The sequence below is a fragment of the Flavobacterium myungsuense genome (assembly GCF_042677265.1).
Taxonomy (GTDB): domain Bacteria; phylum Bacteroidota; class Bacteroidia; order Flavobacteriales; family Flavobacteriaceae; genus Flavobacterium; species Flavobacterium myungsuense.
Genome location: NZ_JBHTIZ010000045.1, coordinates 57,672 through 115,342 on the forward strand (window position 1 = coordinate 57,672; position 57,671 = coordinate 115,342).

The 57,671-nt window shown below is 31.5% G+C and carries 41 protein-coding genes, 1 other RNA gene and 2 pseudogenes (2 of these 44 cut by a window edge); 36 read left to right on the forward strand and 8 right to left on the reverse strand.

The window, feature by feature from the left end; all coding sequences use genetic code 11:
- From gyrB to secDF, 5 genes are all read left to right on the forward strand, one after another.
- Positions 1-157, forward strand: partial view of a DNA topoisomerase (ATP-hydrolyzing) subunit B gene (gyrB, locus tag ACFQ0S_RS12415; protein ID WP_379758062.1) — the final stretch only. The gene continues 1,784 nt to the left of window position 1, outside the view; the window shows 157 of its 1,941 coding nt (coding positions 1,785-1,941); its start codon lies off the left edge, out of view; it ends in the stop codon at positions 155-157.
- A 51-nt stretch (positions 158-208) separates the two neighbouring features.
- A complete protein-coding gene (locus tag ACFQ0S_RS12420; protein ID WP_379758065.1) occupies positions 209-1,231 on the forward strand; it encodes a DUF6588 family protein in 1,023 nt (340 codons plus the stop codon).
- 71 nt (positions 1,232-1,302) lie between these two features.
- On the forward strand, positions 1,303-2,235 hold the full coding sequence (locus ACFQ0S_RS12425) for a malate dehydrogenase (RefSeq protein ID WP_379758068.1): 933 nt from the start codon (positions 1,303-1,305) through the stop codon (positions 2,233-2,235).
- A gap of 109 nt (positions 2,236-2,344) precedes the next feature.
- On the forward strand, positions 2,345-3,166 hold the full coding sequence (locus ACFQ0S_RS12430) for a hypothetical protein (protein ID WP_379758071.1): 822 nt from the start codon (positions 2,345-2,347) through the stop codon (positions 3,164-3,166).
- A gap of 216 nt (positions 3,167-3,382) precedes the next feature.
- Complete coding sequence (gene secDF, locus ACFQ0S_RS12435) at positions 3,383-6,355, forward strand: protein translocase subunit SecDF (RefSeq protein WP_379758074.1); 2,973 nt, start codon at positions 3,383-3,385, stop codon at positions 6,353-6,355.
- A gap of 615 nt (positions 6,356-6,970) precedes the next feature.
- On the opposite strand, the gene ssrA is transcribed toward secDF, so the two are convergent.
- Both ssrA and ACFQ0S_RS12445 read right to left on the reverse strand, forming a co-directional pair.
- Positions 6,971-7,366: a transfer-messenger RNA gene (gene ssrA / locus ACFQ0S_RS12440) on the reverse strand.
- A gap of 122 nt (positions 7,367-7,488) precedes the next feature.
- Positions 7,489-8,685, reverse strand: a complete 1,197-nt coding sequence (locus tag ACFQ0S_RS12445; RefSeq protein ID WP_379758077.1) for a serine hydrolase domain-containing protein — start codon at positions 8,683-8,685, stop codon at positions 7,489-7,491.
- A gap of 200 nt (positions 8,686-8,885) precedes the next feature.
- On the opposite strand from ACFQ0S_RS12445, the gene ACFQ0S_RS12450 reads away from it, so the two are divergent.
- The 13 genes and pseudogenes from ACFQ0S_RS12450 to ACFQ0S_RS12510 all read left to right on the forward strand — a co-directional run bounded on the left by ACFQ0S_RS12450 (position 8,886) and on the right by ACFQ0S_RS12510 (position 29,457).
- Complete coding sequence (locus ACFQ0S_RS12450) at positions 8,886-10,088, forward strand: NAD(P)-dependent oxidoreductase (RefSeq protein ID WP_379758080.1); 1,203 nt, start codon at positions 8,886-8,888, stop codon at positions 10,086-10,088.
- Positions 10,089-10,142: 54 nt separating this feature from the next.
- Positions 10,143-12,887, forward strand: a complete 2,745-nt coding sequence (locus ACFQ0S_RS12455) for a helix-turn-helix and ligand-binding sensor domain-containing protein (protein WP_379758083.1) — start codon at positions 10,143-10,145, stop codon at positions 12,885-12,887.
- Positions 12,888-13,112: 225 nt separating this feature from the next.
- A complete protein-coding gene (locus ACFQ0S_RS12460; RefSeq protein ID WP_379758086.1) occupies positions 13,113-13,742 on the forward strand; it encodes a carboxypeptidase-like regulatory domain-containing protein in 630 nt (209 codons plus the stop codon).
- 15 nt (positions 13,743-13,757) lie between these two features.
- Positions 13,758-16,124: pseudogene (locus ACFQ0S_RS12465) on the forward strand (SusC/RagA family TonB-linked outer membrane protein); the annotation flags it as partial.
- A 20-nt stretch (positions 16,125-16,144) separates the two neighbouring features.
- Positions 16,145-17,602 (forward strand): RagB/SusD family nutrient uptake outer membrane protein, encoded by a 1,458-nt coding sequence (locus tag ACFQ0S_RS12470; protein ID WP_379758089.1) that lies wholly within the window; start codon positions 16,145-16,147, stop codon positions 17,600-17,602.
- Positions 17,603-17,632: 30 nt separating this feature from the next.
- Entirely contained in the window at positions 17,633-18,538 is a 906-nt protein-coding gene (locus tag ACFQ0S_RS12475) for a LamG-like jellyroll fold domain-containing protein (protein ID WP_379758091.1), read from the forward strand.
- Positions 18,539-18,609: 71 nt separating this feature from the next.
- A complete protein-coding gene (locus ACFQ0S_RS12480; RefSeq protein ID WP_379758094.1) occupies positions 18,610-19,992 on the forward strand; it encodes a glucoamylase family protein in 1,383 nt (460 codons plus the stop codon).
- A 158-nt stretch (positions 19,993-20,150) separates the two neighbouring features.
- A complete protein-coding gene (locus ACFQ0S_RS12485; protein WP_379758097.1) occupies positions 20,151-20,849 on the forward strand; it encodes a carboxylesterase family protein in 699 nt (232 codons plus the stop codon).
- A gap of 9 nt (positions 20,850-20,858) precedes the next feature.
- Positions 20,859-23,180, forward strand: coding sequence for a beta-glucosidase BglX (gene bglX, locus ACFQ0S_RS12490; RefSeq protein ID WP_379758189.1), 2,322 nt, complete (start codon positions 20,859-20,861; stop codon positions 23,178-23,180).
- A gap of 106 nt (positions 23,181-23,286) precedes the next feature.
- Entirely contained in the window at positions 23,287-25,386 is a 2,100-nt protein-coding gene (locus ACFQ0S_RS12495; RefSeq protein WP_379758100.1) for a glycoside hydrolase family 97 protein, read from the forward strand.
- 12 nt (positions 25,387-25,398) lie between these two features.
- Positions 25,399-27,156 (forward strand): family 43 glycosylhydrolase, encoded by a 1,758-nt coding sequence (locus tag ACFQ0S_RS12500; protein ID WP_379758103.1) that lies wholly within the window; start codon positions 25,399-25,401, stop codon positions 27,154-27,156.
- 73 nt (positions 27,157-27,229) lie between these two features.
- Entirely contained in the window at positions 27,230-27,994 is a 765-nt protein-coding gene (locus tag ACFQ0S_RS12505) for an endonuclease/exonuclease/phosphatase family protein (RefSeq protein ID WP_379758106.1), read from the forward strand.
- A gap of 26 nt (positions 27,995-28,020) precedes the next feature.
- Complete coding sequence (locus ACFQ0S_RS12510) at positions 28,021-29,457, forward strand: MFS transporter (RefSeq protein ID WP_379758108.1); 1,437 nt, start codon at positions 28,021-28,023, stop codon at positions 29,455-29,457.
- Between the two features lie 209 nt (positions 29,458-29,666).
- Here ACFQ0S_RS12510 and ACFQ0S_RS12515 read toward each other — a convergent pair whose 3' ends face one another.
- On the reverse strand, positions 29,667-31,187 hold the full coding sequence (locus ACFQ0S_RS12515) for a TlpA family protein disulfide reductase (RefSeq protein ID WP_379758111.1): 1,521 nt from the start codon (positions 31,185-31,187) through the stop codon (positions 29,667-29,669).
- Between the two features lie 41 nt (positions 31,188-31,228).
- Between ACFQ0S_RS12515 and ACFQ0S_RS12520 the strand changes: the two genes are divergently transcribed.
- Positions 31,229-32,845 (forward strand): ABC-F family ATP-binding cassette domain-containing protein, encoded by a 1,617-nt coding sequence (locus tag ACFQ0S_RS12520; RefSeq protein ID WP_379758114.1) that lies wholly within the window; start codon positions 31,229-31,231, stop codon positions 32,843-32,845.
- 16 nt (positions 32,846-32,861) lie between these two features.
- Here the strand turns inward: ACFQ0S_RS12520 and ACFQ0S_RS13455 are convergent.
- Positions 32,862-33,152: pseudogene (locus ACFQ0S_RS13455) on the reverse strand (DUF3024 domain-containing protein).
- 84 nt (positions 33,153-33,236) lie between these two features.
- The gene (locus tag ACFQ0S_RS12530) at positions 33,237-33,662 is read right to left on the reverse strand and encodes a BLUF domain-containing protein (RefSeq protein ID WP_379758117.1); all 426 of its coding nucleotides are present in this window, start codon (positions 33,660-33,662) and stop codon (positions 33,237-33,239) included.
- Between the two features lie 221 nt (positions 33,663-33,883).
- Between ACFQ0S_RS12530 and ACFQ0S_RS12535 the strand changes: the two genes are divergently transcribed.
- The 5 genes from ACFQ0S_RS12535 (at position 33,884) to priA (ending at position 40,217) form a co-directional block, all read left to right on the forward strand.
- Positions 33,884-35,263 (forward strand): T9SS type A sorting domain-containing protein, encoded by a 1,380-nt coding sequence (locus tag ACFQ0S_RS12535; RefSeq protein WP_379758120.1) that lies wholly within the window; start codon positions 33,884-33,886, stop codon positions 35,261-35,263.
- Between the two features lie 151 nt (positions 35,264-35,414).
- The gene (gene nadC / locus ACFQ0S_RS12540) at positions 35,415-36,275 is read left to right on the forward strand and encodes a carboxylating nicotinate-nucleotide diphosphorylase (RefSeq protein ID WP_379758123.1); all 861 of its coding nucleotides are present in this window, start codon (positions 35,415-35,417) and stop codon (positions 36,273-36,275) included.
- Positions 36,276-36,314: 39 nt separating this feature from the next.
- Positions 36,315-37,238, forward strand: a complete 924-nt coding sequence (locus ACFQ0S_RS12545; RefSeq protein ID WP_379758126.1) for a YihY/virulence factor BrkB family protein — start codon at positions 36,315-36,317, stop codon at positions 37,236-37,238.
- A 90-nt stretch (positions 37,239-37,328) separates the two neighbouring features.
- A complete protein-coding gene (locus ACFQ0S_RS12550) occupies positions 37,329-37,712 on the forward strand; it encodes a DUF2147 domain-containing protein (protein ID WP_379758129.1) in 384 nt (127 codons plus the stop codon).
- Between the two features lie 27 nt (positions 37,713-37,739).
- On the forward strand, positions 37,740-40,217 hold the full coding sequence (priA, locus tag ACFQ0S_RS12555) for a replication restart helicase PriA (RefSeq protein ID WP_379758131.1): 2,478 nt from the start codon (positions 37,740-37,742) through the stop codon (positions 40,215-40,217).
- On the opposite strand, the gene ACFQ0S_RS12560 is transcribed toward priA, so the two are convergent.
- Positions 40,214-40,909, reverse strand: coding sequence for a LytR/AlgR family response regulator transcription factor (locus ACFQ0S_RS12560; protein ID WP_379758134.1), 696 nt, complete (start codon positions 40,907-40,909; stop codon positions 40,214-40,216). The two genes, priA and ACFQ0S_RS12560, sit on opposite strands and share 4 nt — an antisense overlap.
- A 167-nt stretch (positions 40,910-41,076) precedes the next feature.
- Here ACFQ0S_RS12560 and rpsF point away from each other — a divergent pair, with 167 nt between their 5' ends.
- From rpsF to ACFQ0S_RS12620, 12 genes are all read left to right on the forward strand, one after another.
- Positions 41,077-41,418, forward strand: coding sequence for a 30S ribosomal protein S6 (gene rpsF, locus ACFQ0S_RS12565; RefSeq protein ID WP_116724185.1), 342 nt, complete (start codon positions 41,077-41,079; stop codon positions 41,416-41,418).
- A gap of 2 nt (positions 41,419-41,420) precedes the next feature.
- Positions 41,421-41,717 carry a 30S ribosomal protein S18 gene (rpsR, locus tag ACFQ0S_RS12570; protein ID WP_007138295.1) on the forward strand — a complete coding sequence of 99 codons (297 nt, stop codon included), beginning with the start codon at positions 41,421-41,423 and terminating at the stop codon, positions 41,715-41,717.
- Positions 41,718-41,782: 65 nt separating this feature from the next.
- Positions 41,783-42,226: a 50S ribosomal protein L9 gene (rplI, locus tag ACFQ0S_RS12575; RefSeq protein ID WP_379758138.1), complete on the forward strand. Its 444-nt coding sequence runs from the start codon at positions 41,783-41,785 to the stop codon at positions 42,224-42,226.
- A 109-nt stretch (positions 42,227-42,335) separates the two neighbouring features.
- Entirely contained in the window at positions 42,336-42,809 is a 474-nt protein-coding gene (locus ACFQ0S_RS12580) for a DUF6495 family protein (RefSeq protein WP_379758141.1), read from the forward strand.
- 166 nt (positions 42,810-42,975) lie between these two features.
- Positions 42,976-44,976 carry an NAD-dependent DNA ligase LigA gene (gene ligA / locus ACFQ0S_RS12585; protein WP_379758144.1) on the forward strand — a complete coding sequence of 667 codons (2,001 nt, stop codon included), beginning with the start codon at positions 42,976-42,978 and terminating at the stop codon, positions 44,974-44,976.
- 969 nt (positions 44,977-45,945) lie between these two features.
- Entirely contained in the window at positions 45,946-46,452 is a 507-nt protein-coding gene (locus ACFQ0S_RS12590; RefSeq protein WP_379758147.1) for a DUF6252 family protein, read from the forward strand.
- Positions 46,453-46,633: 181 nt separating this feature from the next.
- Complete coding sequence (lon, locus tag ACFQ0S_RS12595) at positions 46,634-49,084, forward strand: endopeptidase La (protein ID WP_379758150.1); 2,451 nt, start codon at positions 46,634-46,636, stop codon at positions 49,082-49,084.
- A 93-nt stretch (positions 49,085-49,177) separates the two neighbouring features.
- A complete protein-coding gene (porQ, locus tag ACFQ0S_RS12600; RefSeq protein ID WP_379758153.1) occupies positions 49,178-50,203 on the forward strand; it encodes a type IX secretion system protein PorQ in 1,026 nt (341 codons plus the stop codon).
- A gap of 43 nt (positions 50,204-50,246) precedes the next feature.
- Positions 50,247-50,939, forward strand: coding sequence for a (d)CMP kinase (gene cmk / locus ACFQ0S_RS12605; RefSeq protein ID WP_379758156.1), 693 nt, complete (start codon positions 50,247-50,249; stop codon positions 50,937-50,939).
- Positions 50,940-51,011: 72 nt separating this feature from the next.
- Positions 51,012-52,265 carry a nucleoside permease gene (locus tag ACFQ0S_RS12610; RefSeq protein ID WP_379758159.1) on the forward strand — a complete coding sequence of 418 codons (1,254 nt, stop codon included), beginning with the start codon at positions 51,012-51,014 and terminating at the stop codon, positions 52,263-52,265.
- 342 nt (positions 52,266-52,607) lie between these two features.
- On the forward strand, positions 52,608-54,383 hold the full coding sequence (gene rpsA / locus ACFQ0S_RS12615; protein WP_379758162.1) for a 30S ribosomal protein S1: 1,776 nt from the start codon (positions 52,608-52,610) through the stop codon (positions 54,381-54,383).
- Between the two features lie 601 nt (positions 54,384-54,984).
- A complete protein-coding gene (locus ACFQ0S_RS12620) occupies positions 54,985-55,368 on the forward strand; it encodes a pyrophosphohydrolase domain-containing protein (RefSeq protein WP_379758165.1) in 384 nt (127 codons plus the stop codon).
- 38 nt (positions 55,369-55,406) lie between these two features.
- Here ACFQ0S_RS12620 and ACFQ0S_RS12625 read toward each other — a convergent pair whose 3' ends face one another.
- Both ACFQ0S_RS12625 and ACFQ0S_RS12630 read right to left on the reverse strand, forming a co-directional pair.
- The gene (locus ACFQ0S_RS12625) at positions 55,407-57,101 is read right to left on the reverse strand and encodes a sodium:solute symporter (RefSeq protein ID WP_379758168.1); all 1,695 of its coding nucleotides are present in this window, start codon (positions 57,099-57,101) and stop codon (positions 55,407-55,409) included.
- Between the two features lie 117 nt (positions 57,102-57,218).
- A protein-coding gene (locus ACFQ0S_RS12630) for a PIG-L family deacetylase (RefSeq protein WP_379758171.1) crosses the window boundary here: on the reverse strand, positions 57,219-57,671 show its end. 2,043 nt of this gene lie beyond the right edge of the window; 453 of the gene's 2,496 nt are visible here — the last part of the coding sequence; the start codon falls outside the window, past its right edge; it ends in the stop codon at positions 57,219-57,221.

The window sequence follows — 57,671 nt, forward strand, 5'->3', positions numbered from 1 at the left end:
AACGACAATGGATCCTAATTTTAGAACCCTTCGTCAAGTGACTATTGATAGTTTAGCAGAAGCCGATCGAGTATTTTCAATGTTAATGGGTGACGATGTTCCACCACGCAGAGAGTTTATCGAGAAAAATGCAGTATACGCAAATATCGATGCATAAAAACGTTATAATTTGAGGTATACTTTTTTATGCCTCAATTTTTTTGAGGTTATGAAGAAAGCTCTCTTTTTTATTTTGTTTTTTTATAATTGTAGTTACTCGCAATCTTTTGACCCAAAGGTTTTAGAACATATAGATGAATTTTTTATTGATGCGGTTTTTTATGCGGATCAATTTATAACTCCAGCCACCGATGCAGCTGTTTATCAGTCGTCAGGTGGCTGGATTTTCTCTGCAAAAAAAGAGAAACGTTGGAGTACTACTTTTGGAATACATTCTAACGTTTTTTTTGTTCCTAATAGCGACAGAACATTCGTTTTAAAAGATTCCGATTTTACTTTTCTAAAAATTCAAGATGCAACATCGGCAACAATTCCTACTGCTCTGGGAAATGGAGAACAAATCAATATTGTTGATAGATACGGAGTTATAAATCCGAATTTTCCAATTGAAACTCCAAAAGGAATTAATGAAAATATTATATTTTACCCGCATCTTTCCGCCGCAGTTTCATTAGGTTCTGGAACAGAATTAATTACCAAATTTGCGCCAAGAACTAAAATAAAAAGAGGAGAATATCAAGTATATGGTTTTGGGTTGAAGCATAATATAAGTCAATATAGTAAGGCATTAGAATCAAAAAATATTAATCTTGCCATGATTTTAAGTAATTCAAGAGAAAATATAAGTTTTGATTTTCTAGATATTAGGACTAATTTTGGAACTCTCGGTATCAATAGGATTAATGGAAGTGTAAACACATGGCAGTTTCAAACCAATGTTTCAAAAGAGTACAATAATTTTGAATTTATGTTAGGTTCTATTGTTAACAGTAGCGATTTTAAATATAAATTTTCAGGAGAAAAAGGGACTATTGATGAATTTATAAATTTTCCGAGGGGGACTTCTCAAGAATTTCTAAACGAAAAGCTAAAAGAAATTTACAAAACAAAAATTAACGCTATTTTTGAGCTTTCAGTAGCTTACAAATGGAATAGAATATTTTTTCATTCATCAATTGCGTTTAATAAATTTGTAAATACTAATTTTTCTATACATTATAAATTAAATTAATTTTCTTTCTTTTGTAAAGATTTAAGAAAAAAATTAAAATTAAATAAATATAAACAAAAAACAACAACAAAATGAAAGTTACAATTGTAGGAGCAGGAAACGTAGGTGCTTCATGTGCAGACGTTATTTCTTATAGAGGAATTGCTAGCGAAGTAGTATTATTAGACATCAAAGAAGGGTATGCTGAAGGCAAAGCTATGGATTTGATGCAATGTGCAACAAATACAGGTTTTAATACTCAAATAATCGGAGTTACAAACGATTATTCAAAAACAGCAAATAGTGATGTAGTAGTAATTACTTCAGGAATTCCAAGAAAACCAGGGATGACTCGTGAAGAATTAATAGGAATAAATGCTGGAATTGTAAAATCGGTTGCTGAAAACATTCTTAAATTTTCTCCTAATACAATTATTGTAGTTGTATCAAATCCTATGGATACAATGACTTATCTTACCTTAAAAGCCACAGGTCTTCCAAAAAATAGAATTATAGGTATGGGTGGAGCTTTAGACAGTTCTCGTTTTAGATATTATTTATCAAAAGCTTTAAATAAACCGTCAAATGATATTTCTGCAATGGTAATTGGTGGTCATGGAGATACAACTATGATTCCATTAACCAGATTGGCTTCTTATAATGGTATTCCGGTTTCTGAATTTTTATCTCAAGAAGCTTTAGATAAAGTTGCTGCCGATACTATGGTTGGTGGAGCAACTCTTACAGGATTATTAGGTACATCGGCTTGGTATGCACCAGGTGCTTCTGTAGCGTATCTAGTTGATAGTATTTTAAATAATCAACACAAGATGATTGCTTGCTCAGTATTATTAGAAGGGGAGTACGGACAATCAGATCTTTGTATTGGAGTTCCTTGTATTATTGGTCGTAACGGAGTTGAGCAAATTTTAAATATTGAACTTAACGATAGCGAAAAAGAAAAATTTGCTAAAAGTGTTGATGCTATTCGAAACATGAATGCTGATTTAGCTTCGGTTTTATAAAATCAATTTATATTTATTAAAACGGTAATCTTAAATTTAAAGGTTGCCGTTTTTTTTTTTGTTTGAAAGATTTAAAAAAGTTCTATCTTCGCTTTTTAAAAAATTAAATATGAAATACATAACTCTTTGTCAATTAGTTTTATTAGTCGCTTTATCTTCTTGTTCTAATGATAGTTCACCTTCACAAGAAGTTCCAAAAGATGATGGCGTAGCAACCAACTTTTATCCAATAAAAGAAAGTAATTATTGGATTTATAAAACAGAAAACACCTCAGTTAATCCAAATACAACAGGTAGGGATTCATTATATATTGAAAAAGAAGTCGAAATTAATGGTTTTACGTACCAAAAAATGAAAACTAAATTCCTTCCAACTGGTTTTTATTGTGGGGCTTTAGAAAACAATGCTGTACGAGTAGACGGTAAAATGATTAAACTAACAGGAGATCTCTCTGTAAATATTGTCGAAAGTTTACCTGTTGATTTTTCTGTTAGTGATTTTGTTATTTTCAAAGAAAACGCAGCTCCTTCAGAAGAGATTGGTAAAGTATCAGGTACAATTACCAACACTACAGCTATACCTGGGTTTCCATTAACGGTTAATTATGTTTTAACTGCAAAAGAAGACGGAAGTCTAGCTACATTTAAATCCAATGGTTTTGATTATGTTGATGTTAAAAAAGTCAAATTGGTTTTAAATGTAAAGGTAACAACGAAAATTGAGCAGTTTACCATAAATACTTTATCTTCAGACAATCAAGATGTATTGGTTTCTACACAATATTATGCCAAAAATTATGGTTTAATTAAAGCGGAAACTAATGTTAAATACAATTTAAATCCTGCAATTGGAGCATTTACAACAGTTGAATTCCCTTTATCTGGAAGTCAAAATAGTAATGATTATCTACTATTTAAAAAAACAAATTAGAGATTTAATTGGTTTTTCAATCAAACAATTATTTTATTTATAATACTTTCTCTTTTTTTAATATTAATCGATAAATTAATTGGTTAATCTACACCAGAATTATATATTTGCACGTTTTAAAAAATGATGCCGACTTAAATTCACTTTTAAGAAGGTATTTATTTTATTAAATCAACCATAAACTAAACAAACAGAATTAATTAATTTTTAGTAATAATGCAGAATAGAGGACTAGTTAAATTTTTCGCAATTTTATTTGCATTGGTAAGTATCTACCAACTTTCTTTCACTTTCGTATCTCATAATGTAGAGAACGACGCAAAAACTTTTGCAAATGGAAATTCAGAAAAAGAATTAAAATATTTAGATTCCATTGGAAAAGAAAAAGTATTTAATCTCGGATTTACTGACTTTACTTATAATGAAGTAAAAGACAAAAAAATCAATAAAGGTCTTGACCTTGAAGGAGGTATTAACGTACAACTTCAAATTTCTGTAAAAGACATTATTAAAGGATTAGCTAATAATACTAAAAATCCAGTTTTCAACAAAGCTCTTGCTGATGCTACGGCGAACAGACAGGGAAATCAAGATTATATTGATGCTTTTTTCGAAGCTTTTGAAAAAAACTCTGCGGGAACTGTAAAGCTAGCTTCACCTGAAGTTTTTTCAAATAAAATCGTTGGAGACGAAGTAAACTTTAGAATGACTGACGACCAAGTTAAAAAAGTCGTTCGACGTAAAGTAGACGAATCTATCGAAAGTGCTTTTGAAGTATTAAGAAAACGTATAGATAAATTTGGAGTAACACAACCTAACATTCAAAAAATTGGAGAATCAGGAAGAATATTAGTTGAACTTCCTGGAGCAAAAGATGTAGATCGTATTAAGAAATTATTACAAAGTACGGCACAATTAGAGTTTTGGGAAACCTATAAAATTGATGATTTAGGTAATTTCTTAATGGCTGCTAACAATGCTTTGAAGCTAACTGAAAAATCAGCAGTAAATGTGAAAGAAACTGCAAAAAAAGGAATCGATACTTTATTAACAGATAAAGTGAAAGATACTGTTGCTGATGCAAAAGATTTAGGGCCTTTATTATCTAAATTCGTTAGCCAAGGTGGAGGACCAGTTCTTGCTGTTTCAGATCCTAAAGACACCGCTTCAATAAATGGGTATTTAAAGAGACAAGATATTAGAAATTTATTGCCTGCAGACAAGCGTTACGCTAAATTTGTATGGGGAAAACCTTCTGTAAATGTTGACGAAAAAACAAAAAAAGAGGTTGAAACAGTTGAATTATATGCTTTAAAAGGAAATAGAGACAACCAAGCTGCAATGAGTGGTGGGGTAGTAACTGATGCTAAAGACTCATTCGATCAATTAGGAAAACCATCGGTAACGATGCAAATGAATGGTCAAGGAGCGAAAGCTTGGGAAGAACTTACAGGAAAAGCATTTACTCAAAAAAGCAATATCGCAATTGTTTTAGATGACATCGTATATTCTGCACCTGGAGTTTCAAGTGGTCCAATTTCTGGAGGAAGATCTGAAATATCTGGGGTATTTGATGTAACAGAAACAAAAGATTTAGCAAACGTTTTAAGAGCAGGTAAATTACCAGCTTCTGCTGAAATTGTGCAATCAGAAGTAGTAGGACCATCTTTAGGTCAAGAAGCTATTGATAATGGAACCAATTCTGCAATTATTGGTTTATTAATCGTTTCCTTATGGATGATGGTGTACTATGGTAAATCTGGTTTTTATGCTAATATCGCTTTAGCAATCAACCTTTTATTCTTATTTGGAATCTTAGCAAGCTTAGGAGCTGTACTAACTTTGCCAGGAATCGCGGGTATCGTTTTAACCATGGGAACTGCTGTCGATGCTAACATTATCATTTATGAAAGAGCCAAAGAAGAATTACGTTTAGGAAAAACTATTGAAGAAGCCATTAAAGCTTCATTTGGTTGGAAAGGAGCTATGCGTTCTATTGTTGATGCAAACGTAACCCACGTATTAACTGGAGCAGTATTATTAATTTTTGGTACAGGTCCAATTCAAGGTTTTGCAACTACCTTGTTAATAGGTATTGCAACTTCATTATTTACCTCTATTTTCATTACACGAATATTGTTAGATTGGAGTGTAAACAAAGGAAACAAATTAACTTTTGTTACAGGTTTCTCTAAAAACTTCTTCACGAATTTTCATTTTGATTTCTTGAAAATAAAAAAATATACTTACATATTCTCATTAGTTGTTTGTGTAGTGAGTGTTGCTTCATTAGCTACAAATGGTTTGAATTACGGAGTTGATTTTAAAGGTGGAAGAACTTTTCAAGTACATTTTGAAAAACCAATTGCTGCCGAAGAAGTGAGAGAAGATTTACTTAAAGTTTTAGACGGTAGTGTTGAAGCTAAGATTTTTGGAAAAGACAATCAATTAAAAATTACAACTAAATTCAAGGTTGATGAAGCTGGTTCAGAAGCAGATCAAGCGGTGAATAAAATATTGTATGATAATTTGAAAAAGCATTTTTCTGCTGACATGACTTACGAAAAATTCGTAAACAGTTATGATGGTAAACAATACGGTATTTTGCAAGCTTCTAAAGTAGGACCAACAGTTGCAGATGATATTAAAACCAATTCCTATTGGGCAGTTCTTGGAGCTATGCTTATCGTTGGGTTGTATTTAGTAATCAGTTTCAGAAAATGGCAATACAGTTTAGGTGCAATCGCAGCGGTGGCGCATGACGTAATTTTCGTGTTAGGGATTTATTCTTTATTATGGAAGTATATGCCTTTTGGAATGGAAATCGATCAGCACTTTATTGCAGCGATTCTAACTGTAATCGGATACTCAATGAACGATACGGTTATTGTATTTGACAGAGTTCGTGAGTACATAGGTGGTAAAGTGAAAGGAAACTTTAACTCAATCGTAAACCAATCGATTAACTCTACGATGTCAAGAACCATCAATACCTCATTAACGATGATTTTAGTATTGTTAATCATGTTTATATTTGGTGGTGAATCTATCAGAGGATTTATCTTCGCCATGTTGATAGGTATTGTTGTAGGAACGTATTCATCATTGTTTATAGCAACTCCAGTTCTTTGCGACACCATTTCTGATGCTGAACACAAAAGAATTGAAGAAGAACATAACAAAGAGTAACAGCTTTTTATATATTAGAAAATGCCCGAAATGAATCGGGCATTTTTTTTTGGTTTGTTTTGAAAGTGAGGTTTCGTTACAACTTTAAATTTGTTGTGATAATTTTTTTGAGTTTATAAAAATTATCGCAAAGTTGTGATTAGATAATTATTTTTTGAAAAGGTATCACAATCTTGTCATAAAAATAGAGCTGTTTAAAAAACGAACACAGGATAAATACTTCCGAATTCTTTTTACAACAGTAGGCATTCCTTTTCGAGTATAAAAAATTGAATCCACCAAGTGTACCGTTCAACTCAAAAAGACTTTTAACCTTTGCCATAGGGATATATATTATATTGTAGAAGCAACAAAAATAGTTATTTATTATATAAATACAAGAAATTAAAAAATAAGTATATAGTATATATATAGTAACTAAAAGTATAAAATGAATATGTGAACCAACAATCCAGCTACTTGATAATTAAGTTAAATTATGTGAAAAAGGCAGTACAATAATCGTTTATACTAATCTTAAATGGGACTGCATTACAATGTTAATTATACAGCGGCAGGAATTTAATTGTAATTCAAAAAAATAACCCCTAAATAAGGGGCTACTAATTCTAAATTAAGTGGAGTCGGGGAGAGTCGAACTCCCGTCCAAACAAGCAACTAAAAAACTTTCTACACGCTTATTTCCTGTTTAGGTTTTCGACGTTGGGCTAGGACAGAAACAACCACCAAACGCTTAGCTTCTTAATTTCGAAATCCACCCGAAGCTAGTGAAAATCTAGGTTTATCTTTACGATTCATCTTTATCGACCGCTATAAACCAAAGCTTTCGAGATGAATCCTGCTTTCCTACCTTGTAGGACGTGGCTAATCTTACTATAATTCAGATTATGCAGCAAGAGCGTAGTTTCCTTCGCCGTGTAAGTGTTTTGAAACCTTTTATTAACGAGAATTGTCCCAGTTCTCGACGTGCTTACTTTTCAATTCGACTTGCTGTCAAAACCAGTCGACCCCATTATCAATTCATAATTACAATAGTATAATTATCAATTGGAGTGCAAATATAAGTATAAATAAGGGATTTTTAGGTTAACGAAATTGTAAAATGTAATAATAAAAATTATCAATTACCAAAACTAGTCTTCGTCATTAAATTCGAAAGGATAATCTCCAAAAAGCGGTGCCAATTTCCGAACAGAATATACATTTTTAGTAAACTTATTAGACAAAGCAATAATGGTAACTCCTTCTTTTCCTAGCGAAATATAGGAAGAGGTGTTTCCGTGCCACCATCCGTTATGGAAATAAAATTTCTGACCCGTTTCCCATTCTATCATGCGAATGCCCAATCCATAGTTTTTTGTGCCTTTGTGCTCGTTACTGTAGCCTTTATAAATTTTTGCTCTCAACTCAGGGTTTAAAAAAGAAGGCGCATTTCTGGCTAAATCAAATTGTAGTAAATCACTTGGAGTGGAATAAATATTCTTATCGCCATAAATACCATCTAAATAATCAAAGGCCAACTCCATATTATTTCCTTTGTAGGACGGAGTAACCCTTTCTTTGTCTTTATCAATGTCAAAAACAAAAGTATTATTCATTTTTAAGGGCTTAAAAATCATTTGCTGCATCGCTTCACCAAAATTCAAGCCACTTACTTTTTCAATAATTAAAGCCAACATCGCATAATTGGTATTGCAATAACAAAATCTTTTATTAGCAGGCGATTCTAATTGAATATTTTTTTCGGTAAAAAGGGTTAGGATATCTTGATTGGTCAATGTTTTTTTACGATCCCAAACTCCTTTATCTTCTGTAAAATAGGCATAATTACGCAAGCCACTGCGGTGATTCAATAAGGTCTCTATAGTAATATCTGAATAAGGAAAACTTTTCAAAATAGTATTTACTTTCTGATCCAAATCAATTTTACCAGCATCAATTAATAGTAAAACGGCTGTTGCTGTTAGTACTTTACTCACTGACGCAATATGTAGCGGAGTTTCTTTAGTTATTGGTTCTTGGGTTTTTCTGTTGCCAATACCTTGGTATCTTTCATATAAAACCGCACCATTTTTAGCAACCAGAAAACTCAAATTGCTATTTTCATTTCGCCAGTATTTTTCACAATACTTTTCTACTGCTGCTTTTTTTGTAGTGTTATAGTTAGAAGTAACTGCTGGATAATCTACTTTAGAAGGCTTCATCATTGGCAAACCGCTTTCAGACAGTTCTGAATCTAGAGTATCGGTTTTATCTTGTTTGGTGCAGCCAATGGTTAGCATACATAAAAAGAAGAATATATATTTTGAGATGGTAGATTGTATCGTCATTGGTTATAACTTAAAACACAAATATAACCAAAGTTATATTTTATTATTAGAATGCTTTGTTAACTATTATACACTATTTATTAACTTTTTTCTTCCCATCTGTTTTCAATAATCAATAGTCAATTTTTAATTAAAAAGTTTTGAAAACGATATAGTAAAGGTGTACATTTGGTCTCAAAATATAGATACTTAAATAGAAAATGAAGTTTGGAATTATAAAAGAAAGAAAAAATCCTCCTGATAGAAGAGTTATTTTTACTCCAGAGGAATTAGTCCGATTAAAAAATACCTATCCAAATGTTGAAATAAAAGTAGAAAGTTCAGATAATAGAGTTTTTTCAGATAAACAATATGCAGACTTAGGAATTGAAGTTACAAGTGACATTTCAGATTGTGATATTTTTTTCGGAATAAAAGAGGTACCTGTTGATGCTTTACTACCTAATAAAAAATATTTTTTCTTTTCTCACACTATCAAAAAGCAGCCTCATAATAGAAAGTTGCTTCAAGCAATCTTAGACAAAAATATCGAATTGTATGACCACGAAACGATTGTAGATAAAAACGGCAATCGACTAATAGGCTTTGGAAAATATGCAGGATTAGTGGGAACCTATAACGGTATACGAGCCTTTGGAATAAAATTTGAACTATTTAATTTGCCAAAAGCCGAAACACTTTCAGGTAAAGAGGCGTTAATTGCTAAACTAAAAAGACAAATTTTGCCACCTATTAAGATTGTGGTAACAGGTTGTGGAAAAGCAGGATCTGGCGTTAAAGAAATTCTTTACGGAATGAAAATAAAGCAAGTTTCTGTCGAAAATTATTTAACTAAAATATATTCCGAACCTGTTTACGTTCAGATAGATGTTTTAGACTATAACAAACGAATAGACGGTCAAATAATTGGAAACTCCGATTTTTATAAAAACCCAACAGCTTATGTTTCTAACTTTGAGCGATTTACTAAAGTGTCAGACATTTATTTTGCTGCACATTTTCATGCGAATGAAGCTCCTGCTATACTAACAAAACAAATGCTTCAATCTAAAGATTGTAAAATAAAAGTAGTGGCAGATATCTCTTGCGATGTAAACGGTCCTATTGTTTGTACTATTCGATCTTCAACAATAGCGGAACCATTATATGGTTATTTACCTATAGAAAACAAAGAGGTGCCTTATACACATCCTGCAGCTATAGTGGTTATGGCTGTCGATAATTTGCCTTGCGAATTGCCTAAAGACGCCAGTGAGGGTTTTGGAGAAATGTTTATGCAGCATGTGGTTCCCGCCTTTTTTAATGAGGATAAAGACGGTGTTCTTTTTAGAGCCAAGATGACTGAGAATGGCAAACTAACGGAAAGATTTAAGCATTTGCAAAATTATGTTGATAGGGAATAAGAGCATTGATTTTATATTATACGAGATTATATTTTTTTAGATAACACGATTATATTGAAATCCAACACGGTTAAAATAGTATTCTTTTTTCTCTTCTCTTTGAATGTATTTTCACAAGAGCTATTGCCATTTGTTGAAAATTACAGCAAGTATAACTATCAAGGAGACAATCAAATATGGAGTTTATCTCAAGGTATAGATAAAGCCATGTATTTTGCAAACAATCATTATTTTTTAAGATATGACGGTGTAAAATGGGAAAAATATACGCTTCCAAATAAAACCATTATTCGCTCTGTCCTGGTTATCGGTGACAAAGTGTATACAGGATCTTACAAAGAGTTTGGTTATTGGTATAGAAAAAATGGGAAGATGATTTATTTTTCCATTTCTAACAGAAATAAGACATTTAAAGATACAGGGAATGAAGAAATTTGGAAAATAGTTCAATTAAACAATAAAATATATTTCCAATCTTTTAATGAAATTTATATTCTTGAAAACGGAAAAATCAATGAAATAAAGTTGCCCTTTCAAATTTCATACTGTTTTCCTGTAAATGATGAATTATTTTTAGCATCAATAAATGATGGTGTGTTCAAGTTACAAGGCTCTAGTTACCAAAAGATTGAGAATTGGAGTGTTCTAAAAGGAAATGTTATCCATTCTATTGAAAATATTGGCAATAAAGTGTACATCTTCACTCAAAAAAACGGTGTTTTTGTTGCTGATAAAAGCGGAATACATATTTGGAATAATGCATTAAATGCTACACTAAAAGGCGCTATAATTAATTGTGCAAAATTCTTAAATCAAGATAAACTTATAGTCGGAACCGCCAGCGAAGGGGTGTATTGTATAGACATGAAAAGCAATTCCTATATAAATATCAATAGGAATAATATGCTAATGAATAATTCGGTACTAAGTATTGACTTTGATAAAGAGAATGATTTATGGCTAGGATTAGACAACGGAATTGCTCATGTAGAAATTAATTCTCCTGTTTCTATTTTTACAGATAATACAGGAACATTAGGTTCTGTTTATTCTGTTGCTACAACTGATACTGGATTCTTAATGGCATCGAATCATGGTATTTACAATTACGAAAACAACAATTTGTCATTATTGCCCAATTCTAAAGGGCAAGCTTGGAACATCACAAAAATTAATAATCAATATGTAATTGGGCATAACGAGGGTACTTTTTTATATAAAAACAATACATTAACAAAAATTAACGGTGTTAATGGCGGTTGGAATTTTACGAAGAGTAATTTGAATTCTAATTTTTTACAAGCGACCTACAGTGGAATTAATATTTACAAAAACGAAAATGACTTTTCTCAATATACTCAAATAAAAGATTTCTATAAGCCTATTAAATATGTTGCTCAAAATAAAATAGACGAAATATGGGCAGCCGATAATTACAGGGGTTTATACAGAGTTCTTTTTGATAATCAGTATAAAATTAAAAAAGTTATAAATGTTGCCCAACAAAATAACATTTCAAATGATTTTGGAGTCAAAATTTTGGAGTTTAGAAATGAAATTCTATTTTTTATAAACAATACTTGGTATACCCATAATTCGATTACTAATGTATTAGAAAAAAACAGCCTTTTTAATTCTAATTTTAAGAACATTTCTGATATAGTAGCCATAAATGAAAATAATTTTTTAGTATTACAATCAGGTCTATTGTATATTATTCATTCAAGAGGAACTCAATTTATTTGGAACTTGGTACAAGAAAAATATTATAGAGGTAAAATTATCAATGATAACCTTAAAATTTTTAAGAATCAAGAACAATATTTACTTAATCTTGATGATGGTTTCATTGTTTTAGAACTAAAAAAGGATAAAGTTTCTGTTCCGAACATTAAAGTTGAAGCCTATAATAATAAAGAATTAATTCCTAATCAATCCAGTATAAAATACAATAATGAATTGAAATTGCATATAGTTTCAGGAATTTATGGCTCAAACAAGCCTAATTTATTTTATAAAATAGACGACCAAAAGCAGCTAATGCCAACCAAAGAAGGGTCTTTAGTATTCAATAATTTAAACAGCGGTTCGCATTCGATAGTTGTTTATTTTAGTGATGGAATAAAATTCTATGAAGTTTCAAATTTTCAATTTAAAGTTGATAAACCGTGGTATTTTTCATTTTGGATGGTCCTTTTTTACCTGTTAGCTATAGCTGTAATTCTATATTTATATTATAAATGGAATAAAATTAAATACAATCAAAAATTAGCCTTGAAAGAGGAGGAATTACGCCATCAAAAAAGAATTTTAGAAATAGAATTACAAGCTGAAAACGAATTGAATGTTCAAGAATATGAAAAACATATTTTAGAGTTAGAAATTCAAACCAAATCATCAGAAGTTGCGGGAAAATCTCTTTCTATTGCAAAGCAAAGCGAAATGATTGAAAACATTCAGCAAATATTAGATAATGAATTCGATATTAATAAACTGAAAAGTGAAATTAAGAAGGCAATTAAAATAAATGCCGTAAACAAACAAGAGTGGAAAGTTTTCGAAAATAATCTGAATCAAATTCATAATGAATTCATAAAAGGGTTATCCACAAAGTATCCATTACTCACTTCAAAAGACATAAAACTTTGTGTCTATTTAAAAATGAATCTTTCTTCAAAAGAAATTGCTCCGCTAATGAATATTTCTTTTAGGAGTGTAGAACTTCATCGTTACCGATTGAGAAAAAAATTAGGACTAAATCAAGAAAAAAACCTCACTAAATTTCTTCTAGAAATCTAATTTTAGCTCAAAACACATCACTATTACGTTTTCGAAACTCGCTTTTACTACATCTTTACTACATCATTTTAAATTTTAAAACAACTTGAAACTTTGCCTAAAGTGCAATTTATCTAGGTTTCTTAATCAGAAAACTAAAATGATGTACAAATGTTGCATTAATCACAATAAAACTATATCGTTGTAATACCCTAAATTTGAGAAACGAAAAATTAATAAATGAACATGAAAAATTACATTCATTTTATCGTATTCTTAATTTCATCAACTTTTTTCTCACAAATCAATGCACAAGAAGTAACTGGAAAAGTAATTGACAAAGACGGACTTCCTATTCCTAGTGTAAATGTGGTAAACCAAAATTCTAAAAGTTCAACAGTAACTGATTTAGACGGTAGTTTTAGTATCAAGTCTAAAGTAGGAGATAAATTAAAATTCTCAATGGTAGGTTTTGAAACCATTACTATATCATCTTCGACATCACCCTTAAATATAACATTAATAGAGGTTACAAAAGCATTAGATGAAGTCGTAGTAGTTGGTTACGGAACAAAAAAGAAAGGAGCCATTACGGGTTCAGTTTCTCAAATAAAATCAGCTGATATATTAAAAAATCCAGGACAATCAGCTATTCAATCGATTCAAGGAAAAGCGGCAGGGGTTAACATTGTTACTAATGACGAGCCAGGAGCAAATCCTACAATTGTTATTAGAGGCTTAGGAACTATACTAGGTGCTAGAAGTCCTCTGTATGTAATTGACGGTGTAGAATCAGGAAGTTTAAATGGGTTGAGCGCCAATGATATTGCTTCTTTTGATATATTAAAAGATGCTTCCTCGTTAGCAATTTACTGACAAAAAGGAGCAAACGGCGTTGTCATAGTTACAACGAAAAAAGGAAAAAAAGGGAAAGTAACTATTTCTTATGATGCCTTTTACGGTCAAAAAGACATTCTTAAAAAAGTAAAAATGGCAGATTCGTTTAGATATGCGTATTACAATAATTTCGCTTTAGGATCCTCTAGTTTCTATAATTTTAACCAACCTATAAATACAAATTGGTTGGATGAAATTACAAGAAAAGGAGAAGTAACTAATAATGCTGTTTCTATTTCTGGTGCAAATGATATGATTAGCTACTATTTAGGAATTTCAAATTATACTGAAAAAGGAATTTTATTGGGTACGGAATTTAAAAGAAATAACGTGGTCAATAAAAACGAATACAAATTTTCCGAGAAATTTAAAGTAACCCAATTCGTAAGTTTATCTATTGCCGACAATACCCCTAAACCCTTAAGTGCTTTTACAAATGCCTACAAACAATCGCCTATAGTACCTGTGAGATATGCAAACGGTCGTTTTGGTGCGCCGTTAGTAAACACCGAAACAGGTTTAAATGACCTTACTGGACAAGTAATGAATAACGTTGCCAATCCTGTTGCGCAATTGTTAAATACCTACGAAAAAAATAAAAATGTAACTTTATTTGGTTCCTTAGGAGCTGAATTAAAATTGCTTAATGATTTAAAATTCAATACTAGTTTCGGAGCAACAGCTGATTGGGGTAAAGGGTATACATTTACTCCTAATAGAGATTTGTTTCTTACACAAAACCCCTCATTAAATGAAGAAGATTACGCTAGTCAAAGACCTAAAGACCCAATCAACACTTTACAACAAAGACGAAGTGATTCGTACATCTGGAACTGGGATAATTTTTTAACCTATAAAAAAGAATTTGGCTTACACAATGTTACAGTTGTTGCTGGTATGTCTAGAACCACAAGCAACAATAGTGAAGTTTTAAATGGAACACGTTTAAATGTTCCTGAGCAAACAAACTATTGGTATTTAGACATTTCTAATCAAAATAATGCCATTGCTCCTGGGTCAGTGGTTACTAATAATCATAGTAACCCTAGAGTTTCCATTGCTTATTTTACTAGACTTGAATACGAATTCAACAACAAATATTTACTTTCTGGCTCTATTCGAAGAGAGGGCATTAGCGTCTTTCAAGGAGATAAAAAGTGGGGTGTCTTTCCAGCAGTATCTGCAGGTTGGATAGTAAGTAATGAAGATTTCTTGAAAGATGTAAAAATAATTAATTCTCTAAAAATAAGAGCTGGTTACGGTGAAGTTGGAAACGGAAATGGGCCAAGCTTTAATAACATTACTTTTTCTAATATTCAATATCCATTTGGTATAAATCCAGTGAGTCAACCTGGAAATTATGTTAGAAATGCGGTTGATCCAAATTTAACATGGGAAACTATGAAAGAGTTTGATTTTGGAATTGATTTTGCAATTCTCAACAATCATTTAACAGGAACAATTGATTATTACAACAGAAAAGCAGATGATATTATATTACCACTTTCTATTCCTAAAGTACTTTCTGAAGAAAATGTATTTATTAATTCCGGAGTGGTTACAAATAAAGGACTAGAATTTACAGTAAGATATGATAACAAAATAGGTGATAATTTTAGTTATTACGTTGGAGGAAATTTCTCAACTAACCAAAATGAAGTTTCAGAAATTACAAGTCCCTATTTTAGAAATCTTCCTGGAAGCGGAAATACTAATAATGGAGAATATACGAAACTGGTAAAATTAGGTGCACCGCTAGGTAGTTTTTATGTTTTCGAATTACTTGGGTACAATTCTGATGGAGAACCAATTTTAAATGAAATGGTAGACGGTATTCCGGGTTTAAACGATAACGATCGTATTAATGCAGGTTCTTATATTCCTACGTATACCTATGGAATAAATATAGGAATGAATTACAAGAATTTTGATTTCTCTGTAGATACCTATGGAGTTGGGGGTAATAAAATTTACAACGGAAAGAAAGCCCAACGTTTTGTGGGTGAAAATGTTGAATCGGCAGTTTTAGACAATTTCTGGACGCCTTCAACACCAAACGCACTGAATCCAAAACCATTTAACGCTGTTCCAAGACCTTCAACCTATTACATCGAAGACGGAAGTTACTTGAGAATAAACAATATTACTTTAGGATATACGGTTCCTAAAATCATAAATACAATAGATAAAGTTAGATTTTATGTTACGGCAACGAATCCTTTCATTTTCACGAACTACTCAGGTTTTTCTCCCGAAATATCAGGTGGTGACAACGGAAATCCTTTGCTAGGAGCTGGTATTGAATTGGATGCCTATCCTACGAACAAGACCTTGTTATTTGGTGTAAATGCTAGTTTCTAATTAAATTAAAAATGAATAAAATGAAAAATTTTAACCCATATAAATTATTTTTAGGAGTAGTATTATTTGCTTTATTTAATCTTTCATGCGAATCTGATTTGGAAGTACTACCTCAAGATTCTCAAAGTGAACTTGATTTTTTAAACAATCCCGGCAATGCAATTCAATTAGTAAATGGGGTTTACAATAAAAATCTAGATTATAATACTAATTCATTTTCTTGGATAGGAATCACAAGTATTACCTCTGATGATGCCGATAAAGGATCAACTCCCGGTGATTCAGGTGCCGACAAAGTCAAACTAGACGCACTAACGTTTAATGCTTCTGGGCTTTCTTTCTTAGACGTATGGGAAGCAAGATATCAAGGCATTGGTAGAGCCAATAAAGCAATATTTTATCTCGAACAACTTTCAATTGATGCAACATTAAAAAACAGATTAATAGTCGAAGTTAAATTTTTAAGAGCATTATGGTATTTTGATTTAGTGAGATGTTTTGGCGGAGTACCCATTGTGGTTTCACAAATAGATTTGAATGATACTGAAACTGTAAATCGCGTGGTGTTTACCAGAAGAACTAAAGAGGAAGTGTATGCACAAATTGAATTAGATTTAGTAGATGCCATTGGTAAATTGCCTATACAATATCAATCTATTGATGTGGGTAGAGCTACGAAAGGCGCTGCGCAAGCACTATTAGCCAAATCGTATTTGTACCAAGAAAAATGGCAAGAATCCTTTGATTTGTGTGGTGAAGTGATGAACTCTTTACAATATGACTTATTAGATAATTATGCTGACGTTTGGAGAGAAGTAGGGGAAAACAAATCAGAATCTATTTTTGAAATTCAGGCCACATTTGATAACGGATTAAAAGTCTATTCTTATGTACAAGAACCACGAGGAACACCTGATTTAGGTTGGGGTTTTAATACACCTTCTTTAAGTTTAACCAATGCTTATGAGCCTGGCGATTTAAGAAAAGCAGCAACTATAATGTTTATTCCATCCACTCTTTGGGACGGTTTTGTAGCTCCAAATACATTAAATAACCCAAGGTATAACTATAAAGCTTATCAAAGTAAAACCCTTGAACCTTGGAATGGAAATAGAGATGATACCGCTAAAAATTTAAGAGTATTAAAATACAGTGATATTTTATTGATACGTGCGGAAACAGCTTTTAGATTAGGAAATACAGGAGAAGCGCTTACACAGATTAATGTGATCCGAAAAAGAGCGGGTCTAGCAGACGCTACTGATGTAACACTAGAATCTATTTGGAAAGAAAGACGATTAGAAATGGCAATGGAACACGACCGATGGTTTGATTTGGTAAGAACAGGTCAGGCAAAAACCGCAATGGCTGCCAACGGAAAAACATTTATAGTAGGTACGCACGAAGTTTTTCCTATTCCACAACAACAAATTACCGCAAGTGGCGGACGATTAACACAAAATAACGGATACAATTAACAATTAACTCAATTTTAAACATTAAACACTATGAAAACAATTAAATTATCAGGTTTCGCTTTAGCAATGACGCTAAGCTTTGGTTTACTAACGAGCTGCGGTTCAGATGACGATGCACCAGCACCACTGCCTCCAATTGGTGGGTATAACAATGCAAACGAAGTAGGCGCATCTAACTTAGTAGCCTATTGGCCTTTAGACGGAAATGGAACTGAAAGTAAATCTAGTACAGCACCAACAACCACAGTTGGAACAACATTTGTTGCTGGAGCAAAAGGTCAAGCAGCTAATTTTGCAGCTGGGTATATGGTTTATCCTTCAATAGCAGCACTTGCTACTTCATCAGGAAGTATGACGATAAGTGCTTGGGGTAAAATTTCTAATAATAAAACAGATGTTTCAAGTTCTGCTTCATGTATTTTAACTTTAACTCGTCCAGGAAGTGATTGGGCAGGGAATGTAAACTTAATTTTAGAAACAGGTCAACGTGAAGCAACTAATGATTCAATTCAAGTAAAAGGACTGGTAAAAATTAAAAAAGCAGACGATACTGAAAATGGTCAAGATGTTGTAAACATGATCAAACAAGAGCCATGGATGGATGCTGCTCATTCATGGGCTCCAAATAAAGTTGGTGGTCAATGGGCTCAATATGTAATTGTTTGGAACGGTACCGCCGGAACTTTCAAAATTTGGGTAAATGGAGTTGAAATTTCTAATAATGCATGGGAAGTTAGAAATAATGGCGATTCTTTACCATTGAGTTTCTTTACTCCAACCTATCCTGTAATTGGAGCTTTTGGTAATGTTGCAACAACAAGTGATACTTGGAATAAACCATTGACTGGACAATTAGATGAGATTAGAATTTGGAATAAAGCTCTAACAGCAGCTGATATAAACTCTTTATACGAGCTTGAAAAAGCAGGAAGATAAATAGTAGTTATTCATAACACCTAATGCTGTTGTATTAGGTGTTATATATTTTAAAACAATATTTTTTCAATATGAAAATCATTCGTTTATTTCTTCTATTCTCCTTATTTGTTTCTTGCTCCGGTTGTGATACTAGTACTACTCCAGATCCAGCGGTTATTGTAGATCCTCCAGTAGTTGTGGATCCTCCATTATCTGAAGAAGTTATATTAAATATGGCTCAAAAAGATGCATTAAAATATTTTGTAGAATATGCACAATCTAATTCTAAGTTAGCCCGAGAGCGCTATCATGTAGACGATACTGGTAATGATGCCAATATTGTAGCAATTGGTGGTTCAGGATTTGGTTTAATGACACTTTTAGTAGGAATAGAACGAAATTTTATAAGTAAAGCCGATGCCGTTAGTCGACTAACAACAATGCTTGATTTTCTTGAAAAAGCCGATCGTTTTCACGGAGCTTGGCCACATTGGATAGATGGAAACACAAAAAAAGTAATCCCTTTTGGTTCTGATGATGATGGAGGCGATTTAGTAGAAACTTCTTTCCTATGTCAAGGTTTAATTTGTGTTAGAGAGTACTTTAAAAACGGAACTCCCGAAGAAATTGCTTTAGCTGAACAAGCAGATAGGTTATGGAAAGGCGTAGAATGGGATTGGTATACTAAAGGTGAAGAGGTTTTATATTGGCATTGGTCACCTAACTATGCTTGGAAAAAGAATTTTAAATTAGAAGGGTATAATGAATGTTTAATTACTTATATAATGGCTAAAAGTTCGCCAACACATCCTATTTCTAATGCCTGTTACAACAAAGGTTGGGCAAGAAACGGAGGTATTAAAAACCCTGCTCTTCGATTCAACATTCCTGTTGTATTTAATTACAATGGAGCATCAGGAAATGTAGGTCCCATGTTTTGGGCACATTATTCTCATTTAGGTCTTGATCCTCGCGGATTATCAGATCAATATGCAAATTATTGGGAACTGACTCAAAATCATGCTAAAATCATGTACCAATATTGTGTAACTAATCCATTGAGTTGGAAAGGATATAGCGATAAATGTTGGGGATTAACTGCAAGTTATACTAGAAATTCTAATGGTTCTGTTGGGTATACAGATCATAAACCTGGAAATGACAGGGGAGTGATTTCGCCTACAGCAGCTTTATCTAATTTTCCTTATACTCCAGTAGAATCAATGAAATTTTTGCGCTACTTGTATGAAGAAAATAAAGCAAAATATGTTGGTGTTGCAGGACCTTATGATGCCATTTCTCCGCATTATAATTGGGTAACAAAACGCTATTTGGCCATAGATCAAGGAACAATCGCGCCAATGATTGAAAATTATAGAACAGGAATGTTATGGAATTTATTTATGCAAGCACCTGAAGTAAAAGCGGGTTTAATTGATTTAGGTTTTAATTCAACGCAACATGGATTTTAGTAATTAAAAACGTCAGTTCGAGTGTTTTTTGTTTAGCACTTCTCGATACTTTTCAAAATTTACAATTTTGAAAAACTCGAAGAGACGAGGAACAAAAAATGTATCGAGAACGCTTCGAAAAATAATTTCAAATCATTAAGATTAATAAAGTTATTAGAATGAAAAAAATCGTATTACTGCTATTTTTTATTATCACCGAATTTTGTTTTTCACAATCTGATGAAAAAGGAAGTTTTAAAACCGAAGTTATTATAAAAAAGCAAGTAGGATATGCATTGCACATTCCTAAAAATAACAAAGAAAAGAAACCGTTAATCCTATTTATTGCAGGCGATGGAGAAAAAGGGACAGCTATTGAAAAAGTAAAAATAAATGGCCCCTTTAATTATTTAAAAAATAACGAATTAGATGCCTACATTTTAGCACCCCAATGTTTAGAAAATGAAGAATGGGATGTCAATATAATCTATCAATTGATAGTAAAAATTCAAAAAGAGAATACTATAGATGCTAACAGAATTTATGTCACTGGATTAAGTTCAGGAGCATGGGCAACATTTAATTTGGCTATTGCTTATCCTGAATTATTTGCAGCAGTAGTTCCAATTTCAGGCTATGTTGATTTATATGAGATGGATTATATCTGTAAAATAAAAACAATACCTACTCAAATTTTTCATGGATTATTAGATGATGTTGTAAATGTAGATTATGCTATTTCAGTTTACAAACTATTAAAAGGGTGTAATGCAAATGTAAAACTGACTATTTTTGACGACGCAGGTCACGATTCTTGGACAAGAGTGTATGATAATCCTGAAATATACAATTGGATGTTTCTTCAGGTAAAAAAATAAATTAAAGTGATAAAAAATAAATACATACTACCGCTACTTTTATTTGGAGTATTCTCCACTTATTCTCAAAAAGTAAAAGCAAATAAAACAATTGAGCCAAAAGATATTTTTGTCACTAATTTAATGGCTAAAATGACTTTAGAGGAAAAATTAGGTCAGCTTAATTTGCCCACTTCTGGAGATATTACGACTGGTCAAGCCAATAGTTCAAATGTAGCTAAAAATATCGAGCAAGGAAAAGTAGGAGGATTATTCAATATAAAATCAGTTCAAAAAATAAAGGAAGTACAAAAAATTGCTGTTGAAAAAACACGATTAAAAATTCCATTACTTTTTGGTATGGACGTTATTCATGGATATGAAACTACTTTTCCAATTCCGTTAGCATTGTCATGTACATGGGATTTGGATTTGATAAAAAGAAGTGCACAAATAGCAGCTCAAGAAGCTAGTGCAGATGGAATAAATTGGACATTTTCTCCAATGGTAGATATTTCGCGTGATCCTCGATGGGGTAGAGTTTCTGAGGGTAATGGTGAAGATCCTTTTTTAGGAAGTCAAATAGCAAAAGCAATGGTTAAAGGATACCAAGGCGATGATTTATCTAAAAATAATACGATTTTATCTTGTGTAAAACACTTTGCACTTTATGGTGCTCCAGAAGCGGGACGTGAGTATAATACTGTTGATATGAGCAGAATTAGAATGTACAACGACTACTTTCCGCCATACAAAGCAGCTATTGATGCAGGCGTAGGTTCGGTAATGGCCTCTTTCAATGAAGTTGATGGAATTCCAGCTACTGCAAATAAATGGTTAATGACGGATGTTCTTAGAAAGCAATGGGGATTTAAAGGTTTTGTAGTTACAGATTATACTGCAATTATGGAAATGGAATATCATGGTATAGGCGATATGCAAACCGTTTCCGCTTTAGCACTAAACGCAGGTGTAGAAATGGATATGGTTAGCGAAGGTTTTTTAAATACACTAAAGAAATCATTAGAAGAAGGAAAAGTAACTATAGACAAAATAGACGATGCCGTTCGCTTAATATTAAATGCCAAATACGATTTAGGATTATTCCAAGACCCATATAAATATTGCGATGCAAATAGAGCTAAAACGGAGATTTTCACTAATTCAAATAGGAGTGAAGCACGAAAAATTGCTGCACAATCTTTAGTTTTATTAAAAAACGCTCCCTTTCCTTTAGGGACAACAGGTGGTGGGATTTTACCCTTAAAAAAATCTGGAACTATTGCTGTTATTGGTCCATTGGCCGATGCCAAAGAAAATATGGCAGGAACTTGGAGTGTTGCAACAAAACAAGAAAACTCTATTTCTTTAATTGCTGGTATAAAATCGGCAGTAGGAAATTCAGCTAAAGTACTTTATGCCAAAGGAAGCAACCTCGATTATGATGCTGTACTTGAAGAAAAAGCAACCATGTTCGGAAAAACATTACACAGAGACAATAGAACAGCTGCAGAGTTACTCGCAGAAGCAATAAATATAGCCAATCAATCAGATGTAATTCTTGCTGCTCTTGGCGAATCAGCAGAATTTAGTGGCGAATGCAGTAGTAGAACTAATCTCGAAATTCCTCAAGCTCAAAAAGATTTATTGCAAGAATTATTAAAATTAGGCAAGCCGGTTGTTTTGGTATTATTTAACGGAAGACCTTTGGTTTTAAAGCAAGAAAATGAAACAGTTCCTGCCATTTTAGAGGTCTGGTTTGCTGGTAGCGAAGCTGGGTACGCTATTGCAGATGTTTTGTTTGGCGACGAAAATCCTTCAGGTAAATTAACGACAACTTTTCCAAGAAGTTTAGGTCAAGTACCTATTTATTATGCGTCTAAAAATACAGGACGACCTTTAGGTAATAGTGAAGGTAAATTTGAAAAGTTCAAATCTAATTATATTGATGAACGAAACGAGCCGTTATTTCCATTTGGTTTCGGATTAAGTTATACTACTTTTGAGTACAGTAATATGAAACTTTCTTCTACAAAAATGAATACTAATGATAAATTGAAAGTATCAGTTGATGTAACTAATACCGGAAATTATGATGGAAAAGAAGTAGTACAATTGTATATAAGAGATTTAGTAGGCTCTGTTACAAGACCCATAAAAGAATTAAAAGGTTTCCAAAAAACTGCACTTAAAAAGGGGGAAAAGCAAACAATAACTTTTGAAATTTCTATAGAGGATTTAAAGTTTTATAATTCAGATTTACAATTTAATGCAGAACCAGGATACTTTGAAGTATTTGTCGGAGGCAATTCTGATACCCAACTAAATGAAAAATTTGAATTAGTAAATTGAGTTTTTTTTTGTTGTTTATGTTTGAAAACCCTTCATGATTTAAATGAAGGGTTTTTTAAATACCAAACTAATTTAATTACTTTTATACTTTCTTAAAACAAAACATATGAAATTTATTTTTTCTTTAGTATTCCTTTTGGCAATGGGATATATTAATTCTCAGAGTGTTCAATCTCCTTCAAAAGCCATTACAGTTAACTTTAAGTTATCGGAAAATGGTAATCCTAATTACACTATAAGTTATAAAAATAAACCTGTAATTCTAGAAAGTTTTCTTGGTTTAAAACTAAAAAGCGGAATTGATTTGACTTCTAATTTTGCAATAGATAGTTTTGGGGTTAATACTTTCAACGAAATTTGGCAGCCTGTATTAGGGGAACAAAAAAATATTAAAAATCATTATAATCAGCTAACAATTGCTCTTTCTCAAACAAAAGATAACGTTAAAATAAATATTATTTTCAGAGTTTTTGATGAGGGAGTTGCCTTTAGGTATGATTTCCCAAAGCAGCAAAATTTAAATTATTTTATTATTTCAGATGAAGCTTCCGAATTTAATATAGTAGGAAATCATAAAGTTTTTTGGTTACCCGGAGATTTTGACACTAACGAATACAACTACGAAGAAACTCTATTCTCTGAAATTAATACGGATAAAGTTAATTTGAATAACGGAATTGGTTTTAAAGCAATTAATAAAAAATATATGGTTCAAACACCATTGATGATGAAATCTTTGGAGGGTATTTATTTAAATATTTTTGAAGCAGCAGTTGTCAATTATCCAGTCATGCAATTGGATGTTGATACTAAAAATTATAAATTAAAATCGAGTTTAGCCCCCAATGCATTAGGAGATAAAGCCTATTTACAAACGCCTTGTGTGTCGCCTTGGAGAACCATAATGATTAGTGACGACGCACGTGATATAGTAGGTTCTAAAATGATATTAAACTTAAATGAACCTTCAAAAATTGATGATACTTCTTGGATAAAACCAATGAAGTACGTTGGTGTTTGGTGGGAAATGCATGTAGGAAAATCTACTTGGGATTATGCAGGTTCTCAAAACGCTCAAAATGCATTAGATAAAGAGTTGAAGCCCTCAGGAAAACATGGTGCAACAACCGCCAATACAAAACGGTATATCGATTTTGCTGCTAAACATGGTTTTGACGGTGTACTAGTTGAAGGCTGGAATGTAGGTTGGGAAGATTGGTTTGGCAATTGGAAAGAAAATGTTTTTGATTTTCTAACCCCTTATCCCGATTTCAATTTAAAAGAAGTTAATGATTATGCTAAATTAAAAGGGATTAAAATGATCATGCATAGCGAAACTTCGGGTTCGGTAGCCAATTTTGAAAGGCATTTGGATCGGTCATTAAACTTGATGAAAGAATATGGATATACAGCTGCCAAAACAGGCTATGTTGGAAGAATTATTCCAAGAGGAGAATTTCATGACGGTCAAACTATGGTCAATCATTATAATTTTATAGCACAACGATTTGCCGATTATAAAATGATGGTCAATTCGCATGAAAGTTCTCGTCCTACAGGTTATAGCAGAACCTATCCTAACTATATTGCGGCCGAGGCTACTCGTGGAACTGAATTTAATGCTTGGAGTATTGGTAACTTACCCTCCCACGAAACCGTTTTGCCTTTTACACGATCGCTTGGTGGTCCTATAGATTATACACCTGGAATTTTTGAAATCAAAATGAGTTATTATGATGCTTCAAAAAAAGAGCAGGTTCACACTACTTTAGCAAAACAATTGGCACTTTATGTAACCCTATATTCTCCATTGCAAATGGCTGCAGATTTACCTGAAAACTATGAGAAATATCCAGATGCTTTTCAGTTTATAAAAGATGTAGCCACTGATTGGGACGAAAGTAAATATTTAGAAGCTGAACCCGGGGATTATCTTACAATTGCCCGAAAAGCAAAAGGAACTGAAAAATGGTTTTTAGGAGCAATTACTGATGAAAATTCTAGAAAAACAGAAATAAAATTAGATTTTTTAACACCAAATAAAAAATACAAAGCGACTATTTATCAGGATGGTAAAACAGCTGATTGGCAAAAGAATCCAATCAATTACGAAATTAAATCATTGCTAGTAACCTCAAAAACAAAGTTGAAATTAGTATTAGCCGCTGGTGGAGGAACAGCAATAAGCTTTTTTCCAATTAATTAAAACTACATATAAATGAAATATAGGATTGCACTATTTTTACTGCTAATCAATTCAACTTATGGAATTGCCCAACAAAAAACCTATTGTAATCCCATTAATATTGATTATGGTTATTGCCCAATTCCCAATTTTGTAACCCAAGGAAAACACCGCGCAACTGCCGATCCGGTAATCACTTTTTTTAAAGGAGAATATTTTCTTTTTTCTACCAATCAATGGGGGTATTGGCATAGTAAAGATTTGCTAAATTGGAAATTTATCTCCCGAAAATTCCTTCGCCCAGAACATAAAGTATACGATGAATTGTGTGCACCATCATTGTCATTTGTCAATGATACTTTATTAGTGGTTGGTTCTACTCAGGGTAAAGAGTTTCCCATTTGGATGAGTACCAATCCAACAAAAGATGATTGGAAAGAGTTAGTTCATAAATCTGAAACTGCCGCATGGGATCCTCAGATTTTTTGGGACAAGGAAAAAGATGAAGTCTATGAATATTATGGTTCTAGTAATTTGTATCCACTTTATGGAGTAAAATTGAATCGAAAGACTTTTCAGCCCGAAGGAGAGCGCATTCCAGTTTTAGCTTTAAATGATGATGAACACGGTTGGGAACGTTTTGGCGAACATAATGACAATACCTTTTTGCAACCTTTTACTGAAGGGGCTTTTATGACTAAATACAATAATAAATATTATTTGCAATACGGTGCACCAGGTACTGAGTTTAGTGGTTATGCAGACGGCGTTTATGTTGGTTCAAATCCGTTAGGTCCTTTTGAATATCAGTCACACAATCCTTTTTCCTATAAACCAGGAGGATTTGCAAGAGGGGCAGGGCATGGTGCTACTTTTCAAGATATAAATAATCAATATTGGCATGTTTCAACCATTGGAATTTGTACAAAAAATAACTTCGAAAGGCGTATTGGTATTTGGCCAGCTGGTTTTGATAAAGATGATATTTTATATTGTAATACAGCTTATGGCGATTATCCAACGTATTTGCCCTCAGAAAAAAAGAGTCATCTTAATGAAAACTTTTCGGGTTGGATGTTGTTGAATTACAACAAACCCATTCAAGTATCATCTTCTTTTGGTGGCTATCAGGCAAATTATGCTGTAGATGAAGATATAAAAACCTATTGGTCAGCAAAAACTGCAAATAAAGGAGAATATTTGATTTCAGATTTGGGAGAGCTTAGTACCATTAATGCAATTCAAATTAATTATGCGGACCAAGACGTTGAAATTATGGGAAAACCTGAAACTACATTAGGTCACAAGTATATTATTTACGCTTCTAGTGATGGAAAAAATTGGAAGACTTTAATTGATAAAAGTAAAAACGAGATTGATGTTCCTCATGATTATATTGAACTTCAAAAACCAATTATAACAAGGTATTTGAAACTAGAAAATATTCAAATGCCAACGGGGAAATTTGCAATTAGCGGTTTTAGAGTTTTTGGAAAAGGAAGCGGTGAAAAACCAAAAGCAGTTCAAAATTTTGTACCCTTGCGTTCAGGTCCAAAAGTAAAAGGAGAAAGAAGAAATGTATGGTTCAAATGGCAACAAGAACCTAATGCAGATGGCTATGTTATTTATTTTGGAAAATCTCCAGACAAATTATACGGGTCAATTATGGTTTATGGTAAAAATGAATATTATTTTAATGGATTGGATAAATCAGATGTATACTATTTTCAAATAGAGGCTTTTAACAACAATGGTATAGGAGTGAAGAGTGAAATAAAAAAATCAGAATAAAGGAATGAAAGTGACTTCTATAGTACTATTATTTTTTACTAGTTTTATTTTTTCACAAAATAATCTCAATGTAATGTCTTATAACATTCGATATGGTTCAGCAAATGATGGAGAAAATAATTGGGATTCAAGGAAAGAAAAAGTAGTTGATTTATTAAATTATTATGAGGCATCTTTCATTGGTTTACAAGAAGTACAAAAATTTCAATTGGATTTTATTTTACAAAATTTAACCCATTATAGTTTTATTGGTTTGCCAAGAGATAATAATGATTCCGCTGAATATTCTTGTATTCTATACAATAATAATCAATATAAACTTTTAGAGCAAAAAACATTGTGGTTATCTCAGACTCCTATGATTATTTCAAAAGGTTGGGATGCAGCCTTTTGTAGAATAATTACTTATGGTTTGTTTAGGGATATTAATACAAAAAAAGAATTTTGGATTGCAAATACCCATTTTGATCATCAGGGGAGAACCGCTAGAATTGAGTCTGCAAAAATGATAATACAGTTAAAAGATAATTTAAAAAAAATAAAGGAGATTCCATTTATACTTACAGGCGATTTTAATGCAACTCCTGAAGAGGAATCTATTGAAATTTTAAAATCAAATTTAAATGAAGGCTATTCAACCTCAGAACGTAAACCTTATGGAGGAAATTCAACTTGGAATGCTTTTGATTTTAAAAAAATACCCGACAGGCAAATCGATTTCATCTTTTACGATAAAAAATCTAAAATAAAAGTTAAAAAATTCATAACAATTGACGACTTTTATCAATTCAAATACCCATCAGATCATTTGCCTATAATGGCAACCTTTATTAAATAAAATTAATTTAAACCAAAAACAAAATTATGAGTTCAGAAAATTCTAAAACCAATTGGGGACAATTTATTCCCTTAGTTATTGTATTCTTCTTTTGGGGATTTGTTGCTGCAAGTAACGATATTCTTATTCCAGTATTTAAAAAAGCATTCGACTTAACACAAGGTCAAAGTCAGTTTGTTTCAATCGCATTTTATATTTCGTACACAGTTGGCTCATTAATATATATGGGAGTTTCAGTACTAATGAAACAAGATTTAATTAATAAAATTGGATATAAAAACGGTTTAGCTTTAGGGTTGGTCATTTCTGCACTAGGAACATTACTATTTTATCCAGCTGCGAATACAGGGTCTTATGCATTAATGCTTGCGGGTTTATTTATAGTAGGTCTTGGTTTTTCTTTACAACAAACCGTTGCAAATCCATTAGCAATTGCTTTAGGACCAATTAAAACCGGTTCACAACGATTGACTTTGGCTGGTGGAATTAATAATTTTGGTACAACTATTGGACCACTAATTGTAAGTTTTGCTATTTTTGGATCTACAGCATCTGGCAATACAGATATGAGTATCGAAAGTGTTAAAATTCCTTATTTAATACTAGGATTAGCTTTTATAATAGTTGCTGTTTTATTAAAATTTTCTTCATTACCTGAACATCCTGAAACAATTGAAGAAACTACAGAAGATTCAAATTCTTCAAAAACTTCTGCATTACACTATTCACAATTGGTTTTGGGAATGGTTGCTATTTTTCTTTATGTAGGGGTTGAAGTTTCTACAGCCAGTAACTTACCAGCTTATATGGAAAGTAAATTAGGTTTTGCTATTGGTGATATTGCACCCTATATTTCTTTATACTGGGCGAGTTTAATGATTGGACGTTGGACTGGAGCTGTAGAAGCATTTACAGATAATATGAGTACTCAAAAAATATTGAGATTCCTCGCTCCGTATTTAGCTTTCGGAGTATTCTTACTAGTTAATGCAACTGCGAAACACGATTTAACTCCTTTTTATATCTACGGATTAATTATTTTGGTTCTTATTGCTGCCGATATGGCCAGTAAAGGGAATCCTGCTAGAATGTTGTTGATTTTTTCAGTATTAGGTATTATAGCTTTATTTATAGGTATGGCAACAAGTGGTATGATTAGCGTTTATGCTTTTACTAGTGTCGGATTGTTTTGTAGTACATTATGGCCATGTATTTTTACATTAGCTGTAAGCGGATTGGGAAAACACACCAGTCAAGGAAGTAGCTTTTTGATTATGATGATTATGGGAGGCGGAATTGTAAGTTGGCTTCAAGGCGCAGTTTCTGAAAGTATTGGAATTCAAAACAGCTATATTATTGGTGTTTTATGCTTTGCTTATTTGGCTTTTTATGCCTGGAAAGTTAGCGGAATATTAAAAAAGCAGGGAATTAATTTTGATCAAAAATTGAGTGGAGGACATTAAATAAAACTTAAAAATTTTCCAATTCTTAAATTGTAAAAGGGTATTGTTTTAAATGCAATATCCTTTTTTAATTTTCGAAAAAAAACGATTTATTAATTTTAAATATTCATTCATGAGTAGAAAATACTTTTGATATAATGTAAAGAAAAATAAATATTCAGAAGTTTATATTTTAAAAAATCAAAATATTTTTTATATAAAACTTATAGCTACTTCAAATTATTTTCAAAATTAACATCAAATATATTTGTAAACGCATTTTTAATTGTAGTGTCACTGTTTAAAACAATTGTCCTGTGTACCTTTATTATAGCCCATTTGGTTTTAAGATCTTCAAAATCATTACTTCTTAGCTCGAAACTAGAATCAAAATTGTATTTAGATAAAGAGGTATTCCAATTGTTTTGATTATCATCTAAATTTATAGCAATAAACTGATAATCGGGATATTTTTGTTTGAGTGAGGCAATTTTTTTTTGTGCTGCAATTAAATGAGAAGTTAGTTTCTCAGTCCAAAAGAAAATTACTGTTTTCTTTTTTAAAAATGAATTAGAGGAGACTAATTTTCTGTTTTTATCAATTAACATAACTTCAGGTAATTCATTTCCAACTTTTAACAATTGAATAGCATGACCAATTTTTTGAATTTCATTCTTCTTACTTTTATCGGTTGAGTATTTATTATAAATTTCAAGAAATTTATGATTATTGACCATATTTTGATCTTCTAACAAATAAGAAAAAGCGATGTTGTTAAGAATAGTGTTTTTTACTTTTTTATTTTTTATTAAGGTGTCGGCTATATTAAGTTTATTGATATTCGTTTTTAATTCTAAATCTAAATTCGAAAAATGATTGTGGTAATTTATCGCTCCAACATTATTCAACATATGAGATAGGTACATAATATAAGGCGAAAAACTGGCTAACTCATTACAATTAAAATTGATTGATTTTCTAAAAGCATAATAATTTTTGGGTAAATCTTCATATAAATCGACCCCTGTTCGAATTTTATGAATAACAGGATACATTTCTTTTTTTGAAAAATAATGAAAGTCTAAAGCGGCTTTTGCAAAAGTGTCAAAGCCATCACTCCATTTAATTTGTTCTTTTTTGGTAGCATAAAATTTTTCAGAAGTTGCATAGACAGAGTCAATATTTCTATTAAATTTCGGAAAATCATAATCAAAAACATCAAATAGAGTGCTTCTATCTTTTTCGTTTTTGAGATATAATTCCATTAAAAAATTGTTTTTCTCATCTCCTCGACCACAATAAACAATAGATTCATCAAATTCTTTAGAATTAATGTGAACCATTATACTGTCATTTTTATCAAAATAAATATATTGATATTCAGGTTCATTTTTAAAAGTATATAAACCAGGAGTTAGGGAATCAAATTTTATAAAAAAACGATTATTTATATCAATTTTTATCGTATCTATAACTTCTGAATCTTTACAAAATAAAACATAAGGATTATTCGCATTGGTAACTTCTCCTCCAAAATAGGCGGTGTAATTATCTGCTTTAAACTCTTTATTGCATGAACTAAATAAAGTAATACAAGTTAGATAAAAAAACAAGTAATATATGGAGTTTTGAAAAAACATTTGAGGCTTGGTTAGCTTACAAAAATATTTAGTTGATGTTAATATTACTGTTAATACATAGTTAAATAAATCACTATTCAAATTGTAATATCCTAAGGTAATTAGCTTCATTATTTTTTCTACTTTTGCAAAAAATTAAAAATTACAATTTCATGTTGACAATAAATAATTTATCAGTTCAGTTTGGCAAAAGAATTTTATTTGACGAAGTAAATACGACATTTACTCACGGAAATATCTATGGTGTTATTGGAGCCAATGGAGCTGGTAAATCTACTTTTTTAAAGATAATTGCCGGCGATATTGATCCTACATCGGGTCATGTTCATTTAGAGCCAGGAAAAAGAATGTCGGTCTTAAATCAAAACCACAATATTTTTGATGAACATACGGTATTAGAAACAGTAATGATGGGTAATAAAATCTTATTTGCTGTAAAAAAAGAAATGGATGAACTTTATCTGGATTATAATGATGAAAATGCAGATAGAATAGGGGAGTTGCAAGTGCAATTTGAAGAAATGAATGGTTGGAATGCCGATTCGAATGCAGCAGCAATGTTATCTAATCTAGGAATTTCAGAGGAATATCATTACACATTAATGGCTGATTTAGATGGAAAATTAAAAGTTCGTGTGCTTTTAGCTCAAGCACTTTTTGGTAATCCAGATTTGTTAATTATGGATGAGCCAACCAACGATTTAGATTTTGAAACCATTGCTTGGTTAGAAAATTTTCTTGCTAATTATGAAAATACAGTTATAGTGGTTTCTCACGATCGTCACTTTCTTGATGCCGTATGTACACATATTTCTGATATCGATTTTGGTAAAATAAATCACTACTCAGGAAACTATACTTTTTGGTACGAATCCAGTCAGTTAGCCGCAAAGCAAAGGGCACAGCAAAATAAAAAAGCCGAAGAAAAGAAACAAGAACTAGAAGAGTTTATTCGTCGTTTTAGTGCAAACGTAGCCAAATCAAAACAAGCAACTTCGCGTAAAAAGATGATTTCTAAATTAAATATTTCTGAGATAAAACCATCAAGTCGCCGTTATCCAGCCATTATTTTTGATCAGGAACGAGAAGCTGGAGACCAAATTTTGAATGTTCAAAATCTAAGCGCTTCAACTGATGGTGAAAATTTGTTTACCAATGTCGATTTAAATATGGCTAAAGGCGATAAAATCGTATTGTTCTCTAAAGATTCTAGAGCGTGTACAGCTTTTTATGAAATTTTAAATGGCAATCAAAAACCAGATTCTGGAACTTTTGATTGGGGAATAACAACCAATCAAGCCTATTTACCTCTAGACAATCATTCTTTTTTCGAAAATGATTATAGTTTAGTAGATTGGTTGCGACAATGGGCTAAAACAGAAGAAGAACGTGAAGAAGTAAATATTCGCGGTTTTTTAGGAAAAATGATTTTCTCTGGTGAAGAAGCTTTAAAAACAAGTCGTGTATTATCTGGAGGCGAAAAAGTGCGTTGTATGCTTTCTCGAATGATGATGGAACGCGCTAATATATTGATGTTAGACGAACCAACGAATCACTTGGATTTAGAATCGATAACGGCTTTTAACAATTCATTGAAAAATTTTAAAGGCTCTGTTATCTTTACTACTCATGATCACGAATTTGCTCAAACTGTAGGGAATAGAGTTATTGAGTTGACTCCTAAAGGAGCAATTGACCGTTACATGACTTTTGATGATTATTTAGATGATGAAAAAGTACAGGAATTGAGAGCTAAAATGTATTCTTAAATCGCATTTCAAACACTTATCCCCAAAAACAACCGTGTTTGTCTTCTTGTATGACTTTTATGAATTCCTTTAAGTTTTTTACTTTTGGATGTGGCTTGTAGCTATGCCATTTAATATCTCACATAAACCAAAAAACGTCCCAAATAGTATCTTTTTGAATATAGGTTGCTTACGCAATTTTACATTCAATTTTTTCAATTGGATTGTTCCAAACTGGTCGAATCTCGAACACAATAATACTTTGATTTTCAATTTTATAACTAAGGTCTAATTGGTCTCTAATCTCTTCAGGAGGACGAGAATTAATTAAAAAAACCTTCCATTACTTCAATTATTTCTATTTCATTTTCAAATGCTAACGCCATAATTTGTTCTTAATTTCAGTTTATATTTACCAAAAAGTAATACTGTCTTTATTCGATTTTATGAAAGTATTCAGTAAAATAGATGCTGTTTTATCTTCAATATTAGCCAATTCAATTCTGCTAAGAGTATCATATCCAGTATCTTTAATTAGTTTTTCATAGTTAGTCATATGAAAACCCATTGACCAATCTGAGAATTGTTTTTCTTTAACATTTTCACTAAAAAGACAAATGATACCTTTGTGACGGGAGTCCTTTTTTATTTTTTCAAAAAGACTAATAATAACATCTTCTTCTCCTTCAATAACTTGAAGAAAGTCGCCTACAATATAAAGTAATACTCCAGTTATATGATTGTTGATATTACTTCTTCTAGAATGTTTTAGAAGCGAATCAATTTCATTCTCTTCTAAAAGCTTTACCGATGAACCCATATAAATAATTCGATACATAAATTGATCTATTAAAGGTTTACCACTAATTTAGTTTGTTTTTTTTAATTTCCATCTTATTTTAAATTAAATCCCGCATTCAACCTTGATTATTGTTAAATTTTCAATATACTACATACAATATTAAAATATCATTACATTTGTATCCTAAATTTTAATTTTGTATGATGACTTAATTTTGTATTTATAAATTTCAAGTTATCGTTTATTTACCTCATATTATGAAAAAAAAATCCCCAATTCACATTTTAATATTAATACTAAGTCTGTTATTTATACAATTTTCATACAGTCAGAATGGTATTTCAATTTCAAAAAGATCTCCTTCTGGAAAAGTTCGTTGTTCATCAGTTGAATATGAAAAGTATTTAAAAATTATAAATCCAAATAGAGCTACTAAGGAGGAATTTGAAAATTGGATTGGTCCAAAGATTATAGAACAAAAAAACAATCAGTACATAAAAAAAACGGCAGCAACCGTTATTACCATACCGTTAGTAATTCACATTATTCATAATGGAGATGCAATTGGAGTTGATGAAAATATTACAGATGCGCAAGCGTTGTCACAAATTACAGTTTTAAATCAAGATTTCAGAAGACAATTAGGAACACCAGGTTTCAACAGCAATCTAGTTGGTGCTGATGTAGAAATTGAATTTTGCATGGCTCAAAGAAAACCTGATGGTACAGCAACTAATGGCATAGATAGAGTAAAAAGGTCTACCGCTCAATATGCAACTATGAACAAAACTGAAAACATGAAAGCGGCTACACAATGGGATCCTACAAAATATTTCAATATTTGGACGGTTTATTTTTCAGATAATAAAAGTACAGAGCAGTTTGGAACTTTAGGATATGCTCAATTTCCGAGTACATCTGGGTTGGTAGGAATTGATACTAATGGAGGAGCTGCAAATACAGATGGAGTAGTAATTGATTACAGAAATTTTGGAACTTCTGATATAGCTGATGGTCCTTATTCTCTAGGATATGATAAAGGCAGAACTGCCACTCACGAAATTGGTCACTGTTTTGGACTTGTTCATATTTGGGGAGATGGAAACGGAAATCCTGACACTGGAAATACAGATTGCAGTGCAACCGATTATTGTGCAGATACTCCTCAAGCAGGATATGAGCATTATGAGTGTGGTACTTTTGATACCTGTAAAACTAAACCAGGTAGAGATATGAATGAAAATTATATGGATTATACAGAAGATGCCTGTATGAATGTATTTACTTTAAATCAAAAAGAAAGAATCACAGCTGTAATGAATAATTCTCCCAGAAGAAAAGAATTAAAAACTTCAAACGCATGTACAGCTCCATTAGCCACGGATAAATATAACTATATAAATGAGATTTATTTATATCCAAATCCTTCTAAAAATGTATTAAATATATCAGTTTTGCAATCAGAATTGCCTAATAGATTTATAATTTATAGTTCAATTGGACAAGAAATAGAAAATAGGAGTATTCAAACTAATGACGATTTAATAATTAATACAAGTTCTTATTCAAAAGGTTTTTATTTAATTAAAATAATCAAGGAAAATGCAACTAAAACTTTGCAGTTCATAAAAGAATAATGAAAATCAAAAAGACTAAAACGGAACTTTGCTTTAAAGTTCCTTTTTTTTTGAAATAAACGAATGAAAATATAAATAAGGTTTATATACCTTAAATTTTCAAATACACAAAATATATTCTATTTTAGCATTATTATAAATTTTTACAATAATGATATCAGAGGCTCAGTTTCAGCATGAATTGCAACTAATTATAAAAAATGGCATACGTGAGGATATTGGCCCTGGTGACTTTAGTTCATTGGCTTGCATTCCAAAACAAGCTGTAGGAAAGGCAAAGTTATTGGTAAAAGATGAAGGTATTATTGCTGGTGTTGCTTTTGCAAAAATGATTTTTGAATATATCGATTGCAACCTTCAATTCGAAGTTTTTACTCAAGATGGTATGCCTGTAAAATACGGAGATGTTGTTTTTCATGTCTCTGGAAGTTCACAATCTATACTTAAAGCTGAACGATTGGTGCTCAATTCTATGCAACGTATGTCGGCAATAGCTACCAAAACCAATACTTACGTTAAACTTTTAGAAGGAACCAACACTAAAATATTAGATACTAGAAAAACTACTCCTGGATTTAGAGCTTGTGAGAAATGGGCAGTTACAATTGGTGGAGGCGAGAATCATCGTTTTGCTTTATACGACATGATTATGCTTAAAGACAATCACAATGATTTTGCTGGAGGAATAACAAATGCAATCCAAAAAACGAAAACTTTTCTAAAAGACAATAATCTCGATTTAAAAATTATTGTTGAAGCTAGAAGTATAGATGAGATTAAAGAAATTTTAAAAAACGACGGGATTCATAGAATTTTAATTGACAATTTTAATTATGAAAACACAAGAAAAGCAGTTCAATTAATTGGTAATCAATGTCAAACAGAGTCTTCTGGAAATATCAATGAAATTACGGTTCGGCATTATGCAGAGTGTGGTGTAAATTATGTTTCCTCTGGAGCATTAACACATTCTGTTCACAATATGGATTTAAGTTTAAAAGCAATTGAATAATTTAACTATTTTAGAAACTAAAAATTCAAGACTCCATTCATGTCACAGGAAATAGAAATCAAGTTAGAGAGAATTCCTATAGTCAGAAATTTTATCCGTCTTTTGAAAAGGATAAAACTTCCTTGGCTACAAGGTTTATCTTTTTATGATTTATCAGAATTTTATGTTTTAGGAATTGTAGAAGGTGCATTATCCTATCATGCAAGTGCAGTAGCTTTTAGTTTTTTTATGGCATTATTTCCGTTTGCATTATTCATTTTAAATCTCATTCCATATATACCAATAGAAGGATTTCAAGTAGATTTTTTAGAATTTGTAAAAGAAGGGGTACCGCCAAATACCTATGATGCTATTTATAAAATTATTAGCGATATTCTAAACAATAGTCATTCTGGATTATTGTCCACAGGGTTCTTATTGTCTATTTTCTTAATGGCAAACGGTTTAAATGGAATTCTTGGAGGATTTGAATCCTCAAGACATGTATTGTATAAAAGAGGATTTTTACAACAGTATGTAGTAGCTTTAGGAATGTCATTACTGCTGTCTTTACTTTTATTAGTTACAGTGGCAATCATTGTTGTCTTTGAGGTTTTAATTCAACAAACCATTATTCAAGATGTAGTAAGTGATCGCATTCCGTTAATTGTTTTAGGTCGATATGCCTTTGTGATTCTGATGATATTAATTACGACTTCAGTATTATTTAAGTTTGGAACCAAACAATTTAAAAATAGAGCATTCATATCTATAGGATCTGTGTTTACTACAATATTAATTATTTTATCATCTTATGTATTTGGAATTTGGGTAATCAAATTTTCAAAATACAACGAATTGTATGGGTCAATAGGTACTTTATTAATCATGATGTTTTACATTTGGATAAATTGTATGATTCTACTACTAGGATTTGAATTGAATGCTTCTATAGAGAAATTAAAAAAGAAAAATTCGGATTAATCGTTTCTAAAAATGTTGTAATTCATTTAAATAAATTGAATGATTTCAAAATGCAAAATATATTATCGCCTGTTATTTTTATTGTTTCCATTGATAATTAATTCACAAATTGTTACTGGTAAATGGAAAGCTATTGATGATGTTACGGGAAAACCTTTAGCCATTTTAGAAATTTATGAAAATGAAAGCAAAATTTACGGAAAAGTACTTGATATAATCAATCCAAAAGATAGAAACAAAGTATGTAGTAATTGCTCAGGAGAAGATAAAGACAAACCTATACTAGGAATGACCGTTATAAAAGGGTTAATAAAAGATGGTTTAGAATACAATTCAGGTAAAATATTAGATCCAAAACACGGAAGGCTTTATAAATGTTTTATTACTCTTGAATCTAAAGATAAACTTAAAGTGCGTGGTTATATTGGATTTTCATTATTTGGTCGAACACAATACTGGCATCGAGTAAAGTAACAGTTGCAAAAAAATCAAATTTAAATAATGTACTTTGTAGAAGTAATTTTACCGCTTTCCCTAACTAAAACTTTAACTTATGAAGTTTCAGAAGCTGAATATAATTATATAAAAATTGGAATGCGAATTGCAGTACCAATAAAGAATAAAGTGTATACTGCTTTAGCAATCAACTTACATCAAAATAGACCTATTTTATATGATGCCAAAGAAATTCACCAAATTTTAGATGAAAAACCTATAGTAAATGAAATACAAATTGCTCATTGGCAATGGATTGCTTCCTATTATATGTGTGCCATTGGCGATGTATATCGTGGTGCCATGCCTAGTGCTTTACTTTTAGAAAGCGAAACTATTATTTCTCAAAAAAACGATAATTTTGTTGATGAAACACAACTTTCAGATGATGAATATTTAATCTACCAAGCACTACAAAAGCAGTCTTCATTAAAAATTCAAGATGTTATTTCAATTTTAAACAAGAAAAATGTATTACCGGTTATTCAAAAGTTAATTGATAAAGGAATCTTGGTTTTACAAGAAGAAGTGGCAGAAGCGTATAAACCAAAATTAGTACGCTATATAAGGTTAAATTCAAAATACGAATCAAATGAAGGATTAAGCCATCTTTTAGAACTACTTAAAAGTGCCAATAAACAAAAAGAAATTGTTCTCAGTTATTTTCAACTAAATGCAACAACTAAAAATCCAACTACTGTAAAAAGCTTAATCGAAGTAGCGAATTCAACATCTGCAGTTGTAAAAGCATTAATTGATAAACATATTTTTGAAGAATATTATATTCAGGAAGACCGAGTTAATTTTAAAGGAAAAATTAAAGAAGATGCTTTACGATTAAGTGAAGCGCAAGAAATAGCTTTTCAAGAAATAAAATCGAATTTTAAAAATAAAGAAGTATGTCTCTTGCATGGTGTAACTTCAAGCGGAAAAACCGAAATTTATATCCAGCTTATTGAAGAATATATACAGCAGGAAAAGCAAGTTTTATATTTGTTGCCAGAAATAGCATTAACAACTCAATTAGTTAGTAGATTACGCGATTATTTCGGAAATAAAGTGGCCGTTTTTCATTCAAAATACAACAACAATGAGCGTGTAGAAGTTTGGAAACAAGTGTTGGATAATTCTCCAAAAGCACAAATCGTAATAGGAGCGAGGTCGGCTTTGTTTTTACCCTTTTCCAACTTAGGACTTATTATTGTAGATGAAGAACATGAACAAACGTTTAAGCAACAAGATCCCTCACCAAGATATCATGCTCGTGATGCTGCTATTGTTTTGTCTAGTTTTCATAAAGCCACTCAAGCCAACGGCGAACAGGTCGGAGCCAAAGTACTATTAGGTTCGGCAACACCAAGTATTGAAACCTATTATAATTCTCAGTCTGGAAAATATGGTTTAGTCGAAATTAATCAACGCTTTGGTAAGTCCATCTTGCCTGAAATTGAGTTAGTAGATTTGAAAGACAAATATTTTCGAAAAAAAATGTCGGGTCATTTTAGTGATACTTTAATAGAAGAAATTACTTCAGCTTTATCAGATGGAAGTCAAGTGATTTTATTTCAAAACAGAAGAGGATTTTCTCCCGTTGTTGAATGTATGACTTGTGGTCACGTGCCGCAATGTCAGCAATGCGATGTGAGTTTAACTTATCATAAGCATAAAAACCAATTGCGATGCCATTATTGTGGCTATTCAATGGCAAATCCAACCAGTTGTCATTCGTGTTCTAGTGTGCATCTTACCACAAAAGGTTTTGGAACTGAACAAATTCAACAAGAATTGCTTACTCTTTTTCCTAATACTAAAATAGGAAGAATGGATCAAGATACGACTCGTGGAAAATTTGGTTTCGAAAAAATAATCGACAGTTTTAAAAACAAAGAAATTGATATTTTAGTAGGAACACAAATGCTCGCCAAAGGATTAGATTTTGATAATGTAAGTTTAGTTGGAATTATGAATGCCGATAATATGTTGTACCATCCTGATTTTCGCGCTTTTGAAAGAAGCTTCCAAATGATGACACAAGTAGCTGGCCGTGCAGGTCGTTCTGAAAAAAGAGGAAAAGTAATTATTCAAACCTATAATCCAAATCACAACACGATTCAACAAGTGACTAATAATGATTATTTAGGAATGTATAAAGAGCAGTTGTATGAAAGACAAATTTATAAATATCCACCCTATTTTAAATTGATTAAGCTCACTTTAAAAAATCGTGATTTCGAAAAACTGAAAACTGGATCTTTCTGGTTGTTTCAAGTGTTACAACAAAATATGAGTATTCCAGTTTTAGGACCAGAAGAACCGCCAATAAGCCGTATCAGAAACGAATACATCAGAACCATAATGATAAAGATTCCACAAAATCAGTCTTTACAAGTCACAAAAAAAACTATCCAGAAAATACTGGATAGTTTTGAATCTGTTGCTCAATTCAAAGCTATAAAAACAGCTGTGAATGTCGATTTTTATTAATTTATTGCTAAAGCGCGAACAAGATCTTCTTTCTTGTTTCTACTTAAAGGAATTTTTGTAATTCCAATTTCAGCAAATTTACTGTTAAATCGTTCTACCTTATCAATATTAATGATATAGGATTTATGGACTCGAATGAATTTATCTTTCGATAAATCGTTTTCAAAAGATTTCATGGTAGAGAGCACTAGGTTGCTATCTTCCTCAGTAACTACTTTTACATAGTCGCCAAAAGCTTCGATCCATTTAATTTTTGAAGTAAACACTTTTAATTTTTTAAGATTACTCTTAATAAATATGTGTTCTCCATCTTCATCTTGATTTTCATTTTTAAGAATGTGAAAATCCATAGCGCGTTTTACAGAAGCATTAAAACGATCAAGTGCAATAGGTTTTTGTAGGTAATCTGTTGCATCATAATCGAACGCTTTCATAGCGTATTCAGCCTTAGACGTGATAAAAATGATTTGTGGTTTCACTTTTAAACCGTCTAGAAAATCAAAACCGCTTATGACTGGCATTTCTATATCTAGAAATATAAGGTCAACGGTGTGAACCGACATGCAATTTTTTGCTTCAATTGCATTAGAAAAATCTCCAATTAAATGTAAATTTGGATGATTATTCACTAACTTTGCAATGATCATTCTCTGAATAGAGCTGTCATCGACAACTACACAATTTAGTTTCATAATTTTATTGTATTATAGATTTGGTTCAACGAAAGTAAAACGTTTTTTCTTATAAACCTAACTTTTATCGGTTTTTTTTACCTTACAACGAATAAAAATGCTTTTTGCTTGTTTATTTAAAAAAAAAGATTACTTTTGCAAAAATTAACATTTTAATTAAAAAAATTATGAATCATTATGAAACTGTTTTCATTTTAAATCCCGTTTTATCTGAAGTTCAGGTAAAGGAAACAGTGAGCAAATTCGAAGAATTTCTTACGTCCAGAGGAGCAGAAATGGTATCAAAAGAGGATTGGGGCTTGAAAAAGATGGCTTACGAAATCCAAAACAAGAAAAGTGGTTTTTACCATTTATTCGAATTCAAAGTTGCAGGAGAAGTTTTAATTGCTTTTGAAACTGAATTTAGACGTGACGAGAGAGTAATGCGTTTCTTAACTGTAAGTTTAGATAAACATGCAATATCTTGGGCAGAAAGAAGAAGAACTAAATTAAAAGCAGCAAAAGCGTAATCATGGCAACACTACAACAATCCGCTTCAGGAAAAAAAGATGGAGATATCAGATATCTTACTCCTTTAAACATTGAAACTAACAAAACTAAAAAATATTGTCGTTTCAAAAAATCTGGAATCAAATATATTGATTATAAAGATGCAGACTTTTTATTGAAATTTGTAAACGAGCAAGGAAAAATTCTTCCACGTCGTTTAACAGGAACCTCATTAAAATACCAAAGAAAAGTGTCAGTAGCTGTAAAAAGAGCTAGGCATTTAGCGTTAATGCCATATGTGGCAGATTTACTTAAATAATTTATTAAACAAAAAGTTGTTGTCCCGATAAAATCGGGACTAACTTCTATAATAAGGACAACAACATGGAACTTATATTAAAACAAGACGTTCAAAACGTAGGATTTAAAGATGATGTAGTTACAGTAAAAGCTGGTTACGGTCGTAATTTTTTAATTCCTCAAGGATTTGCACATTTAGCAACTCCATCAGCCAAAAAAGTTTTAGCTGAAAATCTAAAACAAAAAGCCCACAAAGAAGCTAAAGTTGTAAACGATGCAAAAACAAAGGCAGAAGCCTTAAAAGCTATCGAAATAAAAATTTCTGCGAAAGCAGGTGGTGAAAAACTATTTGGTTCTATTACTAATATTGATATTGCTGAAGCATTAGCTAAAGGTGGTCAAGAAGTGGATAGAAAATTTATTACTTCTGGAATCGTTAAACGTATTGGTAAATATACTGCTACTGTAAGATTGCACAGAGATGTGATTATTGAATTACCTTATGAAATTGTTGCTGAAAAAGCATAATTTCTAAAACATGTAAAAAATCCCAACTCTTAGGAGATTGGGATTTTTTTTTTGATTTTTTTTGATTTTTTGCAACCTCTCACTTCAAATTTCTAACTTGCTAAAACCCATGAAATATTCTAGACTTACAAAAGAACAATTCGAAGAATTGCATCCTGAATTCGTAAACTTTTTAGCTGCCCAAACAATTGACAAAGCAGAATGGGATAAATTAAAATTAGAAAAACCAGAGGTAGCTGAGCAAGAACTTGATGTTTTCTCCGATTTAATTTGGGAAGGGGTTTTAGGTAGAGCACAATATTTAGAACATTTTTCAAAAAACCATATTTTCCTATTTCAATGTTTTGATACTTATATAGATTCTATAGTTTTAAAATCATTGGTTCCAGAAACTGATTTCCTGACTAAAAAAGGTTTGCAATGGCTTAGCGATAATATGTTTACAGATACCATTGAAATGAAAGTAGGTAAAAAAGAATTTACTGAAGAAAGAAATACATCCATTTTTGGATTGATACAGCAAGGAGCATTTTTAAGTGAAGGTCAATTATTTAAACAAATTGATACGATTATAAAAGGTTAATTTTTTTCGGCAGAATGCTATAAATAAGTTATTTTAGTATTTTTATTACATATGTTGATATTTATTGTTTTTATCGGTCATATGTAATTCGCATATAATTTTCGATGTTTCCGACCAATTTTGGTTATGCTCATTTCAAATGCTTAAATAGCTTATTTTATTTTCTATGGATATTCAACAAACTATTCTAAACTTACGTCAAGAACTTAATCTTCACAATCATAATTACTATGTTTTAGATCATCCAACGATTTCTGATTATGAATTTGATATTAAATTAAAAGAGCTTCAAGATTTAGAAAACAATCATCCTGAGTATTTTGATGCTAATTCGCCAACGCAAAGGGTAGGAGGGGCAATTACAAAAAATTTCCAAACTGTTGTTCACGATTACAGAATGTATTCTCTAGACAATTCGTATTCGAAAGCTGATTTATTAGATTGGGAAAACAGAATTCAGAAAGTTTTAGGGAATGTAGCTTTACAATACACTTGTGAATTAAAATACGATGGCGCTTCTATTTCAATTACTTATGAAAACGGAAAATTAAAACGCGCTGTAACTCGTGGTGATGGTTTTCAAGGAGACGATGTAACTAACAATATAAAGACCATCAGATCAATTCCTTTACAATTGACAGGAACAAATTTTCCGGATAAGTTTGATATTAGAGGTGAAATTATATTACCATTTGCAGGATTCGAAAAAATGAATCAAGAGTTAATAGAGATTGGTGAAACTCCATATTCAAATCCTAGAAATACAGCTTCAGGAAGTTTAAAATTACAAGATAGTACAGAAGTTGCCAAAAGACCTTTAGATTGTTTATTGTATTTTTTAATTGGAAGTAATTTGCCATTTAAATCGCAATATGAAGGTTTAGAAACTGCCAGGAAATGGGGTTTCAAAGTTCCAAACGAAGCCAAATTAGCCAATAGTTTAGAGGAAGTTTTTGAGTTTATTAATTATTGGGATATTCACAGGCATAATTTACCTTATGAAACGGATGGAGTAGTGGTAAAAGTAAATTCTTTTCAATATCAAGACGAATTGGGATATACCGCCAAATCTCCTCGTTGGGCAATGGCATATAAGTTCAAATCAGAGCAGGTTTCAACAAAATTAAAATCTATTTCCTATCAAGTAGGAAGAACAGGTGCAATTACTCCGGTAGCAAATTTAGAGCCAGTTCAATTAGCTGGAACAATTGTAAAACGCGCTTCATTGCACAATGCCGATCAAATAGAAAAATTGGACATTCGAGTTGGTGATACTGTTTTTGTAGAAAAAGGAGGCGAAATTATTCCGAAGATAATTGCTGTAGATGTAACCAAACGTCCCGAAAATACTGAACCAACACACTACATAACTCATTGCCCAGAATGTGAAACCGAATTGGTTCGATCTGAAGGGGAAGCCAATCATTATTGTCCTAATTTTTACGGTTGTCCACCACAAATTATTGGAAGAATTCAGCATTTTATTTCTAGAAAAGCAATGGATATTGAAGGCCTTGGTGGAGAAACTGTAGCTTTATTATACAATAATGGGTTGGTACATAATTACGCTGATTTATATGAATTGACTGTAGATCAAATTTTGCCATTAGAAAGAATGGCTCAAAAATCAGCTGAAAATCTAGTAAAAGGAGTTGAGAAATCTAAAAAAATTCCTTTTGAAAATGTATTATTTGCTTTAGGAATTCGGTTTGTTGGCGAAACCGTAGCTAAGAAATTAGCCAAGCATTATGCAACTATCGATGCTTTAAGTCAAGCCAGTTTAATGGATTTAATTTTGGTGGATGAAATTGGGGATAGAATTGCAAAAAGTGTAATTGAATTCTTCGAAAATGAAGAAAATCGAATAATTATTGATAGGTTAAGAAGTTATGGAGTTCAATTTGAAATTATAGAAAAAATAAATTTGAATGCTACCAATAAACTTTCAGGTAAAACTTTTGTGGTTTCAGGCGTTTTTGAACAATTTTCAAGAGATGATCTAAAGAAAGCGATTGAAGATAATGGTGGTAAAGTAGGTAGCTCAATCTCCTCAAAAACAGATTTTGTTGTTGCAGGGGATAATATGGGACCAGCAAAATTAGAGAAAGCAAATCAATTAAAAGTAGCTATCATTTCTGAGGATGAATTTATTAAATTGATACAATAGTACTGTTTACTGGAATATTTGGAAATATTTTTTTGTGATTATTGCGATTTTATATCTATTTTAGTATTTTTAACAAATAAATTTTAATTATTTTAGTTAATTTGCTAATGAAAGTATACAATAATTTTCTCGGAAATACTCGAAGAAATGAATATGTTAACGGTTTAATTGGGGTTTATTTTTTTATCGCTATCATCGAAATAATTGCTGAATTTTTTGAAAGTCAGTTTTTTGTTTTCATTTCAAAGCCTTTTTTAGTTCCTATATTATTTATAATGTATGTAGTTAAAAGTAGAAAATATAACTTAATTTATATTTTGGCTATTGGCTTTGCATGGTTATCGGATGTTTTTTTTATTTCCCATAGACTCTTTTTTAAAAGTTTGGGGTCTTTTTCTTTTTTGATTTTTTTAATACTATTTTTTTATTTTATTATCAAACATGTTAAATTTAAAGGGTATTTATCTCTAATAATTGGATGTATTCCTTTTTTGTTAGGGTATTATTTTTTTTATAATCTAGCTCAAGAACATTTAAAAGTAATGTTCTATTTGTATTTATTAACTGGTGTTTTAATCATTTTGTTAGGTGGCTTTTCATTAGGTAGTTATATACTAAATCCTAGTAAATCAAATACTTTTTTAGCTTTAAGTGTTTTTTTACTGTCTACAGTGCAATTTGTTTTTGTATTAGAATATTATTTTGTTGAAATTAAGCTATTGCACTCTTTTGAAATTTTATTTTATGCAATTGCTCAATATCTAATTTTTGAGTTTGTTGTATTAGAAGAAAGGAGAAAAAGGTATCATGAAATTAAAAATAAAAGTTTAAAAATTGATACTAACTTGTAGGTTACATAAACCCAGTTTCTGAATTGATATTAAATATTAATAAAAAAAATCTATATCTTCATTTTGAGAGACAAAATAGCTACCTTTGTGGCGTAAATGAATAGTTGTAAAATAAATTATGAAGAATACAATATCATATTATTTGTCTCTTTTCGCAATGATAGTTTTATTTTCATGCAATAATGATGATAACTCTTCTCTAGATTCAAATAATGCATTTTTACCTGTTTCCTTCAAAGTGGGCTTTAGTGCACAAACGCTTGCAACAAATAAAGTAAATGCTGTCATTTCAAATGGTGAAATTACTATTAATGCTGTAAATAATTCTGGCAATGAATCTTTTTCATTTTCAATTGCTGGAAATGAAGTTGGTACATATCCAACTAATACAAGTGTAATTTTATATACTACTGGTGAAAATCAGCCCATTTATTCCAGCGTAAATCCAGCTGATGCATTAACTAATACTGGGCAAATTATAATTACATCAATTAATACAGTAAATAAAAGAATTTCTGGAAGTTTTGCTTATACTGGCTATTACAGTGAAGGTTTAATTACTTATACAAAAGAGTTTACAAATGGAACTTTTAAAAATGTTCCTTATACACTAGGAATTAAATAGATTTTATAATATGAATCAATATCCGCTTCTTGCGGATTTTTTTATGGCATAAAGTTTGTCTATTTATAATATCTAACGAATTATTATGCTATACATCGATTTTAAATCAAAGTATTGTTAAGTTGTATTACATTTGTTATTTTATTTACAAACTTAATGTCATTTTGACCTACCCAATTCTATGCCACAACATAAAATACTGACACTTGACAATATGTCACTACAAGATTTTGGTTCAGATGCCGAGTTAATTCCGCTATTGACACCAGAAGACGAAGAAGAAATGAATAATGAAGAATTGCCTCAATCATTAGCTATCTTACCTTTGCGAAACATGGTTTTATTTCCTGGAGTTGTTATACCAATAACCGCTGGAAGAGATAAATCAATTAAATTAATTAATGATGCCAATGCTGAAGGAAAAATAATTGGAGTTGTTGCTCAAAAAAATGAAGAAGACGAAGATCCTACAAAAAATGACATTCATAAAATAGGAACAGTAGCTCGTATTTTAAGAGTATTAAAAATGCCTGACGGCAATGTAACTGTAATTCTTCAAGGAAAAAAACGTTTTGAAATTGATGCTGTAATTACTGAAAAGCCCTACATAAAAGCTGCCGTTAAAGAAGTTTCGGAAAAAAGGCCAGGCAAACACGATACTGAATTTTTGGCTATTCTTGATTCTATTAAAGAGCTTGCGATTCAAATTATAAAAGAAAGTCCAAATATTCCAAGTGAAGCTACATTTGCTATAAAAAATATCGAAAGTCAATCTTTTTTAATCAATTTTGTTACCTCTAACATGAATTTATCTGTTAAAGAAAAACAAGATTTATTAGCGGTTAATATATTAAAAGAAAGAGCATTAGAAACTCTTCGGTATATGAATATCGAGTTGCAAAAACTGGAGTTAAAAAACGATATTCAATCTAAAGTACGTTTTGATTTAGACCAGCAACAACGTGAATATTTTCTTCATCAACAAATGAAAACCATCCAAGAAGAATTGGGCGGAGTTTCTCAAGAAGAAGAGATAGACGAAATGCGACTTAAGGCAAAAACCAAAAAATGGGACGAAAAGACTCAAAAACATTTCGAAAAGGAATTGTCTAAAATGCAGCGAATGAATCCGCAAGCTCCTGATTTTGGAATTCAAAGAAATTATCTAGATTTATTTTTAGAATTGCCTTGGAATGAATATTCTAAAGATAATTTTGACTTAAAAAGAGCTCAAAAAATACTAGATAAAGATCACTTTGGATTAGAAGATGTTAAGAAAAGAATGATTGAGCATCTTGCAGTTTTAAAATTGCGAAACGATATGAAATCTCCAATTATTTGCTTGACCGGACCTCCAGGTGTTGGAAAAACATCAATTGGAAGATCCGTTGCTGAAGCTCTAGGTAGAGAATATGTGAGAATTTCTTTGGGTGGTTTGCGTGACGAAGCTGAAATTCGTGGCCATCGAAAAACCTATATTGGAGCAATGCCAGGAAGAATCATTCAAAGTTTGAAAAAAGCGGGAACATCCAATCCGGTTTTTGTTTTAGATGAAATAGATAAATTATCAAACAGTCATCAAGGCGATCCTTCATCAGCATTATTAGAAGTTTTAGACCCAGAACAAAACAATTCATTTTATGATAATTTCCTAGAAATGGGTTATGATTTATCTAAAATAATGTTTATTGCTACTTCTAACAATATGTCAGCAATTCAACCTGCTTTGATTGACAGGATGGAAGTAATAAAAATGTCAGGTTATACTATTGAAGAAAAATTAGAGATTGCTCATCGTCATTTATTTCCAAGACAATTAAGAGAACATGGTTTAAACACAAAACAATTAACCATTGGTAAGAAACAATTAGAAAAAATAATTGAGGGTTACACACGTGAATCAGGAGTTCGAGGTTTAGAGGCTAAAATTGCTCAAGTAATTCGTCATGCTGCTAAATCTATTGCAATGGAGGAAGAGTATAACAAAAAAGTTACCGATGAAGATATTGTAAGCGCTCTAGGTGTTTCTAGAATGGATAGAGATAAATATGAAAACAACGATGTTGCTGGAGTAGTAACAGGTTTGGCTTGGACTTCAGTAGGAGGTGACATTTTATTTATTGAATCATTAGTTTCTCCAGGAAAGGGAGGGATGACCATTACAGGAAATTTAGGCACCGTAATGAAAGAATCAGCAACTATTGCATTAGAATATATTAAAGCCAATACCGCACTTTTAGGATTAGAGCCAGAATTATTATCTAAATATAATATTCACTTACATGTTCCAGAAGGGGCAACTCCTAAAGACGGACCTAGTGCAGGAATTGCAATGCTTACTTCTTTAGTATCCGTATTAACACAAAAGAAAATAAAGAAAAGTTTAGCCATGACAGGAGAAATTACTTTACGTGGAAAAGTATTACCTGTTGGAGGTATAAAAGAAAAAATATTGGCTGCAAAGCGCGCCAATATTAAAGAAATTATTTTGTGTCATGAAAATAAAAGTGATATAGAAGAAATTAAATCGGAATATGTTTCGGGATTAACATTCCATTATGTCAAAGAAATGAGCGAAGTTTTAGCCATCGCAATTACCGATCAAAAGGTTAAAAATGCTAAATCACTCTAAATGTAAAACGGCTAATTTTTTTAGCCGTTTTTTTTATTAAAAAATAATATCTTCGCATTTGCGTTATACTTTATTGAAACAGCGACTGCAAACATGATTAAAACGAAATTTTATTGTTTTCTAATTTTATTAAGCACATTGTCTTACAGTCAAATTGGAGGAAAATCGGTATATCAATTTCTAAATTTAGTAACTTCACCCAGACAAGCAGCCTTAGGAGGAAAAACAATCACCATTTATGATTATGATGTTAATCAAGCTAATTTTAATCCAGCAACAATCAATCAGGAAATGCACAATCGATTGGCTTTAAATTACGGTAGTTACTTTGGAGCGGCTACCTACGGAACGGCTTCATATGCGTATACTGTAGACAGGCGTGTGCAAACTTTTCAAGCCGGTGTAAATTATGTAAATTATGGCAATATTGATGGTTATGATGAAAACGGAACAGCAACAGCCAGTTTTACAGGAAGTGAAATAGCTCTAAATTTCGGGTATTCCTATAACATTCCAAATACCGATATACATATTGGTGCTAGCGGAAAATTAATTTCTTCTACTCTTGAAACTTACACTTCATTTGGAGGAGCAATAGACTTAGGAGGCTTGTACATTGATGAAGTAAATGACGTAAATTATGCTTTAGTCATCAGAAATATTGGAACTCAATTCACTACTTATAACGGAACGAACGAAAAGCTACCTTTAGAGATAATGGTAGGAATATCGCAGCAAGTAGAGAATGTACCGCTACGTTGGCATCTTACATTAGAAAATTTACAACAATGGAATATAGCTTTTTCAAATCCTAACCGAGCGGTAAATAGTCTGGATGGTGGCTCCTCAGAAGAGAAAGTTTCCTTTGTAAACAATGCTTTGAGACACGTCATTATTGGAGCAGAACTTTTCCCAACCAAAAGTTTTAATGTTCGTTTAGGCTATAATTTTAGAAGAGGAGAGGAATTACGATTAGAAGAACAACGGAATTTTTCTGGAATTTCATTAGGATTTGGTTTAAAAATGGGAAGACTAAAATTTGATTATTCCTATTCCAGATATACTTTAGCAGCAAACACGAGTTTATTTGGCTTGACCATAAACTTTCAAGATCAATAAACAATTCTAAAATTTAGAATTTTGATTATTTATATTTAAAAAAATGAAAAAAATCACCATTGCAATAGACGGTTATTCTTCAACAGGTAAAAGTACTTTAGCAAAACAACTAGCTAAGTATTTGGGCTATGTTTATGTCGATACAGGCGCAATGTATCGTGCTATAACTTTTTTTGCAATGCAAAACGGATATATTGCTGTTGATTTTTTTGACAAACAATCCCTTATTGATAGTTTGTCTTTTATCAATTTACAATTCAAGTTTAATGCTGATTTGGGTTTTGCCGAAATGTATTTGAATGATGTAAATGTCGAAACTGAAATCAGAACTATAGAAGTCTCCAATTTTGTAAGCAAAGTTGCCGAAGTTTCTCAAGTTAGAGCTAAATTAGTTGAGCAACAAAAGCAAATGGGAAAAGACAAAGCCATTGTTATGGACGGAAGAGACATAGGTACAGTTGTTTTTCCTAATGCCGAACTCAAAATTTTTATGACTGCCAGTCCGGAAACTCGTGCAGAACGTCGTTTTGATGAATTGCAGAGCAAAGGACAAAATGTACCTTACGAAGCGGTTCTAAAAAATGTTCAGGAACGTGATTACATCGACACGCATCGAGAAGATTCTCCTTTAGTAAAAGCAGCTGACGCCATAGAAATTGACAATTCTCATCTTTCTAGAGAAGAACAATTTAATGCTGTTTTAGAATTAGTGCATGACATTGCAAAAAAAATATAAATATTTGTTTATTTGATTTTTAATAGTAGATTTACGTACAATTAATAACAAAAAATCAAAACTAACATATTTATGAGCATAAAATTTAGATTGACTGTAATGAGTTTTCTTCAGTTTTTTGTATGGGGAGCATGGTTAATTACTGTAGGAAATTATTGGTTTGCTACAAAACAATGGAGTGGAGCCGAGTTTGGAGCTATTTTCTCGACCTTAGGACTTTCTTCTATTTTCATGCCTGCTGTAACGGGTATTATTGCAGATCGATGGGTTAATGCAGAGAAATTATATGGAATCTTACATATTTTAGGGGGGCTAGCTTTGGCTTATATTCCTCAAGTTGATAATCCTACAAGTTTCTTTTGGGTAATATTTATGGCGATGTTGTGTTATATGCCAACTATAGCTTTGTCGAATTCAATTGCTTATAATATTCTAAAAAACAATAAATTTGATGTAGTTAAAGTATTTCCGCCCATTCGTGTATGGGGAACTATTGGATTTATCATCGCCATGTGGATTACCAATTTAACCGGAAACAAAGCTTCTGCAAACATGTTTTATATTGCAGCATTTTTTGCAGTTGTTTTAGGAGTTTACTCCTTTACTTTGCCTAAATGTCCGCCACAAAATTTAACTTCTAAAGACGCTTCCTTTGTAGAGTCTCTAGGATTAAATGCCTTTAAGTTGTTTGGAACATACAAGATGGCATTATTTTTTATATTCTCAATGTTTTTAGGTGGAGCTTTACAATTAACAAATATGTACGGCGATACGTTTTTGTCAGATTTCGAAAAAGTGCCACAATATGCAGATTCATTCGTTGTTAAATATTCTACTATTATCTTGTCTATTTCACAAATATCAGAAACACTATTTATATTAGCCATTCCCTTTTTCTTAAAACGATTTGGAATCAAACAAGTCATGTTAATTTCTATGGTGGCTTGGGTTTTACGTTTCGGTTTGTTTGCTTATGGTGATCCTGAAGGAGGTCTATGGATGATTATTTTATCTTGTATTGTTTACGGGATGGCTTTCGATTTCTTTAATATTTCAGGTTCTTTATTTGTAGAAACCACAACCGATTCTTCAATTCGTTCGAGTGCACAAGGATTATTTATGATGATGACTAATGGTTTTGGAGCTATAATAGGGAGTTCAGTAAGTGGTTATTTAATAGATACTTATTTTACACATGAAGGTGGTAAGGATTGGCATAACATCTGGCTGACTTTTGCAATTTATGCAGGTATAATTGCTGTTTTCTTTGCAATAATGTTCAAGCATAAGCATGACCCTAATGCAGTGGAACATGTAAGTCATTAAAAAGTAATAAAGTCATAATTTACCCGATATGCTATGTGTATCGGGTTTTTTTTAGCCCCGATAGTAATGGAAATCCTTTTGTGACGGCTTTCAGTGCAAAAGATTCTAATGTATAGCGAACTGACCTAGTAAATAGCTCCTGATTATAAGTCTTTTATCAAAACTCTTTATTCTATTTTCTTTTCTTAAAAATTTTGCAAATACATAAAAAAGAATTACTTTTGCGCACCTTTTGGCGAGCAGTGTTTCCTTTAGGTATCAACAAATTATATAAAAACAACTTCTGTTTTTTCAACCGCATCACGAAACACATGAAAAACAGAATACAAATTTTTTATCAGCATGTCTGAAACATTAAAATCACAAGAGCAGTTTTTAGCAGAATTCAATTGGCACAATTTCGAAGAAGGTATAGATGCCGTTGACGAAAAAAACTTGCTTGAATTTGAAGAATTAGTATCAAAAACTTTTATTGATACTGATCAAGAAGAAGTAGTAGAAGGAGTAGTTGTAAGAATTACAGATAGAGACGTTATTGTTGATATCAACGCAAAATCGGAAGGTGTTATTTCATTGAATGAATTCCGTTACAATCCAAACTTAAAAGTAGGTGACAAAGTAGAAGTATTAATTGACATCCGTGAGGATAAAACAGGTCAATTAGTATTATCTCATAGAAAAGCACGTACTATCAAATCATGGGATAGAGTTATTTCGGCTAACGAAACAGGAGAAATCGTTAATGGTTTTGTAAAATGCAGAACTAAAGGTGGTATGATCGTTGACGTTTTCGGAATTGAAGCTTTCTTACCAGGATCTCAAATTGACGTTAAACCAATTAGAGACTACGATGTATATGTAAACAAAATGATGGAATTTAAAGTGGTAAAAATTAACCACGAATTCAAAAACGTTGTTGTTTCGCACAAAGCGCTTATTGAAGCGGATATTGAAGTACAGAAAAAAGAAATCATCGGTCAATTACAAAAAGGACAAGTACTAGAAGGTGTTGTTAAAAACATTACTTCTTATGGTGTGTTTATTGATTTAGGTGGTGTTGATGGATTAATTCACATTACAGACCTTTCTTGGAGTAGAATCAACCACCCAAGTGAAGTGCTGGAATTAGACCAAAAATTAAACGTTGTAATCCTTGATTTCGATGATGAGAAAACAAGAATTCAATTAGGATTGAAACAATTAAACGCTCACCCTTGGGATGCTTTAGATGCTAAATTAACAATTGGAGATAAAGTAAAAGGTAAAGTAGTAGTAATCGCTGATTACGGTGCATTTATCGAAGTGGCTGAAGGTGTTGAAGGTTTGATTCACGTTTCTGAAATGTCATGGTCTACACACTTGCGTTCGGCTCAAGATTTCGTAAAAGTGGGAGATATTGTTGAAGGAGTTATCTTAACTCTTGATAGAGATGATCGTAAGATGTCATTAGGTATCAAACAATTAACTCAAGATCCTTGGACAGATATCACTGCTAAATACCCAGTAGGTTCTAAACATACAGGTATCGTTAGAAACTTTACTAACTTTGGAATTTTCGTAGAATTAGAAGAAGGTATTGATGGATTAATCTACATTTCTGACTTGTCTTGGACTAAGAAAATCAAACACCCATCTGAATTTGTAAATGTTGGTGAAAAATTAGACGTAGTGGTATTAGAATTAGATGTTGACGGACGTAAATTATCTTTAGGTCACAAACAAACTACTGCTAATCCTTGGGATCAATACGAAGATTCATTCGCTGTAGGAACTATCCATACAGGTGAAATTTCTGAAATCGTTGATAAAGGAGCTACTGTAGAATTTGGAGATGATATCGTTGCGTTCATTCCTACTCGTCACCTTGAAAAAGAAGATGGTAAGAAATTGAAAAAAGGCGATTCAGCTGAATTTAAAGTTATCGAATTCAACAAAGAATTCAAAAGAGTTGTTGCTTCTCACACGGCTATTTTCCGTGAAGAAGAAGAGAAAAATGTAAAAGCAGTTGCTGAAGCAGTTTCCTCTAATAACAATGCACCAGCTGCAACGTTAGGCGATAACAATGATATTCTTGCTGGTTTGAAAGCCAAAATGGAAAAAAGCGAAAAAAAGAAATAATCTAATTTCTTTATTTTGAATATAGAAAGTCTCGAGCAATCGGGACTTTTTTTTGTTTAAAAACAAAGACACTAAGAAAGCACAGCGTTCACGAAGAATAAGCCAACTTCTTGAACTTTGTTTTTAAATTTTTTAAAAGAAAATTAGTATTAAATAATTCATATATTTGTTAATTAAATTTCTACAAATGAAAAAAATCTACTTTTTACTGTTAGTTTTAGGGTTTTTTATTTCTACAAATGCACAAATTGTTGATATTCCTGATGCGAATTTAAGGTAGCCTTTTTGCGAGCTAGACCAGTAAATACGGTCGTAAGAGATTTATCTGGTAATTATTTTAGGATTTATGCTAATAGAGATATAGAAATTCAAATTACCGAACCTTTGGCGTTCTCTAGTTTATTTGTTTCATCACAAATAAATGATTTAAATGGGATTTCAAGTTTCACCAATCTTACTAGTTTAAAGTGTTTTAAAAATGAACTTACTTCTTTAGATGTAACGTTAATAATAAATCTTACTAGCTTAAATTGTAATAATAATGTTTATTAATAGAATAAAGAATTATAATAAAAAAGACAATTAAAAATAATTTTATAATATGCAAAAACAACTCAATGCTGTAAAGGAATTTCATACCGCTTTTGCAATAGGACATAGTGAACACCCAAAAGCTGATTTAGGTGAATCTAAAAATTTCTTACGTTTTAATTTAATGAAAGAAGAAAATGAAGAGTATCTTGAAGCGGTTCAAAATAATGATTTAATTGAAATTGCTGATGCCTTAGGAGATATGATGTATATTTTGTGTGGAACTATAATTGAACATGGCTTACAGCATAAAATTGAAGAAGTTTTCGACGAAATTCAGCGCAGTAATATGAGTAAATTGGGAGAAGATGGAAATCCTATATATCGTGATGACGGAAAAGTAATGAAAGGTCCCAATTATTTTAAACCAGATTTTTCAAAAATATTAAAATAGAATTTTACTGAATACAAATAGAGAGGTTTTAAATTAAATTAATCAAAATCTTCTTTATCATTTCCAACTATCATTTGAATAGAAATGGATAGAAATAGGGTAAGTATAGCACCAATAAAATTCAACCACAAAAAGCTAACCACATCTAAATAATAGATGTAAAAAATTAATAACTGACTGACAACTGCTCCCCAAAAAATGGCTAAGGCTTTAACAAATTTAATATAGAAACCTACTAAAAATATTCCTAATACCGTACCATAAAATATAGAACCTACAATATTTACCAATTGAATTAAATTTTCAAATAAGGTGCCAACACAAGCAAATAGTATGGCTATAATTCCCCAAAGTATGGTGAAAAATTTGGTAGCATTTACAAAATGTTTTTCTGTTTTTTCTCCTTTTACATTTCGTTTATAAATATCAATTGCTGTTGTAGAAGCCAGCGCATTTAAACCCGATGCTGTTGATGACATAGCTGCAGATAATATCACGGCCAATAATAATCCAATTAATCCTTTTGGTAAGTAGTTTAAAATGAAATGAATAAAAACATAATCTTTATCATTGGTTTCTGATTTTGGATCTGCTTGTGTGATAATTTCTCTGGCTTCGTCACGTAAATCATTTTCTTTATTTGAAATGGCTACTAATTCCTTCCTCAAAATCGGATTATCATAATTTTGATTCAAATGATCGATATAAATTAAATTAATTTCTTTTTTTTCTTCAGATAATTTAACCAACTTGGTTTCTAAAGTATTATAATCGGCTTTGAATTTAGAATTCTCAACGATAATTTTATTATTTGGATTGAAATTTAACGGTACAGGATTGAATTGAAAAAAAACAAAAACCATAACACCTATTAATAAAATAAAAAATTGCATAGGTACTTTTAAGAAGCCATTCATGATTAAACCCATTTGACTTTCTTTGATAGATTTTCCAGACAAATATCTTCCTACTTGTGATTGATCGGTACCAAAATAGGACAAGGCAAGAAAAAAACCTCCAGTTATACCACTCCAAAAAGTGTAACGAGTTTCAGGATCAAATGAAAAATCAACAATATCCATTTTATGATTGGCACCTGCAATGTGTAAAGCATTACTAAAAGTCATATCGTTGGGTAATAAATGCAATATCAAGAAAAAAGTAATAAACATACCCGACATAATCACAAACATTTGATGCTTTTGAGTTACATTGACAGCTTTTGTTCCTCCGGCAAACGTATAGATGATTACTAGAACACCAATAACAATATTCATCAAAGTAAGATTCCATCCTAATAAAGCTGATAAAATAATTGCTGGAGCATATATGGTTAGCCCTGTTCCTAATCCTCTTTGAAAAAGAAATAAAATGGCCGCTAACGAACGTGTTTTAAGATCGAAACGTTGTTCTAGATACTCGTAAGCAGTAAAAACTTTAAGTTTGTGATAAATAGGAATAAATGTTACGCTAATTACAACCATCGCTATAGGTAACCCAAAATAAAATTGCACAAAACCCATTCCGTCATGATACGCCTGTCCTGGTGTAGAAAGAAATGTTATTGCACTTGCTTGCGTGGCCATAACTGATAAACCTACTATATACCATCGCGTTTCGTTGTTTCCGAGAATATAATCTTCTACATTTTTACTTCCTTTGGTTTTCCAAACACCGTAAAAAACGATGAAGAGTAGGGTTACTGAAAGTACAATCCAATCGAGTTGTTGCATTTTAGGAGAATAGTATCATTAATAAAAAGAAAATTAAAATATAGATAGCATTGGCAATTAATACCCAAGTGTAACTTTTTTTCCAGGTGGTTGTTTTTTCATAATCCATAATTGTAGTTATTTAATTGAAATCATATTTGCCATTAATCGAAAAGCACCTGAAACACCTTCTGGTAATTCTCTAAAGAAGCTCAATCCGGTGTAAATAAAATTTCCTTTTCCGTATTTAGCCACAAGTAATGCCCCTTTTTTTGAGGTTTCACCTTTATCATTCGAGGCTAAAATAGGAGTAAAGGCTTTGTCCCATTCGTTAGGATAATACAACCCTTGTTCTTGTTTCCAACCTTCAAAATCTGCAGCGGTAATTGTATTCGGATAATTTAAAATGGGATGATTGGGTGCTAAAAATTCTATTTTCGCATTTTCATCTGTAACTCTGTCTCTAGAAATTTTTAGAGGAAAAGGTGCGATGTCAGGAGTAACAAAATCATCTAAGGTATTGTATTGCACAATCATAGTCTTTCCTTCTTTGACAAAATCAAATAAAATTTGTTGCTTAAAAGCCAATGC

What these genes read in the sequence shown, in the direction of transcription:
- ACFQ0S_RS12420 (WP_379758065.1), top strand. Translation starts at nt 209, where the DNA reads ATGAAGAAAGCTCTCTTTTTTATTTTGTTTTTTTATAATTGTAGTTAC.
- ACFQ0S_RS12425 (WP_379758068.1), top strand. Translation starts at nt 1,303, where the DNA reads ATGAAAGTTACAATTGTAGGAGCAGGAAACGTAGGTGCTTCATGTGCA.
- ACFQ0S_RS12430 (WP_379758071.1), top strand. Translation starts at nt 2,345, where the DNA reads ATGAAATACATAACTCTTTGTCAATTAGTTTTATTAGTCGCTTTATCT.
- secDF (WP_379758074.1), top strand. Translation starts at nt 3,383, where the DNA reads ATGCAGAATAGAGGACTAGTTAAATTTTTCGCAATTTTATTTGCATTG.
- ACFQ0S_RS12445 (WP_379758077.1), bottom strand. Translation starts at nt 8,685, where the DNA reads ATGACGATACAATCTACCATCTCAAAATATATATTCTTCTTTTTATGT.
- ACFQ0S_RS12450 (WP_379758080.1), top strand. Translation starts at nt 8,886, where the DNA reads ATGAAGTTTGGAATTATAAAAGAAAGAAAAAATCCTCCTGATAGAAGA.
- ACFQ0S_RS12460 (WP_379758086.1), top strand. Translation starts at nt 13,113, where the DNA reads ATGAAAAATTACATTCATTTTATCGTATTCTTAATTTCATCAACTTTT.
- ACFQ0S_RS12470 (WP_379758089.1), top strand. Translation starts at nt 16,145, where the DNA reads ATGAAAAATTTTAACCCATATAAATTATTTTTAGGAGTAGTATTATTT.
- ACFQ0S_RS12475 (WP_379758091.1), top strand. Translation starts at nt 17,633, where the DNA reads ATGAAAACAATTAAATTATCAGGTTTCGCTTTAGCAATGACGCTAAGC.
- ACFQ0S_RS12480 (WP_379758094.1), top strand. Translation starts at nt 18,610, where the DNA reads ATGAAAATCATTCGTTTATTTCTTCTATTCTCCTTATTTGTTTCTTGC.
- ACFQ0S_RS12485 (WP_379758097.1), top strand. Translation starts at nt 20,151, where the DNA reads ATGAAAAAAATCGTATTACTGCTATTTTTTATTATCACCGAATTTTGT.
- ACFQ0S_RS12495 (WP_379758100.1), top strand. Translation starts at nt 23,287, where the DNA reads ATGAAATTTATTTTTTCTTTAGTATTCCTTTTGGCAATGGGATATATT.
- ACFQ0S_RS12500 (WP_379758103.1), top strand. Translation starts at nt 25,399, where the DNA reads ATGAAATATAGGATTGCACTATTTTTACTGCTAATCAATTCAACTTAT.
- ACFQ0S_RS12505 (WP_379758106.1), top strand. Translation starts at nt 27,230, where the DNA reads ATGTCTTATAACATTCGATATGGTTCAGCAAATGATGGAGAAAATAAT.
- ACFQ0S_RS12510 (WP_379758108.1), top strand. Translation starts at nt 28,021, where the DNA reads ATGAGTTCAGAAAATTCTAAAACCAATTGGGGACAATTTATTCCCTTA.
- ACFQ0S_RS12515 (WP_379758111.1), bottom strand. Translation starts at nt 31,187, where the DNA reads ATGAAGCTAATTACCTTAGGATATTACAATTTGAATAGTGATTTATTT.
- ACFQ0S_RS12520 (WP_379758114.1), top strand. Translation starts at nt 31,229, where the DNA reads ATGTTGACAATAAATAATTTATCAGTTCAGTTTGGCAAAAGAATTTTA.
- ACFQ0S_RS12530 (WP_379758117.1), bottom strand. Translation starts at nt 33,662, where the DNA reads ATGTATCGAATTATTTATATGGGTTCATCGGTAAAGCTTTTAGAAGAG.
- ACFQ0S_RS12535 (WP_379758120.1), top strand. Translation starts at nt 33,884, where the DNA reads ATGAAAAAAAAATCCCCAATTCACATTTTAATATTAATACTAAGTCTG.
- nadC (WP_379758123.1), top strand. Translation starts at nt 35,415, where the DNA reads ATGATATCAGAGGCTCAGTTTCAGCATGAATTGCAACTAATTATAAAA.
- ACFQ0S_RS12545 (WP_379758126.1), top strand. Translation starts at nt 36,315, where the DNA reads ATGTCACAGGAAATAGAAATCAAGTTAGAGAGAATTCCTATAGTCAGA.
- priA (WP_379758131.1), top strand. Translation starts at nt 37,740, where the DNA reads ATGTACTTTGTAGAAGTAATTTTACCGCTTTCCCTAACTAAAACTTTA.
- ACFQ0S_RS12560 (WP_379758134.1), bottom strand. Translation starts at nt 40,909, where the DNA reads ATGAAACTAAATTGTGTAGTTGTCGATGACAGCTCTATTCAGAGAATG.
- rpsF (WP_116724185.1), top strand. Translation starts at nt 41,077, where the DNA reads ATGAATCATTATGAAACTGTTTTCATTTTAAATCCCGTTTTATCTGAA.
- rpsR (WP_007138295.1), top strand. Translation starts at nt 41,421, where the DNA reads ATGGCAACACTACAACAATCCGCTTCAGGAAAAAAAGATGGAGATATC.
- rplI (WP_379758138.1), top strand. Translation starts at nt 41,783, where the DNA reads ATGGAACTTATATTAAAACAAGACGTTCAAAACGTAGGATTTAAAGAT.
- ACFQ0S_RS12580 (WP_379758141.1), top strand. Translation starts at nt 42,336, where the DNA reads ATGAAATATTCTAGACTTACAAAAGAACAATTCGAAGAATTGCATCCT.
- ligA (WP_379758144.1), top strand. Translation starts at nt 42,976, where the DNA reads ATGGATATTCAACAAACTATTCTAAACTTACGTCAAGAACTTAATCTT.
- ACFQ0S_RS12590 (WP_379758147.1), top strand. Translation starts at nt 45,946, where the DNA reads ATGAAGAATACAATATCATATTATTTGTCTCTTTTCGCAATGATAGTT.
- lon (WP_379758150.1), top strand. Translation starts at nt 46,634, where the DNA reads ATGCCACAACATAAAATACTGACACTTGACAATATGTCACTACAAGAT.
- porQ (WP_379758153.1), top strand. Translation starts at nt 49,178, where the DNA reads ATGATTAAAACGAAATTTTATTGTTTTCTAATTTTATTAAGCACATTG.
- cmk (WP_379758156.1), top strand. Translation starts at nt 50,247, where the DNA reads ATGAAAAAAATCACCATTGCAATAGACGGTTATTCTTCAACAGGTAAA.
- ACFQ0S_RS12610 (WP_379758159.1), top strand. Translation starts at nt 51,012, where the DNA reads ATGAGCATAAAATTTAGATTGACTGTAATGAGTTTTCTTCAGTTTTTT.
- rpsA (WP_379758162.1), top strand. Translation starts at nt 52,608, where the DNA reads ATGTCTGAAACATTAAAATCACAAGAGCAGTTTTTAGCAGAATTCAAT.
- ACFQ0S_RS12620 (WP_379758165.1), top strand. Translation starts at nt 54,985, where the DNA reads ATGCAAAAACAACTCAATGCTGTAAAGGAATTTCATACCGCTTTTGCA.
- ACFQ0S_RS12625 (WP_379758168.1), bottom strand. Translation starts at nt 57,101, where the DNA reads ATGCAACAACTCGATTGGATTGTACTTTCAGTAACCCTACTCTTCATC.